Origin of the sequence: Algoriphagus iocasae (assembly GCF_014206875.1) — a bacterium.
Lineage (GTDB): Bacteria > Bacteroidota > Bacteroidia > Cytophagales > Cyclobacteriaceae > Algoriphagus > Algoriphagus iocasae.
In genome coordinates this window covers 1051017-1108687 of sequence record NZ_JACIJO010000003.1, presented here as the reverse complement: position 1 = coordinate 1108687, position 57671 = coordinate 1051017, and the positions used below count along the sequence as shown (strand labels likewise).

Annotated in this window: 48 protein-coding genes (1 of these 48 only partly in view); 20 read left to right on the top strand and 28 right to left on the bottom strand. The window is 37.4% G+C overall.

Annotated elements, in window-relative coordinates:
- Both FHS59_RS18945 and FHS59_RS18940 read left to right on the top strand, forming a co-directional pair.
- Positions 1 to 295, top strand: partial view of a YybH family protein gene (locus FHS59_RS18945; RefSeq protein ID WP_184496985.1) — the 3' portion only. Its footprint begins 152 nt before the window's first position; only the last 295 of its 447 coding nucleotides appear in the window; its start codon lies beyond the left edge, outside the window; the stop codon is at positions 293 to 295.
- 116 nt (positions 296 to 411) lie between these two features.
- On the top strand, positions 412 to 756 hold the full coding sequence (locus FHS59_RS18940; protein WP_184496984.1) for a putative quinol monooxygenase: 345 nt from the start codon (positions 412 to 414) through the stop codon (positions 754 to 756).
- Positions 757 to 1047: 291 nt separating this feature from the next.
- On the opposite strand, the gene FHS59_RS18935 is transcribed toward FHS59_RS18940, so the two are convergent.
- The gene (locus FHS59_RS18935) at positions 1048 to 2748 is read right to left on the bottom strand and encodes an amidohydrolase (protein WP_184496983.1); all 1701 of its coding nucleotides are present in this window, start codon (positions 2746 to 2748) and stop codon (positions 1048 to 1050) included.
- Positions 2749 to 2888: 140 nt separating this feature from the next.
- On the opposite strand from FHS59_RS18935, the gene FHS59_RS18930 reads away from it, so the two are divergent.
- Positions 2889 to 3611 carry a ThuA domain-containing protein gene (locus FHS59_RS18930; protein WP_246388515.1) on the top strand — a complete coding sequence of 241 codons (723 nt, stop codon included), beginning with the start codon at positions 2889 to 2891 and terminating at the stop codon, positions 3609 to 3611.
- Positions 3612 to 3662: 51 nt separating this feature from the next.
- On the opposite strand, the gene FHS59_RS18925 is transcribed toward FHS59_RS18930, so the two are convergent.
- Positions 3663 to 4682 carry an aldo/keto reductase gene (locus FHS59_RS18925; RefSeq protein WP_184496981.1) on the bottom strand — a complete coding sequence of 340 codons (1020 nt, stop codon included), beginning with the start codon at positions 4680 to 4682 and terminating at the stop codon, positions 3663 to 3665.
- Between the two features lie 333 nt (positions 4683 to 5015).
- On the opposite strand from FHS59_RS18925, the gene FHS59_RS18920 reads away from it, so the two are divergent.
- Together FHS59_RS18920 and FHS59_RS18915 are read left to right on the top strand one after the other, a co-directional pair.
- On the top strand, positions 5016 to 6278 hold the full coding sequence (locus FHS59_RS18920) for a sulfite oxidase (protein ID WP_184496980.1): 1263 nt from the start codon (positions 5016 to 5018) through the stop codon (positions 6276 to 6278).
- A gap of 6 nt (positions 6279 to 6284) precedes the next feature.
- Positions 6285 to 6764, top strand: a complete 480-nt coding sequence (locus tag FHS59_RS18915; RefSeq protein WP_184496979.1) for a hypothetical protein — start codon at positions 6285 to 6287, stop codon at positions 6762 to 6764.
- A gap of 12 nt (positions 6765 to 6776) precedes the next feature.
- Here the strand turns inward: FHS59_RS18915 and FHS59_RS18910 are convergent, their stop codons facing one another.
- From FHS59_RS18910 to FHS59_RS18895, 4 genes are all read right to left on the bottom strand, one after another.
- On the bottom strand, positions 6777 to 8435 hold the full coding sequence (locus FHS59_RS18910) for an amidase (protein ID WP_184496978.1): 1659 nt from the start codon (positions 8433 to 8435) through the stop codon (positions 6777 to 6779).
- A 293-nt stretch (positions 8436 to 8728) separates the two neighbouring features.
- Positions 8729 to 10522 carry a Kelch repeat-containing protein gene (locus FHS59_RS18905; protein WP_184496977.1) on the bottom strand — a complete coding sequence of 598 codons (1794 nt, stop codon included), beginning with the start codon at positions 10520 to 10522 and terminating at the stop codon, positions 8729 to 8731.
- Between the two features lie 4 nt (positions 10523 to 10526).
- Positions 10527 to 11627 carry a hypothetical protein gene (locus tag FHS59_RS18900; RefSeq protein WP_184496976.1) on the bottom strand — a complete coding sequence of 367 codons (1101 nt, stop codon included), beginning with the start codon at positions 11625 to 11627 and terminating at the stop codon, positions 10527 to 10529.
- Positions 11628 to 11919: 292 nt separating this feature from the next.
- A complete protein-coding gene (locus FHS59_RS18895; protein ID WP_184496975.1) occupies positions 11920 to 13890 on the bottom strand; it encodes an FG-GAP repeat domain-containing protein in 1971 nt (656 codons plus the stop codon).
- A 132-nt stretch (positions 13891 to 14022) separates the two neighbouring features.
- Here FHS59_RS18895 and FHS59_RS23580 point away from each other — a divergent pair, with 132 nt between their 5' ends.
- A complete protein-coding gene (locus FHS59_RS23580) occupies positions 14023 to 15321 on the top strand; it encodes a DUF3472 domain-containing protein (protein WP_184496974.1) in 1299 nt (432 codons plus the stop codon).
- 29 nt (positions 15322 to 15350) lie between these two features.
- Here FHS59_RS23580 and FHS59_RS18885 read toward each other — a convergent pair whose 3' ends face one another.
- From FHS59_RS18885 to FHS59_RS18850, 8 genes are all read right to left on the bottom strand, one after another.
- The gene (locus FHS59_RS18885) at positions 15351 to 16244 is read right to left on the bottom strand and encodes a transglutaminase family protein (protein WP_184496973.1); all 894 of its coding nucleotides are present in this window, start codon (positions 16242 to 16244) and stop codon (positions 15351 to 15353) included.
- Positions 16241 to 18778: a circularly permuted type 2 ATP-grasp protein gene (locus FHS59_RS18880; RefSeq protein WP_184496972.1), complete on the bottom strand. Its 2538-nt coding sequence runs from the start codon at positions 18776 to 18778 to the stop codon at positions 16241 to 16243. The genes FHS59_RS18885 and FHS59_RS18880 overlap by 4 nt, the downstream gene beginning before the upstream one ends.
- A 29-nt stretch (positions 18779 to 18807) precedes the next feature.
- The gene (locus FHS59_RS18875; RefSeq protein ID WP_184496971.1) at positions 18808 to 22158 is read right to left on the bottom strand and encodes a transglutaminase family protein; all 3351 of its coding nucleotides are present in this window, start codon (positions 22156 to 22158) and stop codon (positions 18808 to 18810) included.
- A 262-nt stretch (positions 22159 to 22420) separates the two neighbouring features.
- On the bottom strand, positions 22421 to 23149 hold the full coding sequence (locus FHS59_RS18870) for a hypothetical protein (RefSeq protein WP_184496970.1): 729 nt from the start codon (positions 23147 to 23149) through the stop codon (positions 22421 to 22423).
- A 78-nt stretch (positions 23150 to 23227) separates the two neighbouring features.
- Positions 23228 to 23782 carry a hypothetical protein gene (locus FHS59_RS18865; protein WP_184496969.1) on the bottom strand — a complete coding sequence of 185 codons (555 nt, stop codon included), beginning with the start codon at positions 23780 to 23782 and terminating at the stop codon, positions 23228 to 23230.
- Between the two features lie 313 nt (positions 23783 to 24095).
- Entirely contained in the window at positions 24096 to 25193 is a 1098-nt protein-coding gene (locus FHS59_RS18860; protein ID WP_221444537.1) for a DUF6807 domain-containing protein, read from the bottom strand.
- Between the two features lie 37 nt (positions 25194 to 25230).
- A complete protein-coding gene (locus FHS59_RS18855) occupies positions 25231 to 26127 on the bottom strand; it encodes a sugar phosphate isomerase/epimerase family protein (RefSeq protein ID WP_184496968.1) in 897 nt (298 codons plus the stop codon).
- Positions 26128 to 26146: 19 nt separating this feature from the next.
- Entirely contained in the window at positions 26147 to 27517 is a 1371-nt protein-coding gene (locus FHS59_RS18850; protein ID WP_184496967.1) for a Gfo/Idh/MocA family protein, read from the bottom strand.
- A 242-nt stretch (positions 27518 to 27759) separates the two neighbouring features.
- Here FHS59_RS18850 and FHS59_RS18845 point away from each other — a divergent pair, with 242 nt between their 5' ends.
- The 6 genes from FHS59_RS18845 (at position 27760) to FHS59_RS18820 (ending at position 33690) form a co-directional block, all read left to right on the top strand.
- Positions 27760 to 28662, top strand: a complete 903-nt coding sequence (locus FHS59_RS18845; protein WP_184496966.1) for a bile acid:sodium symporter family protein — start codon at positions 27760 to 27762, stop codon at positions 28660 to 28662.
- Entirely contained in the window at positions 28659 to 29660 is a 1002-nt protein-coding gene (locus tag FHS59_RS18840; RefSeq protein ID WP_184496965.1) for a 1-acyl-sn-glycerol-3-phosphate acyltransferase, read from the top strand. Before FHS59_RS18845 ends, FHS59_RS18840 begins: the two co-directional genes overlap by 4 nt.
- Positions 29661 to 29735: 75 nt before the next feature.
- Complete coding sequence (gene hppD / locus FHS59_RS18835) at positions 29736 to 30830, top strand: 4-hydroxyphenylpyruvate dioxygenase (RefSeq protein WP_184496964.1); 1095 nt, start codon at positions 29736 to 29738, stop codon at positions 30828 to 30830.
- A gap of 68 nt (positions 30831 to 30898) precedes the next feature.
- Positions 30899 to 31495 carry a DUF502 domain-containing protein gene (locus tag FHS59_RS18830; RefSeq protein WP_184496963.1) on the top strand — a complete coding sequence of 199 codons (597 nt, stop codon included), beginning with the start codon at positions 30899 to 30901 and terminating at the stop codon, positions 31493 to 31495.
- 268 nt (positions 31496 to 31763) lie between these two features.
- Positions 31764 to 32702 carry a mechanosensitive ion channel family protein gene (locus FHS59_RS18825; protein ID WP_184496962.1) on the top strand — a complete coding sequence of 313 codons (939 nt, stop codon included), beginning with the start codon at positions 31764 to 31766 and terminating at the stop codon, positions 32700 to 32702.
- A 7-nt stretch (positions 32703 to 32709) separates the two neighbouring features.
- Positions 32710 to 33690 carry a YihY/virulence factor BrkB family protein gene (locus tag FHS59_RS18820; RefSeq protein ID WP_184496961.1) on the top strand — a complete coding sequence of 327 codons (981 nt, stop codon included), beginning with the start codon at positions 32710 to 32712 and terminating at the stop codon, positions 33688 to 33690.
- Here the strand turns inward: FHS59_RS18820 and FHS59_RS18815 are convergent.
- Positions 33670 to 36456 (bottom strand): glycoside hydrolase family 2 protein, encoded by a 2787-nt coding sequence (locus tag FHS59_RS18815; protein WP_184496960.1) that lies wholly within the window; start codon positions 36454 to 36456, stop codon positions 33670 to 33672. The genes FHS59_RS18820 and FHS59_RS18815 overlap by 21 nt on opposite strands.
- 197 nt (positions 36457 to 36653) lie before the next feature.
- Between FHS59_RS18815 and FHS59_RS18810 the strand changes: the two genes are divergently transcribed.
- Positions 36654 to 38384: a phospho-sugar mutase gene (locus FHS59_RS18810; protein ID WP_184496959.1), complete on the top strand. Its 1731-nt coding sequence runs from the start codon at positions 36654 to 36656 to the stop codon at positions 38382 to 38384.
- A 48-nt stretch (positions 38385 to 38432) separates the two neighbouring features.
- On the opposite strand, the gene FHS59_RS18805 is transcribed toward FHS59_RS18810, so the two are convergent.
- The 3 genes from FHS59_RS18805 to FHS59_RS18795 are packed head-to-tail and all read right to left on the bottom strand — an operon-like array spanning position 38433 to position 41523.
- Complete coding sequence (locus tag FHS59_RS18805; RefSeq protein WP_184496958.1) at positions 38433 to 39398, bottom strand: L-histidine N(alpha)-methyltransferase; 966 nt, start codon at positions 39396 to 39398, stop codon at positions 38433 to 38435.
- A gap of 1 nt (position 39399) precedes the next feature.
- Positions 39400 to 40545, bottom strand: a complete 1146-nt coding sequence (gene egtB, locus FHS59_RS18800) for an ergothioneine biosynthesis protein EgtB (RefSeq protein WP_184496957.1) — start codon at positions 40543 to 40545, stop codon at positions 39400 to 39402.
- A 33-nt stretch (positions 40546 to 40578) separates the two neighbouring features.
- A complete protein-coding gene (locus FHS59_RS18795; RefSeq protein WP_184496956.1) occupies positions 40579 to 41523 on the bottom strand; it encodes a succinylglutamate desuccinylase/aspartoacylase family protein in 945 nt (314 codons plus the stop codon).
- Between the two features lie 77 nt (positions 41524 to 41600).
- Between FHS59_RS18795 and murB the strand changes: the two genes are divergently transcribed.
- A complete protein-coding gene (gene murB / locus FHS59_RS18790) occupies positions 41601 to 42614 on the top strand; it encodes a UDP-N-acetylmuramate dehydrogenase (RefSeq protein ID WP_184496955.1) in 1014 nt (337 codons plus the stop codon).
- On the opposite strand, the gene FHS59_RS18785 is transcribed toward murB, so the two are convergent.
- Positions 42611 to 43093, bottom strand: a complete 483-nt coding sequence (locus FHS59_RS18785; protein WP_184496954.1) for a deoxycytidylate deaminase — start codon at positions 43091 to 43093, stop codon at positions 42611 to 42613. The two genes, murB and FHS59_RS18785, sit on opposite strands and share 4 nt — an antisense overlap.
- A 156-nt stretch (positions 43094 to 43249) precedes the next feature.
- On the opposite strand from FHS59_RS18785, the gene FHS59_RS18780 reads away from it, so the two are divergent.
- The 4 genes from FHS59_RS18780 (at position 43250) to FHS59_RS18765 (ending at position 45121) form a co-directional block, all read left to right on the top strand.
- Positions 43250 to 43825 carry a DUF4136 domain-containing protein gene (locus tag FHS59_RS18780; protein WP_184496953.1) on the top strand — a complete coding sequence of 192 codons (576 nt, stop codon included), beginning with the start codon at positions 43250 to 43252 and terminating at the stop codon, positions 43823 to 43825.
- A gap of 253 nt (positions 43826 to 44078) precedes the next feature.
- Entirely contained in the window at positions 44079 to 44435 is a 357-nt protein-coding gene (locus tag FHS59_RS18775; RefSeq protein WP_184496952.1) for a response regulator, read from the top strand.
- A gap of 282 nt (positions 44436 to 44717) precedes the next feature.
- Complete coding sequence (locus FHS59_RS18770; RefSeq protein WP_184496951.1) at positions 44718 to 44894, top strand: hypothetical protein; 177 nt, start codon at positions 44718 to 44720, stop codon at positions 44892 to 44894.
- A gap of 44 nt (positions 44895 to 44938) precedes the next feature.
- On the top strand, positions 44939 to 45121 hold the full coding sequence (locus FHS59_RS18765; protein ID WP_184497611.1) for a hypothetical protein: 183 nt from the start codon (positions 44939 to 44941) through the stop codon (positions 45119 to 45121).
- Positions 45122 to 45168: 47 nt separating this feature from the next.
- Here the strand turns inward: FHS59_RS18765 and FHS59_RS18760 are convergent, their stop codons facing one another.
- The 3 genes from FHS59_RS18760 to FHS59_RS18750 form a co-directional block, all read right to left on the bottom strand.
- Positions 45169 to 46260: a glycerate kinase family protein gene (locus tag FHS59_RS18760; protein ID WP_184496950.1), complete on the bottom strand. Its 1092-nt coding sequence runs from the start codon at positions 46258 to 46260 to the stop codon at positions 45169 to 45171.
- A 2-nt stretch (positions 46261 to 46262) separates the two neighbouring features.
- Complete coding sequence (locus tag FHS59_RS18755; protein ID WP_184496949.1) at positions 46263 to 47651, bottom strand: alanine/glycine:cation symporter family protein; 1389 nt, start codon at positions 47649 to 47651, stop codon at positions 46263 to 46265.
- Between the two features lie 150 nt (positions 47652 to 47801).
- Positions 47802 to 49397: a family 20 glycosylhydrolase gene (locus FHS59_RS18750; protein WP_184496948.1), complete on the bottom strand. Its 1596-nt coding sequence runs from the start codon at positions 49395 to 49397 to the stop codon at positions 47802 to 47804.
- 219 nt (positions 49398 to 49616) lie between these two features.
- Here FHS59_RS18750 and FHS59_RS18745 point away from each other — a divergent pair, with 219 nt between their 5' ends.
- A complete protein-coding gene (locus tag FHS59_RS18745) occupies positions 49617 to 51074 on the top strand; it encodes a Gfo/Idh/MocA family protein (RefSeq protein WP_184496947.1) in 1458 nt (485 codons plus the stop codon).
- 39 nt (positions 51075 to 51113) lie between these two features.
- On the opposite strand, the gene FHS59_RS18740 is transcribed toward FHS59_RS18745, so the two are convergent.
- The 6 genes from FHS59_RS18740 to FHS59_RS18715 all read right to left on the bottom strand — a co-directional run bounded on the left by FHS59_RS18740 (position 51114) and on the right by FHS59_RS18715 (position 56657).
- A complete protein-coding gene (locus FHS59_RS18740) occupies positions 51114 to 52775 on the bottom strand; it encodes an OmpA family protein (RefSeq protein ID WP_184496946.1) in 1662 nt (553 codons plus the stop codon).
- Positions 52776 to 52778: 3 nt separating this feature from the next.
- Complete coding sequence (locus FHS59_RS18735; RefSeq protein ID WP_184496945.1) at positions 52779 to 53750, bottom strand: deoxyhypusine synthase family protein; 972 nt, start codon at positions 53748 to 53750, stop codon at positions 52779 to 52781.
- Between the two features lie 98 nt (positions 53751 to 53848).
- Entirely contained in the window at positions 53849 to 54448 is a 600-nt protein-coding gene (locus FHS59_RS18730) for an OmpH family outer membrane protein (RefSeq protein WP_317168214.1), read from the bottom strand.
- Between the two features lie 97 nt (positions 54449 to 54545).
- Entirely contained in the window at positions 54546 to 55448 is a 903-nt protein-coding gene (locus FHS59_RS18725; RefSeq protein ID WP_184496944.1) for a histone deacetylase family protein, read from the bottom strand.
- Between the two features lie 54 nt (positions 55449 to 55502).
- A complete protein-coding gene (locus FHS59_RS18720) occupies positions 55503 to 56069 on the bottom strand; it encodes a hypothetical protein (RefSeq protein WP_184496943.1) in 567 nt (188 codons plus the stop codon).
- A 219-nt stretch (positions 56070 to 56288) separates the two neighbouring features.
- Entirely contained in the window at positions 56289 to 56657 is a 369-nt protein-coding gene (locus FHS59_RS18715; RefSeq protein ID WP_184496942.1) for a phage holin family protein, read from the bottom strand.
- A gap of 143 nt (positions 56658 to 56800) precedes the next feature.
- Here FHS59_RS18715 and FHS59_RS18710 point away from each other — a divergent pair, with 143 nt between their 5' ends.
- On the top strand, positions 56801 to 57550 hold the full coding sequence (locus FHS59_RS18710) for an acyl-CoA desaturase (RefSeq protein WP_184496941.1): 750 nt from the start codon (positions 56801 to 56803) through the stop codon (positions 57548 to 57550).
- Positions 57551 to 57671 lie beyond the last annotated feature (121 nt).

The window sequence follows — 57671 nt, the reverse complement described above, 5'->3', positions numbered from 1 at the left end:
TGCATTCTACACCATGGATGCAGAAAGAATCTTTTCTGATGGTAGAACTTTTAAGGGTAAAAAAGAAATTGCCGCAGGAATAGAGGCAGATTTTACAGATTCACAATTGATGGTTTCAATTCAGAATTCTAGCTATGAGCAAAATCCTGATGGTTCAATCACCATGCTTGGAACCTACCAACTTAAGGGAATTGCAGGTGGACAAGCAGTTGATGTTTCTGGAAAATATACCAATACCTTAAAGAAGGTTAGTGGTAAATGGTTAATCTCTAAATCCAGCCTAGTTTCAGATTAAAGAAATTAATAGATAGCAGAATATCGAATAAGGATAAAATTGGAAGATTACGAATTAATAAACACCTCTTTCACTAACTGTTATAGTCCCGAATCAATCTACTAAACAAAAAATCCATGAAAAAAATACACCTCATTGCAAAATTCGAAATACACCCAGGAAAGGAAGAAGAATTCAAATCCTTAATTCCCAAATGTATAGAAAAAGTCAAAGCGAATGAGACTGGTGCTGAAAGGTATGAATGGTATTTAAATTCTGAAGGAACAGTTTGTCAAGTTCTAGAAACATATTCAAACTCTGATGCTGTATTGGCGCATATGGGAAATGTAGGCGAGTTACTTGGGCAATTAACAGCTATCTCTGATTTTACTGGGGATATCTATGGAAATCTTTCTGAAGAATTGAAAGTAGCAATAGCACCATTACCAGCTAAAAAGTATATTCTTCACTCATCAATTTAAGCTCTTTTAAGTATTGAATTATTAAAAAAGCGACTCTATAATCGAGTCGCTTTTTTTAACAATTTGCTATTAGAATTGAAACTGGATTGACATAGGCCACACGAATCAACTGATAACCAACAGTTAATACTACTAACACTAAGTAATTCGAAAAGACATCGAACAAGTCCAAAATGGATACTCAAATTGTCTTTCGGAAATTACTTTTACCATGCATATTGCACTTCTTTCAAAGTGGCTTTGACAGGATTTTTATTGATTTTGATACCAAAATTATTTTAAATCCTGCTCCTATTTTTTAAATACAGATACTCCTTCCTTGATAGTTTCCTGTACTACAATGTCCTTTATTTTATCAACATCTACCTTCAAAGGGTTTTGATCCAAAATCACCAAGTCTGCCAATTTTCCTTTCTCAAGAGTTCCTTTGGTATTTTCCTCGAAATGCTGGTAAGCACTCCAAGATGTGATTGCCTGTAAGGCTTCGTAGGGAGTCAATCTTTCCTCCTCAGCAAGGATTTGACCGGATCTGGAAACTCTACTTGCAGCAGTCCAGACGACCCGCATCAAATTGGGAAGCGCAACAGGTGCATCTGAATGAATAGTAATCTTCAAACCTTTATTTAGTGCTGTGCGTGTAGGACTGATTGTGTTTCCAAGAGAATCCCCAATGATTTGCTTGTGCCAATCTCCCCAATAGAACGTATGAAGAGGAAACAGAGAAGCTATAATTTTCATTTTTGCCAACTCATCCAATTGGTCAAAACGGATATATTGACCATGGATCATTACAAACCTGCGGTCTTCATTTCCATATTCCTCAAATAAAGGTTTTAGCGTGCTGATCATCTGATCCACTGCCGCATCACCATTGGTATGGGTCAGGGTTTGCCAATTGTTAACTAGGGCTTTTCTATAGATTTCTGTTAAATCAGAATCACTTGGGATAGCAGGATAACCTGCATAATCTTTGGAAGCACCATCAGGAGGAATCAAATAAGGGATGGTTCTCCAAGCTGTTCTACCTTGGGGAGATCCGTCCAGTGTTACTTTCATCCCACCGATTCTGTAATGATTAAAATAGGTTTTGCTATTCCATTTGGTAGGCATATAATCATCCACAAAAAGGTAATCGATGTAACTCACCACATCCAATTTCAATTTGCCCTTTTCTGCCATTTGAGCTAACATCTCATGATTTTGCATGGCTCTTCCCTCCTGCGCTGTCGTGTATCCATAAGAAAGTGCCATTTCCTGTCCAGCATCAAAAAATTTCTGATTTGCTTCTTCGGTCTTTGGACTCATAGCCTTAAGCATCTGAGGGATTGCTGCCAATTCCTCTAAGACGCCATTTGGCTCCATGGAATTTGGCTCCCTTCTTATAATTCCACCTTCAGGATTAGGGGTATCTGCTGTAATCCCTAATTTTTCTAAGCCCAAAGAATTGACCACAGCAAAATGTCCTGAAATATGTATGATAATGATTGGAAATTCTGTGCTCACTTGATCCAAATCATGTTTGGTAGGAAAGCGTTTTTCCTCCAATACAGAATCGTCAAAGCCAGTTCCAAAAATCCATCCTGTCAAGGCTCTATTTTCAGGAGTATTCCAATCCTTTAATGTGGCAATTAAATCTTCCATTTTGTCTACGGAAGCATCAGGCGAGGGAAGCAAAATTGCTCCAATTGCTTGAGATGAAAAATTGGCAAAATGGGCATGACCATCTATAAAACCAGGCAATAAAGTTTTGCCTGCAAGATCAATCATCTGATGACCGGAACCTGCAATTTTCATGGCTTCGGCTGCTGTTCCAGCAAATTTAATCAAACCATCTTTGATTACAAGTGCCTCAACGTAGCTAGGTTCATCTCCAACCATGGTCAAAATATCCCCTCCAAAATAAACTGTGGCAGAATTTTCTGAATCAGCAGGCTTGGTATTACAGCTAAAAAACAAAACTGAAATAAAGATTGAAATAAAAGTCTTTTTCATAATTCTTAAGTTTGACCACTGTTTAAATTTAATATTCCTTAGAGGAAATAGTTCAGAATATCGCATTTTTAAAACATGATAAAACTCAGACTTCTAAACCTATGATAAACAAATCTTTAATATATCTAGTAAGCTTCTTTATGATTTTTTGTTTGAAATCACATGCTCAGTCAAAGCCAATAAAAGCATTGGTTTTAACTGAAAGAGGAGATCAGCATGAAGGGTTTGTACTTGTTGCTTTAGATTGGCTGGAAAAGTTTTCAGAGGAAAACAAAATGGACTATTTGGTATTGAATCATGCCAAGGACTTAGATAGCCTTGATCTGAAAGATTTTGATCTGATTATTCAATTGAATTACCCTCCTTATACCTGGAGCAAAGTAGGTGAAAAGGCATTTGAAAAGTATATAGATGAAGGTCAGGGTGGCTGGATCGGGTTTCATCATGCTACTTTATTGGGTGAATTTGACGGTTATCCCATGTGGCCATGGTTTTCAGATTTTATGGGTGGGATTAGATTCAAAAATTATATTGCTGAGAAAGCCACTGGGACAGTTCATTTAGAGGAAACATCACATCCTGTTTTTAAAGGAATTCCTGAATCCTTTGAACTTCCTGACGACGAATGGTATGTATTCGATAAAAATCCCAGAGAGAACGTTCATGTTCTGGCCAATGTAGATGAGAATAGCTATAGACCTGATTCGGATATAAAAATGGGTGATCATCCGGTGATTTGGGAAAACAAAAGTAAAAAAGCCCGAAATGTCTATTTCTTATTTGGCCACGATGCCAAATTATTAGATGTGGAAGAGTTTAAGAAAATGTTTGCCAATGCAATATTTTGGGCATCAGAGAATTAAAAAAGGGAACTCCAATACCCTGAAGTTCCCTTTTATAACTGAGTGAAAATTCTACTTTCTATAATTAGATTGTCTTTCTACCATCCAACCTGGATATTGCTTAGGAAGTGGACTTATCGCATCAATCTTGGATAAATCACCCTGAGTCAGATTCAAGTTAGTTGATTCAATGTTCGCCTTTAACTGATCCAGAGTTTTCGCCCCAATGATAGTACTGGTAATTCCAGGCTGCTGCCTAACCCAGGCTAGTGCAACTTGAGCGATACTTGCGTCATGCACTTTTGCTATTTCACCCATAACATCAACCAGATCATAAGCCTTTTCTTTATCAATAGGAGGAAAATCAAAATTAGCTCTTCGGGAACCTTCGTCTGCTTCTTCTCTGGTAAATTTCCCCGTCAAAAAACCTCCTGCTAAAGGACTCCAAGGGAAAATCGCCAAATCATGATTCTTTGCCATGGGCACTAATTCATGTTCAATATCCCTGCTCACTGCAGCATAATAATATTGTAAGCCGATGAATTTATGATATCCTCTATACTCAGCAATTGTCTGTGCTTTGGCAACCATCCATGCTGGCCAGTTGCAAATAGAAATGTATCGTACTTTTCCAGATTCGACGATATCATTGAGCGAGCGTACTATTTCTTCCAAAGAGGTAGCTGGATCCACGCCATGGACGTACAGAATATCTATGTAATCCAATTGTAATCTTTGAAGGCTTGCTTCAACCGAATTGAAAATGTGGTATCTGGAAAGACCTGTACTATTCGGTTTATCATTCATCCTTGCCAGAACTTTGGTGGCAATGATGATCTCATCTCTTTTGATGGATAGGTCTTTTAAAGCCTGACCTAAGAGTTGCTCGGATTGGCCATAGGAATAAACATTTGCTGTATCTATAAAATTGATTCCCGAATCCACCACAGCAGTAAGCATTTCGTTTACTTCTTTTTGTTGGAGTTTCCCGATATTATCCCACATTCCTGCATCTTGACCTCCAAAAGTCATGGTTCCAAAGCATAGTTCCGATACTAAAAGACCTGTATTCCCAACATAATTGTACTTCATCGATGGTTTTGTTTTTAGGTTAAAAATGAATCTTGTTTTTTCAACAATGATGTTTCAAAAACAGTTTCGGGAGATAATAGATTTTGGAATTTTGATTCAAGTTTCATGATTATCCGCAATGGAGCCAGTAATTAAAGATTGAGTTTAGAAAGTCGCGGACAATCTCGTCCATCGACGACAGTCCACTGTCCACAGCAGGTTGAAATATACCTAAAACCTTTTTTTGGGCTACTGGTAAAAAAAGCGGATATACATATCAAGTTTTTAGACTTCTGACATCCTTTGTACTTTTATGAACTTCCATATATTTATTGAACATTTTTGTTAATCCTTATGGCTTCCCGAAATCCCAAATTAACCCTTTCCAATTTATCTGGCGCTGATCGAAGAAAATTCATTAAAAAGAGCCTTTTAGGTACTTTTTCAGCAGTGTTGGGAGCAGATATTGTTTATGCTGCTTCCATGCCAAAAGACTACATCCCTGTGGCGATTAGTCTTCAAAGCAATCCTATGGATGGAAAGAATCCAGAAATGATCATTCGGAATGAAAAACCGTGGAATGTGGAAGCCAGACCTCATTTATTGGATGATGCCGTCACTCCTGCTAAGAATATTTTTATCCGAAACAATGGATTGATTCCGGAGAATGTAAATGCAGATACCTGGACTTTAAAAATTTCCGGTGAATCAGTCGTCGAGGAAAAGACCTTTACTTTAGATGAATTGAAAAAGAATTTTAAGCCATACACGTATCAATTGGTCTTGGAATGCGGAGGCAATGGAAGAGCAGGCTTTTACCCACCAGCTTCTGGAAATCAATGGGAAGAAGGAGCTGTGGCTTGTTCTGAATGGACCGGTGTTCGACTTCGGGACGTTCTTCAGGCTGTTGGGATTAAATCAGATGCCGTTTATATAGGATATTATGGAGCAGACAAGCATCTCAATGGCAAAGCCGATGAAGTAGTTATTTCACGTGGCGCTCCTATGTCTAAAGCCATGCAGGATGAGACTTTACTTGCATGGGCATTAAATGGAGAAGATATTCCCTTGGCACATGGATATCCATTAAGGTTGGTGGCAGGAGGATGGCCGGCTTCGGTTTCCGGTAAATGGGTTCATACGATAGTAGTACGAAATAAAGTCCATAATGGAGCTAAAATGATGGGCGATGCCTATCGTGTTCCCAAATATCCAGTGGCTCCTGGCACCAAAGTTCCGGATGAGGATATGAAAATCATCGAATCCATGCCAGTTAAATCCTTGATTACTTTCCCTAAGACTGGAGCCATGTTTGATAAATCAAGAAAATTGGCTGTGAGAGGAAAAGCATGGGCAGGAGAATTGGAAGTTTCAGGCATGGAGGTATCCATTGACTTTGGAGCAACTTGGATTAAATGCCAATTGAAAAAGCCAAAAAACCGATTGGCTTGGCAGGAATGGAATGTGGAACTGAGTTTCCCACAGGAAGGCTATTATGAGGTTTGGGCCAAAGCAACAGATAGTGAAGGAAATTCTCAACCCATGGTAATACCAGGCTGGAATCCAAAAGGTTATCTCAACAATGCTTGTCATAGAATTGCCGTCAAAGTAAGTTAACCCATTATGCAAGACGAGAAAAATCAATCGAAATACATGCAGTTGAAAAACCGGATTTTGGCATTTATTGCTTTGATTCTGGTTTTGAGTTTAGGTTTGTTTTTGATCACTTGGATACAAAGCGATTCTGATTCCAGTAAGGATTCAGGAAAGGAAGCGGCTGAGTTAACAGAATTAGATTCCCTTGCGATCAGTCAAGAAGGAAAAGATCTGGATCCTGAAACTCAATTGGTATTAGGAAATGGTTTTGAGATTGTGAAAGGGAATTGTACCAACTGCCATTCCAGCGCTTTAATTATTCAAAATAGATTCACAAGGGAAGGTTGGAAAGCTAAAATAGAATGGATGCAGGAAACCCAAGGTTTATGGCCTCTAGGAGAAAGTGAAGATGTGATTTTAGATTATTTGGCAGAACATTATGCACCAGAAGCTTATGTAGGAAGAAGAGCTCCTTTGAAAGATATTGAATGGTATGAATTGGATTAAATCAAAAGCTTCTCACTCCATAAACTTCGGAGGATGCTTTTCATCAAAGTCTGTCATATTTTGATAGGCTTTTGCCAAAGCAAGAATACTTCCTTCATCGTATAAATTACCAATCAGCGTAAAGCTTGTTGGCCTCCCCTTTTTATCAAATCCATTTGGAACTGAAACTACTGGATGTCCGGTCAGATTGGTGATTAATAGTTGCCTGCTCCGATAACTTGGGGCAATAATGACATCATACTCTTTCATAAGTACATTCATTTCCTCTATTAACATTCTTCTCTGTCGATTGGCTTGAAGATATTCAACCGCCGGAATAAAACGGGATTGTCTAAGAGAATTAGCTCTTGAACCTCCATCCTGCTCTACCATTAAATCTACTTCACCAGAGCGTACAAGTTCATCGAAAAATGCTCCAGCCTCAGCTCTTAAGATGATATCAAAGGCCGAATAAGGAAAGCCTTCTGGAAGTTCGACCGAATCAGCCTGAATCCCGATTTCTTTAAACACTTCTAATGAGGCCCTCAAATTATCACCAGTGATAGTGGTGTCTTTATCCAAATCCTTTTTGAGGTAGGCAATTTTCAATTCCTTTGGCAACTTAAAAACCTGATTGAAAGGAACATCATTAGTACTTGGATCCTGTTGGTCTTTGCCATAAATAGCTGCAAAAACGATTTCACAATCTTCTGCATTCCTTGCCAAAGGTCCGATTTTATCCATAGACCAGCTTAAACTCATCACACCTTGGCGACTTACTCGACCGTATGTTGGTCGTAATCCTGTCACTCCGTTGCGGGTAGATGGAGAAGTAATCGAACCTAGAGTTTCCGTTCCCAAAGCAAAAGGTACTAATCCCGCAGAAGTGGCTGAACCTGAACCTGCAGATGAACCAGTTGCTCCCTGTGTAAGATCCCAAGGGTTTTTGGTCTTCCCACCAAACCAAACATCCCCTCTAGCAAGGGAACCAGAAACCAATTTTGCAATTAAAACTGCTCCTTGTTCTTCCAATTTCTTTACGACCGTAGCAGTATAATTTATCATTTGATCTTTATAGGGTTCGGCTCCCCAAGTTGTCGGATAGCCTTCCACTGCCATCAGATCTTTCACACCGTAAGGAATACCATGAAGGATGCCTTTATAATTCCCTGCAGCAATTTCCTGATCTGCTTTTTTTGCTTGTGCCAAAGCTAATTCTTCAGTCAAGGTGATTACAGACTCCAATTCTCCATCAAATCGCTTGATTCTGTCAATAAATAATCGAGTGAGTTCTTCTGAAGTAACTTTCTTATTTTGGATCAAAGAGGCTAATTGGGGAATGGTGAAAAATGCGATTTCTTCGAAGTTTTCAGGAACCGATACATTATCCGGAATTTCGAATACCAGATCTGATTTCTCTGAAGAAGCTATAAATCCCATTGGATGTGGATCAAACATCATGGCGGGAAAAACCTCATTTGGGGTTTCGTAAGATCTCAAGCTATCATACCCGGCTTTATTTCTTCCCAAATAATCATACATGGTTTCTATAGCAGGCTTCTCAAATTCCAATCCTATCAGTTTTTGAGAACTTTTAATATCCTTTTTGCTAAACCCAGACTCATTTGTTTTACAAGAGAAAAAGAGAGCTAAAGCGATAAAAAATACCGCTAAAGGGTAAATTTTTTTCATAGATAACATGAGAAAGTGGTTTATAAAAAGAGCATTACTTCAAAAGAAATCCAAAACTCAACTGTCTAAAATAAGGTAATACTTCTTGAAGAGAAAGAAGAAACCATCCAAAAGAGGGCTTAAGATTTGAATTTTGATGAGTGGTTTCTGGAGATTTGAAGAAGGAAGTTAAAAAAACAGGCTTTGGTCCTAAGAAATTTTTAAAATGTAAAGGACTGATTTTTCACTGTCCTTTACATTTTTTTAAACTAATCCGTTTTTGAATTGCTATATTGAGATAACGATCAGAGATTTTAATTTTCTAAATTGAGTTGATACATTCTAAAATCGTAAGAATCAAATCTGCTACTCAAAGGGAAAGTATAGGGTTTTCCTGGTATTAATCCCCACATTTTTTCAATTGGAAAGTCATTATTATTAAAGAAAATTGTTTGATAACGACTCACTTTTTTGGTGAGCAAATCAATGCTATAATTATCGGAATGGTTGCTCAGGTAAAATTCATTTCCAATAATTTTTAATCCGATTAATTCTCTAGAATTCAAAGTTGGAAATTCACCAAATAGTTCTGGCTGTTCCCCTAACCTAAATCTCCACAATACCAGATAGGAAGTTCTTTCTTGGAAATAGTAGATATAGTCTTGCTGTGCCCACATCCGAATATTGCTTTTTACAAATTCAGGAACATCAAAACTTAATTTCTTCCAAAAACCAGAGATTGGATCAAGCTGGAGGTATTTCTTTTCCAAATTAGAGACTGCGATTATATTATTTTGGTATTCAAAAAACCGATGCAAAAAACTATGTCCAAGTGGTAAATCATCCATTCTTTTCCACTGCAGGGTGTTCAAGTCCAATTTCCACAGATCCAGATAGGGCTGAACAGAACTTTCAAGGATTTTATAACCAAAACCTACGAAAAGCTCTGATTTAGAAGTACCCAATAGATAGACTCCATTCCTTTCTTCTTTTGCTCCAGGAAAAGCCGGTAATTCTGTTATGCCATTACTCAATGGATCATAGTAATAATTGGTAGAAAGGTCATTTCTCCAAAATACCAATTTGTTTCCGGCAGGTATCATTTGATAGCTAGGCCAACTAACATGCTGGAAACTATCTGTAATGAACTTCCAGCTTTCTTTTATTTCAAACTTTTGTGGATACACATAGATAAAATCATTGCCAACTAGTTTCAGGTCAAATGATCCGGCCAAATAATTTGATACAGTTCCTTTATATGTTGTAGGATTTATTTTTTCCAATTCAATGAGTTGGTAATTCCCTGTAGGATAATCATTTATAGAGAGTATGAGATTCCCTTCGTATTCCCTGTCAATGGTTATCAAGATTTCTTGTCCGACATGTGCAGCAAGTGTATTGATAGTTTCAATTTTTGGATACCCAAATGTAAAATGTTCAGGCAAGGTCACCGATTTCCCCATCACGGTTAACTTGAGATCATAAGCGTCCCCAAGGGTTGTCATCGGCCTGCTATTTCTAGTCAATTCTACAGTCAACTCCTGATGAGTGCTAGAAATAATTTCAATGTTAAAATACTCCTCAATGAATGGGATTTCTATCAGGTTCTGGTCTTTGACTGAACTGAAATAATCTCCTGTTATTTTAAACTGGGTTGAACCAGAAATCTCATTAATTGAAACATCTGAAATTATTGGTGCATTTACCCCTTTGCTATAAAATTGGATCGATTCACCATAAATAGTTGTGTTTCCCGAACGAACGAATGGTTTTACCAAATATTCAACTTTAGGCTTTAGATCATATTTAAGTTTATAGGAAATCAATTCTTGCCCAGGTGCACCTTGTGTTTCTATTACTAAATATTCTTTAGGGAGATTATATTGTTGGAATACACTTTCCTCCAAAAATTCCACTCCATAACTTTCAATTGCAATTTTCCCTTCCTTCAAAACTTCGAACTCAACTATTGCCCCGGTTTCATCGATCGAATTGACATCAATACTCTGAATAAAGGGGTAATTTCTAGGAGAAACTGTTTCTTCATGCTGGCATCCAATAAGAAAAAATACTACTGCTGTTGCAATACTATAAATGCTCTTTCTCATTTTATTAAAATTTATAGCCAATAAAACCCAACATGGTCACGAACTTTTCTGATCGATTAGTTGACTGAAGACTAGTACTTCTAAATCCCAGACTAAAGGATTTCGCATCCTTCAAATACTTTTCGATTCCAAATCCTCCGATTAATCCGTAATACTGCTTTTCTAATTCGAATTCCCCAACAGTTGTAGTCACTGCACTGCCTTCAACATGAGCCTGGAAAAAACCCAGCTTTTTATAATTAAAAAGCCCGTAGTTATAACCAAATTCTCCGTAAGCCCTCCATTTATTTGGTTGGATATCTAAGTAATACCTTCCCAAAATCGGGAAGTTTAAGGCGGTATACTCCAAAAAATAATCGGTTTCCAGTCGATTACCTACTTTGTTAGTATTCAATAATTCCTGATTGTCAAATAGTGATAAGCTTGGACTTAGGTTTATTGACAGATTTCTCGATTTATTGACAAAAAACTCCAAATTGAACCCGAAAGTAGGTCCTCCTCCTGAAACTTTGGGAGCTAGCAGGGAATTATCAATTTTGAAATGATTTGAGTTAAAGGAATAACCAAGATAAGCACTGAAGGTAATCGTTCGATTAAAAGTCCTAGGTTTTGCGATCGATTCAGAGGTCTCCATCAAATAGATCAAACTATACTCCTCGAGAGAAGTGATGTCAATCAATGGATCCAAAATAGGATTGTTCAATAGATCCCTGAACACCTGTTGATAAGAATCATTCTCAAGAAGACTAAGACTTCCTGCAGTCTCCAAAAAGTAGTAATCTTTATCTTCAGTAAGTTTCCAAAGCTGAATTTGATCCTCTTTGGGGTGAGGAATTTTTTGCAGGAAAACAAGCTTTTCATTGCCATGAAAGGATATGTTTCTTCTATAGAATGTTCGGTCTTTTACAAAAAACTCACTCACATCCTTCACACTATATTTTTGATATTCATGGTTTTTCATTCTCTTGTAGAAAATTACGGTGTTGTTTTCTACTGGGAAGTCTTGGATGTATCCGTCTGACTGAGCTGTATCACCTAATACTATGTAATCATTTTTTTTAGGATCTATTCTTTGAGCATTAGCTTGTTCACAGAGAAGGATCAAAAATAAAAAGCTGGCCAATAAAAGATTCCATCTAACATTAGCAGTGGGAATGACGTTTTTTTTCAACTAATCTTTAAAATTTCTGGTCGTATTTGCTGCGAAGAACGCAATTAAAAACGAAAAAAAAAGGTAGTCCTAAGAATAGTTTTAAAAATATTTTTTAAGACAAATTCATTATTTATAGCTCCTACACCAAACAGAATTTTAATTGGAAAAAATTATTATTATTCCATCATTTTTCCAAACAGAACAATATTACCAAATAAAATATAGGTATACGTCAGGCATGTCTTTACCTCTCCAAATGATAAAAATGTCCATCCTCGGCTCCTACTAAAATCTCCCAGATCCCATCTTTATTCCAATCCACAAATGTTGGACTTGTAGTATGCCCAGCTAAAATCGTATCAGAAACAGTTCCCCTATCTTTAAAAATCACTTTGTCTTTGGTTTGGCTTATATTTTCAAATAAAGAAACGTTAACACTATTGACAAGCAAATCCAAGTCACCATCAGAATCGTAATCCACAAAACTGATTTTCCTCCTTCCACTTCCTCCTGCTTCCGCATTGTTCAACCTCAACTCACCTGATTCAGCATTTTGAGCAATATTTCGATTTGTATAAACGGAAGCACTTTTTCCATAAAAAATTCTTTTCCCTGGCATGACTACATGAGTACCAGATTGATTCTTTGATCCTTCGAAGAAACTCAAATACCCTTCATGATCCAGCATAACCAAATCCATTATTCCGTCTTTATTCCAATCGATGGCATAGGGAGTGGTTCTCCATTGAGTGACAAGTTCATTACCTTCTGGTTTCCACCAGTTCCAATTTGGATAAACAATTGACTGATTCCCCCAAGCCACTTCAATGGTTTTAGGATCTTCCAAGGTAGTTCCAGTATTTCGAATCCATTGAACTTTCCCCCAAATCGAATTAAAAATTATATCCTGATTTCCATCTCCATCCCAGTCAGCAACTGATAAGGTGGTATACCCCCATTTTGCCTCAGCTGGACCTTGGATAGATCCATTTTCACCAGCTTGGATTCTCAACACCTTGCCATTTGACTTCAATAATTTAGGCTCTTTCCAAACAGGTTCGGATCCTCCACCTGCATTTTCGATAAAAGCGATATATCCTGCCGAATTTCCGGTGATCAAATCTTCATCACCATCTTGATCCCAATCCACAGAAACAGGAGTAGCCAAAGCACCAAACTTAAGATTATCCGCCTTCTGTCTAAAATATGCTGGCGATTCAAATACCGGAACTCCTTCTTTTAACTTGCCTGAATTTCGAATTAAAGCAACCCTTCCATCTTCATCACCAACCACCAAATCTGTATTACCATCCTGATCCCAATCGATAGAAACAGGAATAATCATTTGTAAATCCATTTTTACCAAACCATCCGCATTGGTCAGAAAGACACCTTTTTTATAGCTTGGATTAGATCTGCTTCCAATATTTTCGAAATACGTCAGCTTGTCTAAAAATTCTCCACAGATCAAATCAAGATCTCCGTCTCTGTCAAAATCTGCAAAATTGGGCGATGGTGCGCCATAAACATCTATAGCTTCTTTGGAGGCCAAAATTTTACCTTGATTCACATATTTACCTTCCTTGTTCTCCAACAAATAAACATAGCCATGTAAAGGCCCATTGGTCCAATTTCCTTGATCATCAAAAGCATTATCCCATCCGTAATCATTCCAATCATCGATTCCAACTACCACATCCAAATCTCCATCTCCCTCGAAATCCACCATTTTCCATTGGTTAAACCGAGGCTTCTTTTCCATATTCTTGATCAATTCATCTGAAGGAAATATATCAACAGGTTTCTGTAATAAGGATTCTTCAAAATCCTTCAATTCTTTACCAGGAATAGTTACATAAACGCCATCCTCTGTATGTGAAACTTGAATCTGAGGAATTGCTGGCCCAAGTTTTACTGGCTCTTCAAAAACAGGAAAATCACCTCCTTCTTTATTTTCAAAAAAGTATAATCCATTAAATGGTTTATCCGGACAGGAAACCAAAAGGTCCATATCTCCATCCTTGTCATAATCAATCGGAATTGGCCAAGCCCAGAGCCCAACGCCTAAAAAAGATGTAGCATCAGGATCATTATATTTTACAATATCAAATTGCTTTTTGAGCTCTGAATCCTGTTTTCCTTGAAAAGAGGAAAGTGAAAAAAGGAGAAAAGAAAAAATGATAAAAGTGAATACTGAACAAATCCTATTCTTCATGCTTGCATATTAAAATTCCCAGCTCTTTGCTAAAATGCTTAATTTTTATGGAAGTCTACAAATTGAATCTGATTCATCTATCCTGCTTTGTTGGAAAGAAGCATTTATCTTTAATCAAAAATTATATTTCCTGTGAAACAAAGCCTTATACTTTTCTCAACATTATTTATTCTCACCTCTTTTTCTTGTACGGTTAAAGCTGAAAATCCAAGTTCGTCTTTTCAAAACAGCATAGAAATTCCGCTTGGAGGAAATACGTACCAGAGTTTTGGAAATAAGCTAGAAAAAATAAATGAAGAAGGCATTTCCAATTGGTCAGAAAGTGAAACTGAATTCAGCATTTATTTCAGATCCTCAGCACCAAAAGAAGTAGAGATCAGCTTAGATCTTATTGAACAACAGGGAGTTTCAGAAATTTCAATAAGTCTTAATGAATCCTTTCAATTAAAGTTAAATCCCGGTGAATCAGGTAAAATCCTGATTGGAAAAATGAGACTAAAACAAGGTTACAATGAGATTAAACTTAAAGGAATTGATAAAGAGGGAAGTAATTTTGCGAAGATCAAAAACCTAATAATATCCTATGATGGAGAATTGGATTTGAATTTTGTCAGAGACAATATCGATAATCGGTTTTATTGGGGTCGAAGAGGTCCATCTGTTCATTTATCATACACCCTACCAGAAAACCAGAACTTTAAATGGTTTTATAACGAAGTCACCGTTCCGGTTGGCCAAGATCCAATAGGTTCTTATTTCATGGCAAATGGATTTGGAGAAGGTTATTTTGGAATCCAGGTAAATTCAGAAACTGAGCGCAGAATACTGTTTTCTGTATGGAGTCCTTTCAAAACAGATAATCCTGGTGAGATCCCAGATGAAGAAAAAATCAAATTGTTGAAGAAAGGAGAAGATGTCTATACTGGTGAATTTGGAAATGAAGGATCTGGAGGGCAAAGCTATCTTCAATACCCTTGGGAAGCTGGAAAGACCTATCGATTTCTTAACTCAGTAGAGCCTGATGGAGAAGGAAACACCATTTATACAGCTTATTTTATGGATCCTGAAAAGCAGGAATGGAAATTAATTGCGAGCTTTTTAAGACCTAAAACAGATACTTGGTACAAAAGACCTCATTCATTTTTGGAGAATTTCATTCCTGAGAAAGGAAATATTCAAAGATCTGCTCTTTACACCAATCAATGGGCAAGGACGACAGATGGGCAATGGATTGAGCTTACTGAAGCTAGATTCACTGGTGATGATATCGCCAAAAGAGAATATAGATTGGATTATGCTGGTGGTGAAGCCAATGGGAAATTTTTCCTTCAAAACGGGGGATTCTTTGATCAGTGTACTGAACTCAACAGCATGCATCAAAGAAATGCAAGTGGAAATCCTCCTGTGATTGATTGGCAGATATTACCTTAAAAGTTTTGCTGAAAGTTTAAAATTAGAATCTAATTCAATAAATAATCCTGATCCAAATTTGTCACATCTACGCTGACCTTCATTTCTTGTTTGCTACCGCTATAAACAATGCCCTTAAGCGGAGTAACATCTGCAAAATCCCTTCCTACTGCCACTCGGATGTGTTTGTCGTTTACCAAAAGATTATTGGTAGCATCAAATTCCACCCATCCTTGTTCTGGCATAAATACTGCAATCCAAGCATGTGAAGCATCCGATCCAATTAATTTTGGTTTTCCTGGAGGAGGAATAGTTTCAATATATCCACTCACATATCTGGCAGATAATCCAATCACTCGAAGGCAAGCCAGAGAAAAATGTGCAAAATCCTGACAAACTCCTTTTTTATGCTCAAATACCTTTTCCAATGGTGTACTGATATCCGTAAATCCAGGAGTGAACGCGAAATCTTTGAAAATTCGATCATTTAAATCGATCATGGCTTCCATAATTGGCCTACTTGGAGTGAAAGACTTTAAGGTATATTCCTTTATTCCTTCGATAAATTTCACATGATCTGATTCCAAATAATATTGCCTTACTTCATTTGGAGCTTTGGTTGTATGCAGCCATTCCACTACTTTTTCCCAAGCCATAGTTGATTTTGGATCTACTTTCATCCAAGCTGGAGAATTCAACTTTAAAACACTTTGGGAAGTGACAGTCAATTTTTTATGGGACCTCTCCACAGAGAAATAAAGGTATTTATTTCCAAAAAAATCCGTTCTCTCTTCTTCTGAACTAGGTTTAGGGCTGATTTCACAAACGTACTTATCCACTTTCTGAAACTCAGAATCTTGTGGAATTTGAAACATCAAGTTGTGACATAAAGCTGCCGGAAACTCATAAATATAATCGGTGATATGGATGACCTGATAGTTCATATTTCCGGAATTATAGAAGTTTGAATCATGCTGTAAGCTGAACCAGTATGGCTGAAGTATTTCTGATAAATCAAATCAGAAGTCTCATGCAGCAATTCAATTGTCTTATCCAAAAGAATTATCAATTGAGAATATTCATTTGATTCTAGATCAAGGGTCGAAATCTCAGTCACGTCACACAGCCTGATTTTTGTGATTGCTTCCAATAGCTTCTTTCTTTCAATGCCAAATTGCTCGTGTTCATCTTTGTTTGGAAGGGCTTTCAGATGAGAGTCAATTTCCAAAAGTTGAAATATCAAAGACCTTGGATTGTCTTCATGAAGAATCAAAAGGCTTAAAACGCCTTGCATCTCAAGATTAGAGCGATATCTATATCGATAAGTCACCAAGCTTTCATTGCATCGTAGGGTATCTTCCATCAGCTCCTTATTGGATTCTGTATCAAAAGATTTGGATAGCATCCCTCTCAAAATGGTGCAGTTATTTACAGCTGACTCAATAAATCGACCGATGTTCAACAAATGCCAAGTAGTTTCTCTTGTCATATTGTCGATATTCAATCCGTAAAAAGCCATCAATTTCACCACCATATTATCAAGATTATGGTATGCTTTGAGTAGTGAATTTTCCGACTGCCTCATCTTGATCAATTCCTCTGAAATGCTATCCAGAATTCGCCAAGTATCCAAACTAAGACGATCTCGAACAGCGAAAGCATTGGTAAGGAAGGACTGAATAGAGAAAGCCAAACTTCCAGGCTTCTCCACATCATGAACTAAATCCAAAAGTTCGGATTCAGGATTTTTCAATATTGCTTTTTCTGTAAATCCTGGAAGAGTTCCCGTCATCAACGTCAAAGTCTTAAGCAAGGTGCTTAAAACAGGAGTTTCATGAATATGAATGTCTTCATCTGCTTCATTGTAAGAAAGAAGCGTCATCCTCATCAATCGAACTGCATAAGCAGATCTTTCTAAATATCTCCCCAACCAAAAGAGTCGCTCCCCTGTCCTACTCGGCAGCACTGTTCTAACTAATGGCTGAGATTTGACAATTTTTGGAATCTTAGAAATTACATCTTTTGGCTTGCCTAAAACCCAAGTGTCTTTACTGATTCCACCAGTTTGATTGGAAACTAGAAATGCACCTTTTTCCGGAGAACTTCTAGAAAGGCCTCCAGGCATGACATTATAGGTATTGTTTTCAGAATCTGCGACCACATAACTTCTAAAAACAGCGTTCCTTGCTTCTAGTTTATTGTTGATCCAAGAAGGCGAAGTGGAGAAATCCACCATTTCCTGACCTACAAACATGTAGGGATTTCTTTGTATTTGCTTTTTGAGATTCTGTAACTGTTCCTCGGTCAGATCTCCACCGAAAACAGATTTATGGTTTGTTCCACGGTAAATGTTTCGGATCACCAAAGTTTCTATATGATCAAAAACATATTTCAACTCTTTTTCCTGACCGCACCACCATGTTGCCACCGAAGGAAGAATAAGGTCTTCACCAAGAAACACTTTTGAAATCTTAGGAAGGAAAGCCATTAATCCTGGGTTTTCCAAAACCCGACATCCAAGAGGATTGATTACCAAAACCTTTTTCTGGCGAACCGCTTCCATCAATCCCACAACACCTAGATGTGAGTCATTTTTGAACTCCAAAGGATCACAAAACACATCATCCACTCTTCGGATGATCACATCTACTTTTTCCAGACCCTTGATGGTTTTCAGCCAAACATACCCGCCACTTACCGTCAAATCTTCTCCGAAGGCAAGCGTAAATCCCATAAAAGAGGAAATGTAAGCATGCTCAAAGAAAGTCTCATTAGTAGGTCCAGGAGAAAGCAAGACCACTCTTGGGTTCTCTTTATTATTGGTAAGGCTACTAAGCGTATTTTTAAAGGTCTGATAATAAGAGGTGATTTTTCGGACATGATTTTCCCTGATTAACTCAGGAAAAACACGAGTCATAGCAGCTCTGTTTTCAAAAGTATATCCAGCTCCAGATGGTGCATCAGTCCGATCATGCAAAACCCACATCATTCCATTCGGCCCACGGGCCAAATCGGATGAATATTGAATTAATTGCTGCTCACCTTCCAGCTGAATATCATGTGCTTGACGAAGAAATCCTTTGTGATTATAAATAAGCTCGAATGGCAATAGCCCTTCTTTGATCAACTTTTGATCTCCGTACAAGTCCTTTAAAATAAGGTTGAGCAGCTGGGTTCTTTGTATAAGTCCCTTTTCTATTCTTTCCCATTCTTCAGAATTGAAGACCATGGGCACAGGATCCAAAATCCAAGGACGGTTCATCCCATCTGGATCCCCATAGACATTATATGTAACTCCGTTTTCACGCAATTGGCGGCTGACTTCCTCTTGGAATTGCCGCATTTTCTCAGACCCAATTTGTTCGTAATACCTAGCTATCCTTTCCCAATGGCTATGTATTTTACCTTGATCGGTAGCCATTTCGTCAAGAAACGGCGCATTATTGAACATTTTTTCAATAAGATAAGACTCAATCATTTGACCAATTTGAACTAATTAAACGCTGATTATACCCATCCACTCTTCTTATATCGACGTAAATCCATCGTGTAAGGAAATTCAGGATTGACGATTTCCATCTCTCCCTCATAGGTAGTTTGGCCCTCTATTTTTGTAATATATCTTCCGGAATTTAGACTTTCGGAAGCCGTGAAATTAACAGGATTCTCTGAGCTTATGGTATGTCCAAAGTCGAAAAATCTAGAAATTCTTCTAGCTTCAGCTTCATAGCTATTGACGGGGAAGTTATCATAACTCCTGCCACCTGGATGAACTACATGATATTGGCAAGCAGCCACAGACTTTTTGGTCCAGGTATCAAATAAATCAATCACCAATGGAGTGTCAATTCCGATTGTTGGGTGAAGGGCAGAATAAGGTTGCCAAGCGCGATATCGGATCCCCGCAACATATTCCCCTTGAACTCCTGTGTTTTTTAAAGGAATCTTAAAACCATTGCACATCAGCTGATATCTCGAGTCAGTAAGTCCACTTATTTTCACCTGAAGTCTTTCTAAGGAAGAATCCACATACCTAGCTGTTCCTGAGCTGGATATCTCTTCTCCCAATACATGCCAAGGTTCAATAGCCATCCTCAAGTCAATATGAATTTCATCTGATTGCAACTCTCCGATAAATGGAAATCTAAAACTGAAAAACGGTGCAAACCATGAAATATCGAAATCATACCCTGCCTTTTTCAAATCCAAAATCACCTCCTTCATATCTTTTTCACAATAGTGTGGAAGCAGAAATTTATCATGTAAAGACGTTCCCCATCGTACCAACTTATGATAGTAAGGTTCTCTCCAAAACCAACTCATCAATGCGCGGATCAACAACAGCTGAACCATGCTCATCCGATAATGAGGAGGCATATCAAATCCTCTGAACTCCAGAATACCCAATCTTCCGCTGCTAGAATCTGGTGAATACAATTTATCTATACAGAATTCTGCTCGGTGTGTATTCCCCGTAATATCCACCAATAGGTTCCTGAAAATACGATCTACCATCCAGAAAGGAATTTCATTTTCTTTTCCATTTGGAACCTGCTGAAAAGCCAATTCCAGTTCATAAAGCATATCGTCTCGCCCTTCATCAACCCTTGGAGCCTGAGAGGTTGGTCCAATAAATTGGGTAGAAAAGAGATATGACAATGCTGGGTGATGCTGCCAATAGGTAATAAAACTCCGCAAAACATCCGGTCTACGAAGTAATGGACTGTTTTCTGGACTTGTTCCACCTAGGGTAATATGATTTCCCCCTCCTGTTCCAGTGTGTTTTCCATCTACATTGAATTTCTCCGAAATCAGTCTTGATTCACGTGCTTTTTCATAAAGCACCCCGTAATTATGAACTACTTCTTTCCAGGTTTTTGCAGGCTGAATATTTACTTCTATGACGCCTGGATCAGGAGTAATCATCATCTTTTCTATTCTAGAGTCAGATGGTGGATCATATCCTTCAATCAAAATCGGGATTTTTAACTTTTTGGCTGTCCGCTCTACGGCACTCACCAAATCCAAATAGTGCTCTAAATGAGTGGTAGGTGGAAAGAATACAAATAGCTTTCCTTCTCTCACCTCTGCCACCAATGTGGTTTTGAAAATTCTCTTAGAATTGATTGGTGACTTTTTAGATTTCAGCCTTTTGGAAGATTTTGGCAACTTCACCTCACTTGCAAAAAGGTCTCTTTCGGGAAAAACAGGTTCTTTTTCTGGATCTGTATGTTCGATGGAATCTAAAGGAAGCCTAAGTCCTGCAGGGGAATTGCCGGGAACAAGATAGATATCATCTCTACGGAATTTCCATTTGCAACTTTGCCATCTCTGCTCATTAAACTCCCATTCCAAAGGAATTGAGAACGCAACAGGTTTTCCAAGGCCTTTATTCAAAAGTTCAGCAAGCTTTTGCCGCTCTAGTGAGGATTTGAGATTGTATTTTTTCGGATTTATGTTCTTAGGAACTCTTCCCTCCTGCCAAATGAAATAAAAAGGATCTTCGTAAAGAGGTGAAATATTGTTTTTGTCAACGTTTAATTGCTTGACAAGATTATTCACAAAACTCTTTGCATGCCTGCTATTCAGTTTATAATCCTTTGATAAATCAGCCATCAAGGAATCATCATGCCAAATCGCTTTACCATCTTTTCGCCAGAAACAGGCAAGTTTCCACCTAGGTAAAGGCTCGCCGGGATACCATTTTCCCTGCCCATATTGCATCAATGCACCATGTCCAAACTCTCCTTTCAATTTATGAAACAGGATATTTGAAAGCTTCCTTTTATGCTCTCCATCTGCAGCAGTATTCCATTCCGGAGCATCCTGATTGTCAATGGAGACAAAAGTAGGCTCCCCTCCCATAGTCAAGCGAACATCATTTGCCTGAAGATCCTGATCCACCTTATCTCCAACTTGAAGAATTTTCTCCCAGTCTTCTTCTGAGTAGGGTTTGGTTACCCTCGGGGTTTCTTCAATTCTAGTTACTTCATTTGCAAAATGGAATTCTGTCTCTGCAGGTTCTGCCATTCCAGAAATCGGGGCTGCATCTTGAGGACTTGGGGTACAAGCCAAGGGAATATGTCCTTCTCCAGCAAATAATCCAGAAGTAGAATCCAAACCAATCCAACCCGCTCCAGGCACAAAAACTTCCGTCCAAGCATGTAAATCGGTAAAGTCTTCTTCAGGTCCAGAAGGGCCATCTAAGGATTTTTCATCAGATTTTAACTGCACTAAATAGCCCGAAGCAAAACGGGAAGCAAGACCAAGATGCCGAAGTACCAAAACCATCAACCAAGCAAAATCCCTACAGGAACCAGAACACAAAGTCAATGTTTCCTCACAAGACTGGACTCCTGGCTCCATTCGTACATTATAGCTAAGCTCTTGATGGATCAATTGATTGATGGCGACTAAATAATCCACCGTTATCATGTCTTTGGTGAGCAGTTTTTTGGCCTTTTTGACGAGGTCTAGCAATAGAGGACCCGCTTCTTTACGCTCGAGATAAGGGCCTAACTGGGCATTTAAACTTTCCTCATAGGCAAAAGGAAAAGTCATTGCATAGTCTTCGACAAAAAAATCAAAGGGGTTGATTACCACCATATCTGCAATCACTTCTACATCTATCTCAAAGAATTTGACTTTGTCAGGAAAGACAATTCTTGCCAGATAATTACCGAATGGATCCTGTTGCCAATTGATAAAATGATTAGCAGGTTTCACATTCAAAGAATACCCTTTGATAAATGTTCTGGAATGCGGTGCTGGCCTAAGTCTGATGACCTGTGGACCAAGTGCAATATGACGATCGTAATCGTACCGGGTAAAATGCCTTACAGCAACTTTAATGGACATATTAAAAATTAATTTTTGTCAAAAACAGGAATTCCAACTCTGGAACTGGGCTATTTGGGCGATTCTTACTTCAGTAATTTAAAATAAGATTGACACTAAGTGAAATTTAGCCAGAAATTAATCATTAGATAAAAAGTAGCATTGCATTTATTATGTCACAATCCGAGTCCAAATAAAAAAAGCATCAATCTTCTGGAGTTTTCCAGAAGACCGATGCTTTATAGAAATTAACTATTTGGGTTTTTAATTCCGAGTTAAAGGATTATTTATCCTTGAACTTACCATTCTTTAGCACTAATGCATTTTGGATGTTGGCAATGATGGCTTCATACACTTCGCTATTTCCATCTTCATTATTTGGACCAACTTCGATGGTACCGTTACCGTTTCCATCACCTACCAAAGTTGGAGAAATACCTTCCAGAATTTTATCCACGTACATGGTCAATAAATAATCCTGTGCACCGTCAACTTCTAGACCTTGGTTAAACTGTAGAACCATTTCGTCTTCCAGTTGCATATTGATAACCGCAGGGATATCGAACCATTTAGCTTTTGCGATCACAGATGATCCATACATTTCATCGTCTTCAGGAACATCTGGAAGCACAAAATCAAAGTTTAATTTTCCATAAACTCCATCTGCTGCCATGACAGTTCCGATTGGAGCGACCATCACTTCACCGTTTTCAACCAATGTCAAGATTTGAGGGTTCTTATCCCTAATCTGAACAATCGTAGGTTTTTTGGTATCCTCATTGGTGGCTCTTAAGATCAACTTGACATTATCAATAGATAGTTTTACGTCAGTCACTTCAAAATTACCATAGACCAAATTATTCACCCTTGCATTTGGATCTTCTTCACTCATGCCTATTGTGGCAGATACTTTTACCTCACTTTCTGGAAAAGCCGGACCTTCTTTTTCCTCCGTACAAGAGGAAACGATTGCTACTGAAGCCATGGCCATCATTAAGTTTCTGATTTTCATCGTGTTCATAGTTTTAATTTGTTTTGGATTGGTTTGTATTAGTAAAAGGTGTTTTTCAATTGTTTTAGGTAGAATGCGTTAAAGAATTACCCATTCAATTTTCTCGAATTTGCCATTCCTTACTTCTAGCAAAGTCCCACTGTCTTTATCTTTTGCTTTGTAATTAAATTCTCCTGAAATCGTTTTGTTTTCTATATCTATCTCATTGATTATAAAGGAGATTTCGCCTGTATGGTTTGAACTTGCTTTATAAATATGATCGTCAGAGTTAGGCGAGGTTCTTTTCTCTACGGCTCCCATCACCCCTTCAAAATTCACTTCAGAATTTTCAATCAACTCCCATTCTGAATATTCTTTTCCAACTTCAAGTTCGTCCAAAGACTTTCCTCCAAGTTTAAAACCCATGGCTGTGACTTCTTTTGTATCAGCCACCTGAACACCATAAACGGTCAATAAAAAATGGTCTTGATCTTCAACCATTTCAGCAATCACGAACTCAGAGTCCAGGATGCTTTTCCCTCCTTCCACCTCAAAAACCTGATCATTGATGGATGCTGAAATAAATTCATCAGTAGTTTCTAATGGTAGAATATCTAAAACATCCTGACAGGAAACTGATACGAGCAGTATCATAGAGAAAATACAAAATCTTATCAAAAAAGAATGCCTCATCATTCAATCCTTTAAAGGGTTCAAAGAATTGGGACATGAGTTAATATTGTTTAGATCCCCCACAGAGTGAGGATTTTTTTTACATATAAAATCTCATAAATCCCTGATCTACTGTATTAAACAATAGATTCCAGCCAAAATCATGACTATACCTTCTAAAAGTTCACAAGGCATGCCAGCCTCAATTGAAGAGCTTAACAATACTGTTTTTCTTTAAAAACAAAAAAGCACTACCCGAAGATAGTGCTGAATAATTTATTGAGATTTTTAAGACTTAATTTGAAGCTTTACTCCAGCTTTCAAATCGCTTTTCTACTTCATTTACATCAGGAGTTTCACCCGAAACAATCTCGACTTTAAATCTAAACGTCATAGATTCTCCATCTTCTAATTCGTAATTCAGTTCCTCTTTTCCTTGACTCATTGCTTTCTGCCCTAATGGATTTGCAGCGAAAAGCCCATAACCTCTAGCATGCCAATATGTTGGATATCCTACATTTTTTGGGTGATCATAAATTATTACTGAGATATTTTCAGATCCGATTTTACCTTCCAAATCCACCCAATCCCCACGGGTACCCCAAACATCATCCCCTTTCTTCCCATTGCTACTGGTATACATTCCTGTAATTCCTTCATTATTCATCGTCGGGACATCTGTAATTTTTCCTGAGGCATCCGTAAATAACTCAGGCTTGGTTGACGGATGTTCTAATTCTCTTGCAACTCTTAAGGCAAGCATTCCTTCTTTATTATCAGTGAAAGTCACTTTCTGACCATTAGCTGTCAAAGTTGCGATCCTTTCAATAATCCGATCAGAATCTGTAGCCTTGAATATGAAGGTTGTATTTTCTTCCAGAAGTGTTTCTCCTGCCTGATTTTTCCATTCTTGGGTTACAGCCAGCTCTCCCACATCATCTTTTACAGAAATCGAATTGATTTTTTTCAAAATAATTCGGCCGAATTTTGACTTTTCAGCTTCAGGAATCGCATATGAATTGTTCCAAAAGTCCAAACCATTCACATCTCCATAATTAAACCATAAGCCAACATGATGAGGATGATCAAATCGCTCTCCAGGTCTTGGTTCAAAAGGCCATCCTCTGGTGATCGTTGTTCCTTGTGAGGTTTTGATTGGGTACAAAACCGGTTTGTAAAGTGTATCACTATAGATAAATGATGTAAACAATTCTCCATCAACCAGCACATCCACTTTTTGTGCCGCTTCATTTTGAATGAGTTCTAACTTTGGTTTTGCCTCGATCATTTCTTCTTCCATTTCATTTGACTGGGAATTTCCTGAGCTACAGGCAGCTCCAATGCAGGCCATGGAAGCCAATAAACAAAGTGTTTTAAATCGCGTAAATCGCATGGTATTTCGGGTTAATTAAAGGTTCATCAAAAGTTTATCAAACAATCCCTAGTGCATTTGCTTTCAAAGAGTTAAACAGGTTCAATTGCTCTCGCAAAGCTGCAACACGATCAGCGGGTTCAGTTCTTGCTTCCATCAAAATCCATCCTTGATAATTCATCTTTGCAAACAAGTTAAACAGCTCTTGATAAGGATAACCTTCCTCGTTAAACTCACGAACATGCACAGTGTCACCAAACCATTTTTTGACAGAGTTAAAATTTGCTTCTAAACCCTGAGGCAATAAATCCTCTTGATTACAATTCCAGCAGATTTTCACATGAGGACTTTCCACCTGATCAAAAATTGCTTTCATGTTCGGCAATTCCTGAGTCAAATGACCATGAACTTCCACTCGAACCAATTGCCCCAAATCACCTGCATAATCTCCGATTTCATTAAAAGACCTTGCGATTTGTGCGATCGTTTTCTCTTTTGGAACTTCAGCAGGAAGATCGTTAGGTTTAACTTTGATGCCTGATGCACCGATATCTTTACAGAGCTGGATATATTCTTTGGTTTCTTGAATGTTCTTTGCCAAAACCTTCGGATCAGGACTATGGTATTCGAAATTACTTCCATATCCAAGGCATGTCACCGGGCTATCCTCAAAGCGCTTTTTCACTTCCATTCTTTGCTGTGAACTAAGAGATGTCTCGACACCGTGAGCATGTTGAGTTCGAAGTTCTACTCCTAGCACTCCGGTCTTTTCGCAATTAGAAATCAAGGTCGGTAAATCCCAATCCCTACCCCATAAATAAGTCACCAAACCAAACTGCATCCCTTGAACAGGGGCAGCAGTAAAAGCCTGAAACGGTAAACTTCCAGCTGCAAGACCTAGACTGGCAGCAAAACTCGACTTGATAAAATCTCTTCTAGAATTTGATTCAAACATATTTTATAAAAATGAGGGATTAGACTTGATTAGGAACTTCAAACTTATCTCTGTAATCTCGGGTCAATAGCTTATCGGCTTCTTTGTCATTTTTGAATTTTTCAGTTTTTCCGTCAAAATGAAGTTGCTTTCCTTTCAAATAAGAAACGTTTGCTATCAATGGCAAAACCGAGGATTTAAATCCTTCCTCTATATCACAATGCAAAGTATCATTGCTACCTGATCGGATAGCATCCAAGAAGTTTGCATAATGCTCAGCACCACCAGGAGCAGCCATCAATTGATTGCTTGGAGCAGGAGCTTCTGCTTTTTGACTCATTGCAAAGGGCTCAGTTTCCTTTTGGCGGAAAGCTCTCCAAGTACCTCCATCCAATTCCAAATAACCCTCTGTTCCATAGAAAACATTGCCAATTTTGACATCCAAACTAGATTCACCATTGGTATACCTACCTCGGGTTTCAAATTCAAGGATTGTTCCATCCGCATATTTAAACACCGAAGTTTGCGTATTCGGGGTTTCCTGTGAGCATTCTTCCGGAGTGATTCCATAGATCCCACCAGAAGAAAAGACTGAAACTGGATGCTCGTTTTTATTCATTCCCCAACGTGCGACGTCAAATTGGTGAGGACCTTGATTTCCTGTATCTCCATTGCCTGTTGGCCAGTGCCAATGCCAGTTATAATGGACTTTCTTTTCATTATATGGTTGATATGGAGCAGGTCCGAGCCACTGATCGTAATGAAGTGAAGCAGGAGGTGTAGAATCTGCTACTCTTCCGAAGGAATCACGGGGCTTATAACATAACCCTCTAGCAAGATATATATCACCAATTCCTCCTTCATGAAGAAACTTCATTGCTTCCATCACATTGGCAATTGATCTATTTTGAAAACCAACTTGAACTCTCCTATCATACTTTCTGGCAGCTTCAACCATCTTCCTCCCCTCAAAAACATTATGGCTAGCAGGCTTTTCTACATACACATGTTTTCCAGCCTGGCAGGCCCAAATTGTGCCCAGGGCATGCCAATGATTAGGTACAGCAAAAGAAACCCCATCAATTTCCGGATCATCAAATACCTTTCGCATATCCCATTCAGTCAAGGGCGTAACCCCTGTCTTTTCAATCACGATTTTTGATTTCTCGGGATAATATTGCTCATCTACATCGCAAAGCGTTTTGAGGCGAACATTTCTATTGTCTTTAAGCGCACACCATTGATTGATATGGTTACTTCCTTGTCCACGGATCCCAATGACAGCCATATTGATTCGTTCATTGGAGCCGATAATAGATGCGTATGATTTTGCTGACATACTCATTCCTGCCATCGCTATTCCGGCAGTACCCAAAACACTTTTCTTGATAAATTCTCTTCGCTGGGTCATAGGATTATTTTTTGGGTTATTAATTGACTGATTTCAAATTAAAAGAATGGTTTAATCTAAGTAATCTGATTTTCAAGGGCAATAAGTATTATATGAGAGATGTTACAACCTACGCAATCGATTGCATATTTCCATCAATATTTTCATGGATTGAGTTTAGATACATTTGTCTTCTTCAAATTCCTTATTATTGAAGGTTATTTGCCATCAATCCAAGAAACCAAGGTTCCTTTTAGCTTTAGATGAACTCCATCACAGAACTTGATTCCATCCAGCTCAACTTTTCTCCGGGAGATTTATTGTTCCTGAATTTGGCGTTGGCATTGATCATGTATGGGGTGGCATTAGACCTTCGTTTTGAGGATTTTAAATACCTGGCCAAAAACCCAAAAAGCTTCTTTTTAGGAGTTTTTTCTCAGTTTATTCTCTTACCATTTCTTACCTGGGTATTGGTTCTGGTTATTTCTCCACCCCCAAGCGTAGCCTTGGGAATGTTTTTGGTAGCCGCTTGTCCTGGAGGAAATGTCTCTAATTTTCTCAGTAATTTTGCAAAAGGAAATACCGCCTTATCTGTTAGCTTGACGGGATTTTCAAGCATTCTTTCTATAATCAGCACTCCTTTAAATTTTGCTCTTTGGGCGAGTTTCTATGCTCCTACTGCAAATTTGCTTCAGGAAATACAACTGGATTATAAAGATGCATTCTTCACAGTTGCTTTGATTTTAGGCATTCCCTTGATTTTGGGAATATTAACCCATCAAAAACTCCCACTATTTGCTGAAAAAGCAGCGAAGATTTTAAAGCCGATCAGTTTAGTGATTTTTTCAGCCTTTATCATTTTGGCTTTTGCAGGAAATTTTGATCTCTTTTTAACCTACATTTCCTTGATATTTTTATGGGTTTTAGCCCACAATTTTATTGCTTTGGGATCAGGTTTTCTCACTGGTAAAGTTTTCGGGTTGCCTTTGGCAGATGTGAAGACTTTAACCATAGAAACAGGAATACAAAATTCAGGTTTGGGATTGGTTTTGATCTTTACCTATTTTAATGGACTTGGAGGAATGGCAATTATCACAGCATTTTGGGGTATTTGGCATTTGATTTCGGGAATGGCTATCGCCTCGATATGGAAAAATAAAGAATGAAAGACTTTGTAAACTATTGGCTGCGCCTCATGGTAAAAGCCTGCCTTCATCTCTATTTCAAAAAAATCAAAATTGATGGCAAAGAAAATATCCCGAAAAATAGACCGGTTATTCTGGTAGCAAACCACCAAAATGCTCTTATTGATCCTTTGCTATTAGCAACGCATACCAGACTCAACCCATTCTTTCTCACCCGGGCTTCTGTTTTTAAAAGCCCTATTGCAGCTAAACTTCTTGATTTTATCCGGATGCTCCCTGTTTATCGGGTTAGGGATGGCTTTTCGACAATTCAGCAAAATCAATTGATTTTTGATAAAACTTATGAGATTTTAAAGAAGAATGGGACTGTGATCATCTTCGCAGAAGGTAGCCATAGTCTTGTTAGAAATCTCAGACAACTTAGTAAGGGCTTTACAAGAATGGCCTTTGGATTAAAGGAAAAGTATCCCGATTCAGAGCCATTGATTTTACCTGTAGGCATCAATTACTCCGCTCATAGAAGATCTGGAAGCCGAGTTCATATGATTTTCGGAACTCCCATAGAAGTCAATATGCCAAATTCCCAATCTGGTAAACTGACAAAAGCAGTAGAAAAAGCATTACATCAATTGGTAGTGGAAATCCCTGACGAAGGTTATGAAGAGAACTTACAAAGACTTTTGGAAGCTGGAGTAGATATCAATAACAAGGAAGCAGTTAATGTCTTTCTTGAAACCGGTAAAGTTGAAAACCCTATTCCAGAATTTTCTGGTCTGAAAAACAAACTGATGAAAATCTTCCACTTCCCATTGTATTGGGTTTGGTTATGGAGAAGTCCGAAGATCAAAGACAAAGTATTCGATTCTACTATCAAGTTCCTGATCGGTTTTACTTTAGGTCCACTCTATTATTTCATTTTATTCCTTTTGGCACTTTCTACGAGTTTGGGTTCCTGGGCTTTGGCTTTCTTGATCATGGCCGGGATCAGTCTTTGGGCAAATAAAAACCCTCAAGAATAAACCAAGAAAGACCAAATATTCTTTGGTTATTTTTTTACCTTTGGTCTAAGATTAAACCCAAAAATTAACTTGACCATGAATGAAGATTTTCTTCCCATCAATGGGACAGACTACGTGGAAATGTATGTTGGCAATGCCAAACAATCCGCACTATTTTACCAGTATGCCTTTGGATTTGAACTGATTGCATATGCAGGTCCTGAAACAGGAATTAAGGATAGAGCTTCCTACGTTTTAAAGCAGGATAAGATCCGCTTGGTTTTAACTTCCCCCTTACAACCGAACAATGAAATTTCAGCGCATATTTCCAAACACGGTGATGGAGTAAAAGTACTTGCCCTTTGGGTGGATGATGCTGAGAAATCCTGGGACGAAACGACGAGGAGAGGCGCAGTTTCAGTATCTGAACCAAAAGTTGTAAAAGATGCTAATGGAGAAGTTAAGATCGCTTCAATCGAAACGTACGGTGACACGATCCATACTTTTGTAGAAAGAAAAAATTATAAAGGAGTTTTCCTTCCAGGCTATGTTCCTAGAAAAAGCACATACCAATCAGAATCTATAGGACTGAAATACATTGACCACTGCGTCGGAAATGTAGAACTCGGTGAAATGAATCGCTGGGTGAAATATTATGAAGATGTCATGGGATTCAAATTGCTAATCACATTTGATGACAAAGACATTTCTACAGAATATTCTGCTTTGATGTCGAAGGTGGTTTCCAATGGAAATGGGTATATCAAATTCCCTATCAATGAACCTGCTGAAGGAAAGAAAAAGTCACAAATAGAAGAATACCTTGATTTCTACAATGGTCCCGGCGTTCAACACATGGCAATTGCCACAGACGATATCATCTATACTGTTTCTGAATTACGCAAAAGAGGAATTGAGTTTCTGGAAGTTCCTGATTCTTATTACGATGATCTTTTGGATCGTGTCGGAAAAATCGATGAAGATCTTCAACCTTTGAAGGATTTGAATATCCTTGTAGATCGAGACGAAGAAGGATATTTGCTTCAGATTTTCACCAAACCTATTCAGGATAGACCAACTTTATTCTTTGAGATTATTCAAAGAAAAGGAGCGAAATCCTTTGGAAAAGGAAATTTCAAAGCTCTTTTTGAAGCGATAGAAAGAGAACAAGAATTGAGAGGAAACCTCTAAGACGAAGCCGGCAATGAGCCGGCTTTTTTTTATGCCAAAAAACCCATAAATTTTTTAAAACATAAGCCATGAAAAATTCCTTTAATATTCTCAATCAACTGATCAAAGGAGGTATTTTTTTCCTTTTTCCTCTCGTGTTGTTAATCCTATTTTTTGAAAAAGCTATTCTGCTAATCAAGCCTATAGCCACTGTTATCGGGGAAAAGCTTTCCTTGGAAAACACCATTTTCTACACTCCTTATCTATTTACCATTTTCATCCTGTTGTTAATCTGCATCCTGGCTGGATTTATTGCGAGCAAAGGCTTGGGTAGCAAAATGATTCTTTGGATAGAGGAACATTTACTATCCTTATTTCCTGGATATAAATTGATGAAAAATACGCTCGAAAACACAGCAGGTTTAAATTCAGAAAATAATTATCCTGTGGTTTTAGCTCCTATCGATGGCTGGGTTTTAGGCTTTCAAGTCGATGAATTAGAAAGCGGTGAAGTCGTGATTTTTATTCCATCTGCACCCAATACCTGGGAAGGAAACGTGATCATTTTCAAAAAGGAAGAAATCAGGCAAACAAGCATTGAACAAAAGGACGTGAACAAGCTTCTAAGGCAATTGGGAGTTAATTCAAAAGAAATTCTAAAAGGTCTTAAAATCCCCTCTAAATGATTTTCTAATAAAAATCCTTCATGAAATAATTTCCCCATTTTGGGCAAATCTTAAAGAAAAAGGCATATTACCATTCCCAATATTGCAATTACTGAATTATACCCTTTTTAATACGTAAACAAGAAAACGCCTTTTCCAGCCAATCTGAGCCTATTTTTATGACAATTATTAAATCAGAAACTTTTCTCAGTAAAGGATTCTGATTTTTTAAATTATCGAAAGCCGTGGCATGATCATTTCACCTTTATGTTTTCAAAACAAATAAGAAATGAGAATTGCAGAGATATTCGGGTATGATACCCAAAATGTTTTAGAAAAAATTACAGAAAAATTAGAATCATGGGGAGAAGCAGCAGTTTCTAGTTTACCCAATTTGGTTTTGGCGATTATTATCATGGTCGTCAGCATTTTTGTAGCCCGGAATCTAAAAAAATACTCGAACCGTTACCTCAATAAAATTCGAATCAATCCCACGATCAGTAGATTTTTAAGCCAGATCATTTTTATGGGGATGATTGTGCTGGGGATTATGCTTTCCCTATCAGCCTTAGAATTAACAAGAACAGTTTCATCCATTTTAGCAGGTTTGGGGATTGTCGGTTTGGCTTTGGGTTTTGCTTTCCAAGACACTGCAGCCAATTTCATGTCAGGTGTTTTCATCACTTTTAATCAACCCTACAAAATCGGGGACATTATTCAAACCAAAGATGGCCACGAAGGAACTGTCATTGATATCAACTTAAGAGTTACCAAAATCAGAACCTATAATGGACCAATTGTCCATGTCCCAAATAGGATGCTTTTTCAGGAATACTTTATTAACTATACAGATGAAGGTCGAAGAAGGATACAGATAGAATGTGGAGTTAGCTATGGCGAAGATTTAGAAACAGTTCAAAAAATTGCTTTAGAGGCTGTAGAAAATATTCCAAGCAGATTGAAATCTGAAGATAACAGCATCTTCTGGACTGGATTTGGGGACAGCTCGATCAACTTTACTTTGAATGTCTGGGTCAAATTCACAAACAATGAATTGAATTTCATACCCGCAAGAAATGAAGCGATCATTGCTTTGAAAAAAGCCTTTGATAAAGAAGGAATCACTATTCCATTCCCAATCAGAACATTGGATTTCGGAATTAAAGGTGGTGTGACGATGAAGGAAGAGCTGAAAGAATTATCAGCAATGAAATTAGATACTAATTAATAATCCGATGGAGGACTCATCCAAAGAAAATCTTATCGCGCCAAGCAAATTCAGGTTTACGCATTTGCCGAAACTGATTGCTATGGCTTTTAAACGATGGAATGCTTCTGATCCAGCGAGATTGAGCGCCGTTGTGGCTTATTATGCGGTATTATCACTTCCTGCCCTACTTGTAATTGTTGTCAATACGGTAGGATCAATCTGGGGAGCAGATATCGTTGCAGGACGACTTACAACTCAATTTCAGAATATTTTGGGAGCGGATACCGCCAAAATCATTGAGGAAATGATCATGAGCACAGAGTTTAGCGGTAAGTCAACTTTAGCCACCATCATCGGTGTGGCAACGCTTATCTTTGGTGCGACTGGAGTCTTTTATCATCTAAAAATATCCTTGAATGAAATCTGGGAATTAAAGATGACAGAGCAGATCAGTTGGTATAAACTGGTCAAAGATCGTATTATCAGCTTTGGATTTGTTTTGGTCCTTGGGTTTTTACTTTTGGTGAGTTTTATTCTGACTGCCACCATTTCCATTTTGAGTGAGTATATCGCCGAAAGACTTCCAGACTTTGTTCTTTATTTAGCCTTTGGATTGGATTGGATTTTATCACTTTCCGTGATTACTCTCTTATTTGGATTGATTTTCAAATACTTACCAGATGCCAAAATCACATGGAGAACGGTATGGATTGGAGCTTTCCTTACTGCGCTGTTGTTTGTTCTAGGCAAATTCTTGCTTGGATTATATTTTGGAGCCACTAACCCAGGATCAACCTATGGAGCTGCTGGTTCCTTGGTGTTAATCCTACTTTGGGTCTCATATTCCTGCTTGATTTTCTTCTTTGGGGCAGAATTCACTAAAGTGTTTTCCATCAATTATGGCTACGGAATCATACCTTACGAACATTTTTCCCGCGTTAAAAAAAAAGAAGTGATCATTGATACCAACGTTGAAAGTAATGTCTCAACGGAATCTAAACCATAACACAATTGGTTCTAAATTCACTTCAGGATTATTTTGATTCGAAATCATTTCATTTCCTTTATGAAACTTAGTCCCGATTGGAGGAATATCATACAGAAAACTTAATTCTGATTGTGTTTGCTTAGGCATCACGCCTATTGTTGAATTTTCAGGGAATTTCGGTTTAAACAAACTCAGGAATAACACAGGTGTTTCTGTCCGAATCTCAATTTCGGTTTCAGTAGTCCTGATCTGAACAGCGTGGAAATTTGAATAATAGCCTTTGAACTCAGGATAAATTAAATTTTCAAAACTATATCCAGTCTGAGTATCATTGTATTCTTTTTCCCAAAAGCCAAAATTGGATCCTCTCCTTCTGTTTTTCCATACTCGATAAGGTCCATCCGCAATCATCTTGGCAGATTTAACCAATGAATCGGGATAGTTGAAACCAATCCCCAACAGCTCCCGATCTAATTGTGAGGAGTCTGCAGGAGAAATCTCCAATTTCAATTCAGAAGTAGGTAAAACAGTCCAAACTAGTTCCTTTGGATAATTCTCATAAACTGATTTGATCTGAATAGAACCGTCTTTTATTTTTTTCCAAGAAACTTTTGCTTCCTGCTCTCCATGCCCTTCTATCTGAGGATTTTGGTTTAGGTAAATAAATTTTCGGTTTACTTTGACCATTTCAAGATTCCCGTATTTCTTACCGAAAAAATAGATTCTCCCATCCACTTCAATCTGAAGATCATTCACAGATTCTCTTACTTTGATCGGGTAGATTTCTATTTCTCCCGAATTAAAATATTTCTTATTTGCTTCAGCTGGATTACGAAGTGGGTATGTCCAGTTAGTCAATTTTTCACCATGAATCCCAATGGCAGTTATTTTTAAATAATCCGCATCAGACCAATTCATAGGAACATGGTATTTCACTTCTTCAGTTGCTCCGGGTTGAATTGAACCAAGCTGAATATTTTCCGAGGAAATGGTCTTTTCCCCTTCCCAGTTTTGAATCTGAATGAGCTCTATTTTCAGATGAGCTTTACTTAAATCTGAAAACAAATAGCCATTGGAAACTTTTATAGAACCATCGAAATCGTTTAGGTTTTCTGTTATTTCTATCTGGATGGGAGACCAAATAGATTGGATGGTGTAGAAACTACCTTCTTTTTCTCTGTAAGGCCCTAAAATCCCATCAGGAGCATGATTTCCATCTGAACCCATCTTTCCATTCTGGTCAACTCTTTTGACTGCTTCATCTGCAAATACCCATAAAAAACCTCCTGCGAAAAGTGGATTTTTACTGTATTTAGTCCAAAAATCATTTAATCCAGCACCTAAACCACCATCATACAAACCATGCAATAACTCAGTTGGCATAAAAATATCATCTCCTTTATCCAAACGATCGGCTCGAGTATCATAGGTGGGATAGTGAAACGTATCCATATTATTTCGCTTCAACCATGGATAGATTACTGGCCTTTTCTGAATGTCATATCGATTAAAAGCAGGCTCATTTTCAAAATTCCATCCACCTTCATTGCCATGATCCCAAAAGACAATTGATGGATGATTGGCATCTCTAAGAATTGTTTCCTTTATCAATTTCGGGCCTATCTCGGTATCATAAGCATCTTGCCATCCTGTCACTTCATCCAAGACAAACAATCCTAAAGAATCGGCAAGATTCAAGAATTCTTCATCTGGGGGATAATGGGACATTCTGACGGCATTCATATTCATTTCTTTCATCAGAAGAATGTCTTCCAAATGATTCTCAAAACTCAATGCTCTTCCAGTTGTTGGATAAAAAGAATGCCTGTTTACCCCTTTAAATATGGTTTTCACGCCATTGATATACACCCCATCTTTGGGACGCAAATCAACAGTTCGGAATCCAATCTTTTCAGATTTCTCAAAAAGAATTCCATCTTCATCTATAATCCTGAAAATGGCTTTGTATCGAATTGGATTTTCAGGATTCCATGGCTTTATATTGGAAAAGTGATGAGTCAACCAAACAGAATCCGAATCAATAATTTGTTGAAACTTATCAAGCAATTTCCCCGATTCCAACTCAAGTAATTCCATTTCCACTTTCCCATCTTTAGGAACTTTATTGAGTGTCAAAAGTCCTTTAAAGTCACCATTTGCTTTTGGATCTACGGCAATTCTGGTAAAATGAATATTTGGTAAAACTTCTAAAAATACCGGTCTGTAAATCCCTCCGAAAATCCAGAAATCAGCCTCTCTTTCAGCCTTGTTAACAGATTGATTTTCTGAGACCTTATTCACTTTTACTTCAAGTGTATTGATTTCATCATAATCCAGTAACCTGCTGACATCATAACTGAATCTATAAAACCCACCTTGATGTATTTCTCCGGCAATTTTCCCATTGATTTTAACCTCTGTATCAGTCATCACTCCATCAAAAACCAATCTGATAATTGCGTCTTTCCAGTCTCTCTCCGCAAAAAATGTAGTCTTATAATATCCGGTTTCTTTTCCAAGAGTTTTAGTAGAATCTCTATGGTCATGGCCATAATTCAACACCCCATAACCATGCATTTCCCAATTGGACGGGACTGGAATCTGAGACCAGCCTCCAGCATTTCTTCCATCTGAAACCCTAAAATCCCATTTTACAGGAGTTGAAGCATCTTTACCACTTAAGTAAACCCTTTGATAGGATTTTGTGGTTTGGGCTAGAATAGAATTGAAAGAAAGAAAATAATTAATTAATAAGATTGCACTTGCAGCATTCAGAAATCTCATGTAAAAGAGGGTGTTATACAATTTTTAAAAATAGTTTTAAAATCATCCTAAAAAAAACTTGATCCGATTTATGCAGATCAATTCTATCTTGGTCTTTAAATTGTCATGTTTATCAATATAAATGCAATCAATTTACAGTAAGGATTAGCTTTATTTCACATTTTCTATAACTTAGATTTCAAAGTAATTTTTAACATATGAGCGTAATAGACCCTGCCATTCTTGCCAAAGCTCAGAGCTGGCTGGATGGGAACATTGATCAAGAAACTAAATCACAGATTAAATCCCTTATAGAATCCAATCCCACGGAATTAGTAGATTCCTTTTATCAGGATTTGGAGTTCGGGACAGGTGGCCTGAGAGGCCTGATGGGTGTTGGGACGAATCGAATGAATGTTTATACTATCGGAATGGCCACTCAAGGATTGGCAAATTATCTTTTGAAGTGCTTTCCGGGAGAAGACATTAAAGTTGCCATTACCCATGACAGCAGGATTAATAATACGCTCTTCGCGATGACTACAGCGAATGTTTTGACAGCAAATGGCATCAAGGTTCTTTACTTCAAAGAAATGCGACCAACTCCAATGCTTTCATTTGCCGTAAGGCATTTTGGATGTAAAAGTGGAGTAATGATCACTGCTTCACATAATCCAAAAGAATACAATGGATACAAAGCATATTGGGATGATGGTGCGCAGGTTGTAGCCCCACACGATACCAATATTATCAAGGAAGTTCAAAAAATCACCTCTTTTGACCAGGTCAACTGGAACAAAAATGATTCTCTTTTTAGCTATATAGAAGAAGATTTTGATGCAATTTACTTAGAAAAGGTCAAGGCACTAAGTCTTGCTCCTGAAGAAATTCAGCAACAAAAGGATCTTCCAATTGTCTTCTCTCCTATTCATGGAGCTTCTGGAAAAATGGTTCCAGCGGCAATCAGAGCTTTTGGTTTTGAAAATATTCATGTGGTAAAAGAACAGGCTGAACCGGATGGCACTTTCCCAACTGTGGTTTATCCTAACCCAGAAGAAGCGGAAGCCTTAACCTTATCAGTAAAATTAGGAAAAGAAGTAGGCGCTGAATTGATTTTAGCCTGTGATCCTGATGGTGATAGATATGCAGCTGCCGTACCAAATGAATCAGGAGAATTTGAGTTATTGAATGGGAATCAAACTGGATCTCTTCTTACTTATTATCTCCTAAGTCGATGGAAAGAAGCAGGCAAACTTTATGGAAAGCAATTTATGGTCAATACAATTGTGACCACCGAATTGATCGATAGAATCTGTGAAGGATTTGATGTTAAATGTTTCTCAGTTTTGACAGGTTTCAAAAACATCGCAGCAATTATCCGTGATTTGGAAGGAAAAGAGACTTTCATCGGAGGTGGAGAAGAATCTTATGGATATTTGGTCGGAGATTTTGTTAGAGACAAAGACGGTGTAAGTGCTTGTGCGATGGTTGCAGAAGTTGTGGCCTATTATAAATCAAAAGGTAAAACTGTTTTTGATGTTTTGGCCGAGATTTATGAGCGCTTTGGCTTCTATAAGGAAAACCTGATTTCAGTTACCAAAAAAGGAAAAGATGGAGCTGAGCAGATTCAGGCATTAATGACTGATTTCAGACATCATCCACCAAAAGAAATGAATGGTCAAGCTGTGGAAAGAATTGTAGATGTGAAAGCAAGCACCATAACGCACGTAGCTTCTGGAAAAGTAGAAAAATTAGATTTGGACAAGTCCAATGTAATTCAATTCTATCTTGAAGATGGAAGTAAAATCTCTGCAAGACCTTCAGGAACAGAGCCAAAAATCAAATATTACTTCTCAGTTAATAAAGCGCTTCCTGATGTCACTGACTATAGAAAAGCAGAAAGTGAATTAAATGAAAGACTGGAAGGATTGAAAAGGTATTTCAGTTAAAATTCCAGACAATAGCAAAAAAAGCATCGACCCAAATCGATGCTTTTTTTATTTTCTTCTCCATAAAACATCCGCAAAATAGTTTTCGGAATCAGTAAAATTTTGAACTGGTACAAAACCGCCTTTTTCAGCTAACCTATCTATTTCACTCAAACTATATTTTTTACTTATTTCGGTGAAAATCGGCTCAAATGCTTCAAAATGAAAGGATTGATCTAATGCTTTTAAATTGATAGTCTGCTCTTGGAGAGATACTAAATAACTCCTGCATTCACCGCTAACTGGATCATAGCAAGGCCAATGTTTGAAAGAATTGACATCAATATCTCCATCCAATTCTTGATTGATACGATCCAGTAGGTTTAAATTAAAATCTCTGGTAATTCCCTTGGAATCATGATAGGCATCCAAAATTGTCTGAGGATCTTTTTTCAGATCAATCCCGATCAAAACAAAATCCCCATGTGTGGCCCCAATCTTTAAGTGATCTAAAATATCATAGGCTTCCTTCAAACTGAAATTCCCAAGATTAGATCCGAGAAATAAAATCAGGTTCGGTTTCCCATTATCCCAGAGTCTTTTTACCAAAGAACCTCTATAAGTATCTTCAATACAAGTCACACTAAGTTCGGGGAAATCAGAGTGTAAGGATTCTTTTAATTCTTGAAGAACAGAACCAGAAAAATCAATTGGGAAATATTGAAAATCCGCTTTTATATCTTTCAGGTATTTCAATAAGATTTTCGTTTTAAGACCATCTCCTGCTCCCAATTCCACTAGATTAAATGATTGACCTAAATTCAATACTGGTTCTAGAATCGACTCGTATTGAGTTTCAAAGATTTCAAATTCCTTTTTTGTCAAATAGTATTCCGGCAAAGCCATTATCTGTTGAAACAGCTTATCTCCTTTGGAATTATAGAAATATTTTGAAGGAAGTGATTTTGGTGAGGCACTTAAACCCAGCATAACATCTTGAGCAAAAGTCCCGAAATCTAAATTTTTTGAGCTCATATTAAATGGATTCGGCAAGTCGGATACCCATGAATTGCCATCTTAAATGTGGGTGAAAAAAATTTCTATAAGTTGGTCTGGAATGTCCTTCAGGAGTTGCTACAGATGCTCCTCTTAAAACCATCTGATTAACCATAAATTTCCCATTGTATTCTCCTAAAGCTCCTGGAGCAATTTTAAATCCAGGATAAGGCAAATAAGCAGAATTGGTCCATTCCCATCTACTACCCCAGCTAAAGTCTTTTTGGGCAATTTCCCATTCAAATTCTGTAGGCAAACGTTTCCCTTTCCAGTTGGCAAATGCAGCAGCTTCATAGAAATTCACATGTGATACAGGCGAATTCCAATTGATTTCTTTTCTGCCATCTAAGGTATAATAAGACCATTTTCCATCCTCTTTTTCCCAGTATAATGGAGATTTATGGTTTTGGGAATTCACCCAAGCCCAGCCTTCATCATGCCAAAGAATTGGATCTTCATAGCCCCCTGCATTGATAAACTCCAGATACTCTCCATTGCTAACCAAATTACCAGATATCTTACATGCATGAAGAAAAACCTTATGCCTGTTTAGTTCATTATCAAAGCAGAATCCTTCACCATCAAAACCTATTTCATAAACTCCCTCTTTAATCTCAACCCAATCCCCATCTGATTGATCCAGATATTCGCCAATATCCATGACTTTAGGTTCCAATGGATTATGCCATAAGCTGAATTTTAAATCAGTTACCAATAATTCTTGATGTTGCTGCTCATGATTTAAGCCCAAAACCACCAATTCCATAACCTTGGTATCTTTAATAGAAATAAGTGTCCTCATTTCCTCGTCCACATAATTCCTATACTCCAGTACTTCCTCAACAGATGGCCTGGTCATCAGACCTCTTTGATTTCTAGCTGTACGATTCCCGAGACTGTTGTAATAGGAATTAAATAGGAAGTTAAACTGGGGTTGTTTGACCACATAATCGGGCTGAAATGGAACCAAAATAAATTGTTCAAAAAACCAGGTAGTATGTGCCAAATGCCACTTTGGAGGGCTGACTTCTTCAGAAGCCTGAAGGCTAAAATCCTCAGTAATTAAATTCCTGCAAAGGAATAAAGAATGGTTTCTAACATGGTTGAATTGCTCTTCAATACTCATAAAAAATGATTTCAAAATTTTAAAATATGGAAATTACTCTTTTCCAACATGGAACAAAGCATCTCCTACATTGATTACAGGCAAATTATTAATACCAATAACATGCCCATTTGATAGTGCTTTGACAGGAATTTTCACTTGCCCGTAAGGATCTGAAATTTTTGCAAGAATCTGACCTTTCTTCACCTCATCGCCAAGCTTGATATTGGAATTAAAAATCCCGGAAGCTTTGGCTCGAATCCAGTCACTTTCCTTCAAAAAGATAGTCGATTGACTTTCCGGCCTTTCACTAATCATACCTAAGGAAGAAAGTAATCTTTTAGTTCCAAGCACACCTTCATCAATCGCAAAGTCATCCAATCTCATGGACTCTCCTCCTTCAAAAACTAAAATGTGCTTCTTAAGTCTATATGCAGACTTCCGGAATGACTTTTCAATGTATTTCGAATTAACAACGAAGTGGGTACCAAAAGATTTTGCGAGTTCCACCGCTACTTTATCCTTATAGTCAACACGGATTTGAGGGTAATTTGTCAGCATTCTTCCCCCGGTGTGAAAATCAATTCCATAATCAATTAAAGGAATTATTTCATTGCTTAATATATAGGCAATTCTAGAAGCCAAAGATCCTTTTTTGCTGCCTGGAAAACTCCTGTTTAGGTCTCTTCCATCAGGAAAAGTTCGACTATTTGAAAGGAATCCGTAAATGTTTACCAAAGGAATAATGATCAAAGTACCCTTGAGCAATTCCATATTTTCATCTACTTCCTCAAGGATTTTTTTTGCTGTGGCAATGCCGTTTATTTCATCTCCATGCACACCCCCAGAGATTAAAACTACAGGTCCTGGTTCTTTTGAGGATCTGATAAAAATCGGAAGATCAATTAAAGTATGTGTGGGAAGTTTGGCAATTGCCAACTCAATATTCAATTTTTGGCCGGGACGGATTCTAATCCCATTTATTACTAATTCTTTCATGAAAAGTGCTCAAAGAATGTAAATTTCATTTCTTATCTAGTCAAAACTTGTTTATTTCGCAATACAAATTTTTCTCCATGAATATACAAGAAAACATTTCCCTGAAGCCTTTCAACACTTTTAGTCTGGATAAAAAAGCAAGATTTTTTACCAGCGTCAACTCTAGAGAGCAATTGATAGAAGCGTTGATCTGGGCAAAAGGCAGAGGACTTGAAGTGTTTATTTTAGGAGGTGGAAGTAATATTTTATTGACACAAGACATTAACTCTCTTGTGATTAAAATTGAAATTTCCGGAATAGAAATAGTAAAAGAAGACGAGGAATTTGTTTGGGTTAAAGTAGGTGCTGGTGAAAACTGGCATAATTTCGTGCTTTTTGCCATCGAAAATGGATGGTCAGGAATTGAAAACCTTTCTTTGATTCCAGGTACTGTTGGTGCATCTCCCATGCAAAATATAGGAGCCTACGGAGTAGAAATTAAAGACGTTTTTGAAAGTTTAAAAGCGCTGAACAGAGCTACATTAGAGCAAAAAGAATTTAATGCGGAAGATTGTCGATTTGGTTATAGAGAAAGTGTTTTCAAACATGAATTGAAAGGTAAATTCATCATAACTTCTGTCACTTATAAGCTTCGCAAAAAACCAGTTTTCAATTTGGAATATGGTGCGATCAAAGAAACCTTAGCAGAATGGCCGGATAAAGAAGTTTCTCTAAAATCTGTAAGTGATGCAATCATCAAAATCAGACAATCCAAACTTCCAGATCCAAAAGTCATTGGAAATGCCGGATCATTTTTTAAAAACCCAACTATCTCTGAAGAATCCTGGAAAGCTTTACAAGAAAATTATCCTAGTATTCCTGGATACAATGTTCCTGATGGTGTAAAAATACCAGCAGCTTGGTTGATCGAACAAAGTGGTTGGAAAGGCAGAAAGTTTGGAGAGATCGGAGTCCATGAGAAACAGCCCTTAGTCCTAGTTAATTATGGTACTGGTGATGGTTTTGATATCAAGTTACTATCCGAAAAGATTCAGCATTCAGTTTTTGAGAAATTTGGAATTGAATTACACCCAGAGGTGAATTTCATTTAAATCAATTCATCGTGTACCGACAATTGGTGTGGGTATTTTTCAACTTGAACACCAAATTTCCTCAGAAAATCAACTCCTTCATCTGAACCAATTCCCTTATATTCTGCATAAGAGAACAAGTAGACGACTTTTGCTATTCCCATTGAAAATATAATTCTTGAGCAGGCAAGACAAGGAGAAAGAGTCACATAAAGCGTAGAACCTTCTACTGAGGTATTGTTTTTTACTGCGTAAAGAATTGCATTTTGTTCTGCGTGTAAGGCCAAGGAACAACTGCCTTTGCTATCTCTGGCACATCCTTTTTCTGGAAACTCAACGTCACAATTATGCGTTCCAGCAGGTGGGCCGTTATAACCAATTGAAATTATTCTAGTTTCTTTTGTTAAAACAGCTCCCACATGCTTCTTTATGCAATGTGATCTTTTGGCTAGGTTAACAGCCAATTCCATAAAAATATCGTCAAACTCAGGTTTATCCATCTTCAAAATTTTGTGCAAAAATAACAATGATTATTTCGCCAGTGCTAGTTTATGGAATAATCCTTCCTATTTCTTCGTTTAAATAGAAAAATTACATTCAGATAATTGAGATATTTTAGGTACCAAATAGTCTTTCAAAACAAATACATCACCCCTATGTCTGTTTTAAAAAAAATCTCTGTTTTAGGAATTATCGGCTTGATTTGCACCTCTTGCAGTTCAATCGACATATTTAAAGAAAATGCTGAAATTCCTATCCGCAAGCCCTATCAAACATTTGTCATCATCAATCAAGAAGTTGACATGAGAGGTTTTTCATCTCAGTTTATCGATGAGCAAGTACAAATTAAATTACAGGAGGAGCTAGAAAAAAGCGGGATGGTTTATGACAAAGAGCAACCTGATGTAGTGATCCGATATACCTCCAATGAAGATCGAAGACAAAGAACCAGTTCAAATTATTCAAATCCTTATCCGTATTGGGGATATAGAGTTTGGGATCCATGGGCAGCTTCTAGATATATGAATCCAAATTATGGTACAAAAACTACCAATTATGAATTGTTGCAGGTAATCGTAGATTTTATCGATCCCAAACAAGATAAATTTTTAATGACTTTGACTGGCGTAACTGAAGTCACAAGTCCCAAAACAAAAAGCAAGAGAGTTCTTTCTACCGTTGATAGGATCCTAGACACTTTTATTTCGGAGATTTCACAAGCAAAAGAATAATACAATTCATTCTAAAAATCAGGCATAGAGCTTGTAACTCTATTTAATAGCTAAAAGCCTTATAATTTATTTACAGCTATTCAAATCCATTGTTTGAATAAAGTAAAAAAGTCTACGATTTGGTTTGCTTTGCACCCAAAATAGCATTCAAACTAAAGATTCAAAATTGTTGGCATTTTATTTGTCTTTTAAGTAGATCATATTAATTTTGTATGATATTTATTGTTGTTCAGTTGCATATTTTTGCATTTTGATGTTAACCATAGTTCTCATAGACGATGACCCAATCAGTACATTTGTTACTGAAAAGCTCATTTCCAAAAACGTAAAAGAGCCGTGTCAATTCTATAAATACCAAAGTGCAAAAGCAGCTTTGAGTGAAATTTATAGTATTAAGCCAAACTATTTGTTTTTGGATTTAAACATGCCTGAAATGACAGGATGGGATTTTTTAGATACACTCGATACAGCAAAAAATGAGGCAAAAATCTACATTTTGAGTAGTTCTGTGGATGAAAGGGACATTACCAAAGCAAGTGAATACCAATATGTAAAAGATTATTTTTCAAAACCTTTAATAAAAAAATATATCAAATCTATTTTCAATTAATCTCAACTCCAGTGTTGATTTTTTAATAATTGAAAAATATTTTTTCGTAAATTTTGTATTGAAACAAAATAATAGTTCTGAAAAAAAATCAGAATTCTTGCTAAAATTCTCATAGTTAGGTATTAAAAAATCGTTTTTAATACCTCGTAAAATGAGAAGAAACATATTCAAAAATAATTCTGCAATACATTAAAAAAAAATTAATAGACAAGGTATTGTCGAAAATGAAATTTTAATTTAATTCGCAGCATAAAATTCATAACAAACTATTAAAACACTGATATGGAGGATTTTGAAGACGATTTCGAAGAATTTGATGACTTTGAAGAAACGGATGAATTCGAAAATGATTTCGAAGATGAATACGATCTAGACGAAGACAACGAATTCATAGATGACAACATCGTTGACTTTGATGAAGAAGATGACTTCGAAGAAGATTTCGACGATCTGGATTAAAGAATATTTACTTTAACTCCGCTCAGCTTTGGTAATTTCACCGATTGAAATTATCTTCGGCCATTGTTAAACTCAATGATATAGGAATTATGATTTTACTTGATGTTTTCAGTTCACCGATTGCCTTTGGAGCACAGACGTTTTTAACAATTGTATGTGTTTTGGTAGGATTAGGTGCAGGAATTTCAGCAATTGACGTAAGAAGTACTTTTTCAAAAAAGAAGTAATTCTAATTGATATAAATAAAAAAGGAGGTGAATATTCACCTCCTTTTTTATTTTAAAACCAAACCAGAGATGGTGTCCACTAAATTCCTCCTAGCAATAGTTTTCAAATCCGTTTGATTAAAGTCCAAATCCGGAAGACTTAAAACCTGATCAAAGCTCTCCTTTTCTGAAACTTCCCCTGAAGTAATCAAAACAATTTTTTTATTAAACTGCCTAGCTAATTTCAATAGCTCATAGCAAGCCTTTCCTGATTTTGACTGGCTATCATACCTTCCCTCTCCTGTTATAATCAAGTCACAAGTTTCAACCTTTTCCTTTAAACCAGTTTGCTCAAAAAAATAAGTCGCTCCTGTTTCTATTTTCGTTTCAAAAAAAGCTGATAAACCGGCTGCTATACCACCAGCAGCTCCAAAACCTGGTAAATCCTCAAATGATCGATTTGACTTTCGGTACATTAAGTCAAGTAAATATTCACATTGGTTTTCATAATTTTCTATTTCAGAAATTTTTAAACCTTTTTGAGGCCCAAAAACAGGGATTGCTCCTTCATTTCCGAAAAACAGATTTCTGACATCACATAAAAAAGTAAATCGAACTGGGGCAGTTTTTGGCGATCTCTGAATATGCTTGATTTTGAATAAAAAATCAGAAGAAAATGGAACCAGCTCTCTACCGTTTTTATTTAAAAACTGGAATCCTAAAGCTTGCAAAATTCCAATCCCAAGATCAATAGTAGCGCTTCCTCCTAAGCCCAAAACAATTTCTTGACATCCCTGAGAGATAGCTTCTTTGACAAGTATTCCAGTACCATACGTGGATGAAAGACCTATATCCAGTTCTTTTGGCTGAAGTTCACCCAAGCCTGAAACATTGGAAACATCTATTAGTGCTCTATTCCCATCCTTAAAAAAATAACCAATCGCTGGCCTTCCAACGGCATTTAAACTTAGAACCTTATTGGGAATTAGCTTTAACGATTCAGCTAAAAGTTGGCAAGTCCCATCTCCACCATCTGCAATAGGATGGAGATGGGACTTAATATTAACATGCTTATCATGTAACACTGAGGCAATAACTTCTCCTGCTTCCTTTCCGGAAAGCGTTCCTTTGAAAGCATTGGGAGCAATTAAAACCCTCACAATTACACGTTTTTCATTCTTTTGAAATAATCTTTAGAGGCCTCTTTAACTTTAGGAGCAAGATAGATCGTGGAAATCATTGTAGGGATTGCCATAATTGCATACATGCCATCTACGAGGCTAATTACCACCTCAAGAGAAGCAACAGCTCCCATGACGATGGTCGCTAAGTAAAAATAATTGTAATAATCAGCTTTCTTTGCCCCAAACAAATAATTAAAGCATTTGTGACCGTAGTAGGAATATGTGAACATCGTAGAAAGTGCAAACACCAAAACCGCTATCATTAAGAGGTATTTCCCAAACCCTGGTAATGCCATTTCGAAGGCATTCAAAGTCAATCTTACACCATCAGATTCTGTAGTTTGCCAAACCCCAGTCAGCATAATCACCAAAGCTGTCAAAGTACAAACCACAATTGTATCAATAAATGGCCCTAGCATAGCGATTAAACCTTCTCTAATCGGTTCGTTGTTTTTTGAAGCTCCATGAACCATTGGTGCTGTACCAATACCTGCTTCGTTAGAAAATGCTGCTCTTCTTGCACCTGTAATGATAACAGCTCCCACAGCTCCTCCAGCGATTGCTTCTCCTGTAAAAGCATCTTCGACAATCATCCATAACATGGCTGGAACTTCTCCCATGTATTTAAATACAATCAGCAATACAGAGATAAAATATAAAACCACCATAAATGGGACCATTTTAGATGCTACTGCAGCAATTCTCTTGATTCCTCCAAGAATTACTATCGCCACCAAGGACATCATTGTTACACCCAAAATCCATCGGGTAGATTGACCGAGGTCTATTCCCCCTAATACAAATCTGGAAGTATCTCCTCCATCTAGTCCGGCAGGAATAAAAATCACTGCTCTTAAAACCGCTGTTAATTGATTTGCCTGAAAGATTGCCAAAAGCCCCAAAATCCCTGCGGTACAAAAGATGACCGATAAAAATTTCCATTTCTTACCCATCCCTTCTTCTATCACATACATCGGACCGCCCTGCACTTCACCCGAAGAATCTTTTCCTCTAAACATGATCGCAAGACTACAGGTATAATATTTAGTTGCCATGCCAACGAATGCAGAAACCCACATCCAAAAAATAGCTCCAGGCCCTCCCATGTTAATGGCAATGGCCACACCACTGATATTTCCTAACCCTACTGTAGCAGCAATAGCTGACGATAAAGCTTGAAAAGAAGTGATTTGACCAGGTGCAAGATCATTATCATATTTCCCACTTAGTAAGCGGATTGCATGCCCTATTTTTCTAAATGGAATAAAACCAGAATGAAAAAATAAGATCATTCCACCACCCAGCAACATGATTAACATTGGAGTTCCCCAAATCCAGTTGCTGAAGGAAATAATTAAATCACCCATAAATTAATGTCTTGTACTATTAAGTTTTAATCTTAGAAATAAAGGTTGATAATAGCCCCAATTTGAGCAAAATCAAAGGTTTTTAATGTATATGGCAAATAAAAAACCCGAATACTTAAGAAAGTACCCGGGTTTCATTTCATGTAAATATCACCAATTCACCTTAGGTGATTTGTAATAATTAATACCATTTATATCCCATCTTTTACCTTGAACAGCGATTCTACGCTGAAAGTCACTCCATTCTCTTTTAGAAGTCGGAGTCCAAGCTATTTCGGCAATTGCAGCTAATCTTGGGAAAACCATGTACTCAATATCAGATCTATCTGTAATTGTCTCTGTCCATAATGGAGCTTCAACTCCGAATACATCTGATTTGGTGATTCCGTCAGCATAGTTTGCTGGATCCCACATGTATGCAGAATCTAATTCAATGTAAGCAGCCCAATGCAACCCTAATCTGGATGTAGAATCATATTGCATATCCAAATAAGCTTTTTTTGCTGGGGACATCAAGACCTGATTTCCTTGATCCTTGGCCAACTTTGCGTTTTCTGCCAAAGCCCAGAATTGAGCTACATTTCCTTTCAGCAACTTTGTAGTTGCGATTTCATCCCAACCGATGCTTGTCTTTCCATATTTGGCAGTGATTTCTTGAACTTTCTCTACAAAATAAATATAGTCGCCCTTTTCAGTGACATGAGATTCATCACCACCGATATGAAAATAAGGTCCAGGAGTAATTTCAGAAATCTCTCGGATGACATCGTCAATGAATTGATACGTGATCTCCTTATCTGTAGCCAAAGTACTAAAGCCAACTTCTATTCCTGTGTATAATTCTGCCGCCTGAGGGTTCTTATCCAAAATATCAAAATCAATCGTTCCTTCTTTCATCGTGGCAAAGTCCCCATCTGGCAAGTTTACACCAGGATTAATTTCACCATAGGAAGCCAAAGCTGCATTTGTATGTCCAGGCATATCAACTTCTGGCACAATTGTGATATAATTTTTAGCAGCATAAGAAACGATCTCCTTATAATCCTCCTGAGTATAGTAACCTCCTTCTCCACCGCCAACTTCAGTCTTACCTCCTATCGTTGTCAAATTTGGCCAAGACGTGATTTCTATTCTCCATCCTTGATCATCCGTCAAGTGAAGGTGCAAATAGTTTAATTTAAGTTCAGCCATTTGGTCAATGTAATGCTTTACATCTGCTACAGGGAAGAAATGCCTAGCCACATCTAACATGGAACCTCTATAAGCATAGTCAGGTTTATCTTCGATTTTCCCCGTTGGAATTCGCCAAGACTCTTGAACCATAGAGGTATTTTCGATTGCCACCGGAAATAGCTTAACAAAAGTCTGAATTCCATAAAATAGACCAGCTTCTGATGAAGCCGAAATCTTCACTGATGAACTTTCTATGTCCAATGAATAACTTTCTGAATTATCATTTCCTGTTAGAACTAATTGAATATCTCCTTCTTCTGTTCCCACAGGTAATTCATAACCTGTTGCAGGTCTCAGCTTTGATGCCAAAAAATCACCTAATCCTGATAAATTTTGAGAACTTCCAACTAACTGAATCGAAGCAGATTGAGTTAATTCAAAAGCACCAGAACCGGATTGGATATTGGTGGGTAATGGAATAATAGCAGCTTCTTCTAAGCTGTGAATAGGTTCCTGGCAACTAAAAACCAGCATTGACATCAGTGCCAAAACACCTAAAATTGATTTTTTCATGGTTTATTATTTTGCCTAAACTTACTTTATTTTTTTAAAAATCTTAAAGGTAGAAAACATATTTATTCGAATAAGCACTTTGAAAATCATAGTTTCCATGTTTAAATTGGAGTTTTAATTGTTTGTTGAAAAAATATTTAAACCTATTAGCAAAAAGAATTAAAATTTACGGCAGGCATTAATTATTTTACTTGCTCTTAATCAATAACCTAAAATAAGATGAAAAAGAAGGATCAAAGCTCTAGTAATTCACGAAGAGACTTCATGAAAACTTCTGCTACCGCACTAGCAGGATTTTATATTGTACCAAGACATGTACTTGGTGGACCTGGATTTATTGCTCCGAGTGATAAGTTAAGAGTGGCGAGTGTGGGTGTTGGTGGCATGGGAGGCGGTGATGTCCGTGGCATTTTTTCAACAGGAAAAGTAGATATGATTGCTTTGTGTGATGTAGATGATACAAGAGCCAAACAAAGCAGAGATGCTCATCCAAAAGCAGCATACTATAAAGATTTTAGAGAAATGCTGGAAAAAGAGGAGGGAAATATTGATGCAGTTTCTGTTTCTACTCCAGATCATATGCATGCTGTCATTGCTATGATGGCTATGAAAATGGGCAAGCATGTCTATGTTCAGAAACCAATGACCCATGATATTTACGAAGCCAGAATGCTTACTGAGGCTGCTGAAAAATACAAAGTAGTAACCCAAATGGGTAATCAGGGCTCCTCAGGTGATGGAGTTCGCAAAATGGTGGAATGGTACAATGCAGGATTAATTGGTGAAGCCACAAAAGTTTATTCCTGGACTGATAGACCGGTATGGCCACAAGGTATAAAATGGCCGTCTGAGCCAGTTACTCCTCCTTCAGACTTAGATTGGGATTTATGGTTAGGCACTGCTCCTTATAAAGATTATGTTGGTAACCTTGTTCCATTCAACTGGAGAGGATGGTGGGATTATGGTACTGGTGCATTAGGAGACATGGCTTGTCATATCATGGAACCACCATTCAGAGTTTTGGGCTTAAGTTATCCAAAATCTGCAGAGGCTTCTGTAGGATCTGTTTATGTGGGCGAATTCCAAAGAGGATACTTCCCAGAAAGCTGCCCTCCTTCTTCACATATCACATTGAGATTTGATAGACCTGGAAAAGAAGACTTAGAATTCCATTGGATGGATGGAGGAATTCAACCAACTAGACCAGAAGAATTAGAAGCAAATGAAATAATGGGTGATGGTGGAAATGGAGTTATCATAGAAGGCACTGAAGGTAAAATGATGTGCTCAACTTACGGAATCAACCCTCAACTTCTACCTACTTCCAGAACAAAAGAAATAAATGTTCCAGAGACACTTTATAGAGTACCAGGAGGAGATAGAGGTCATTATTCCAACTGGGTTGAGGCTTGTATCGGAGGTTATGGATCAAAAGAATTCGATCAATTAAGTTCGCCATTTTCAATTGCAGGGCCATTAACTGAGTCTGTATTGATGGGGAATTTAGCGATCAGAAGTTATGATTACCGTGTAGCAAGAGAAGGTGCAAATGGTCAATATGATTATCCTGGAAGAGGTATAAAACTTCTTTGGGATGGTGAGAATATGAAAATCACCAATTTTGATCCAGCGAATCAATTTGTCAAAAGAGAATATCGAGGAGATTATTCCTTATAATCAAAAAGAGGCTCTGATTAATTTCAGAGCCTCTTTTTTTTATTGAATCACTTCAAGTTCGACGCGTCTATTTTTTGATCTTCCAGACTCGGTGGCATTAGATGCAATAGGCCTTGTCCCACCCCATCCTGAGATTCTTAGATTTTCAAACTGCACACCCTTTTCAACCAAAAAATCACGGACACTTCCTGCTCTTTCGAGGGATAAACCCTTATTTAGACCTGGGTCTCCAACACTATCTGTATGACCATTAATCCTAATTTTAACAGTTGGATTGTTTACTAAAAACATCGCCAATTCTGTCAAGGATTTCTCTGTGTCAAGTCCCTCCAATTCAGATGTTCCTCTTTTGAAATTCACATTATCTAAAAGGAGGACACTACCTGGCTCCAATTTGGTTAATAGAACAACAGTTTTATCATTGGTTTTTAATTCATTTAAAGACATAGACTTAGGGAAGAATCCTTCAGCACTTACTTTAACTTCATCTATTCCATTAGAAACTAAATCTGAAACAAATAAAGAATCCTTATTTGGAAAGGAAACAGCCTCAGAACTCTTAAAAAATTCAAGATTGTAATCTAATTGCTTTTTGTTTTTAGCATCAATAACCAACCAAGAAACTGGCGTTTCAATCTTTTCAGTAGGTTGGGAATTTTCAACATTTTCCAATTGACTCAACTGGATTTCTGCTTTACCAATTGCTGTTTTTGGATAAATAGCATTTATCGATTCAGGTTGAGCTGATGTTGGTAATGCTTGCTGGATACTTTCTTTTGGAGGAGAAATAGCTGGAGGAGCTACAGAAAATTCGTTTGGAATCTCCAAAGGAATAATCGTCTCAAAGGTCATTAAATCTGCAAACCCATCACTATTCATGGTACTGGACCAAACGATTTCATTTTCATTGATGAAAGTGACAGACACTTCCGAACCCCTAGAACTTATCTGCTTCCATTTCACTGGTTTACTCCAGTCTTTCCAGCCTTCACCAGTTTTCTTGGCAATGAAAATATCTTTCCCTTCAGCCCCTTCATGCATATTTGAAGAGAAATAAAGTTGCTTCGTGGCAGGTTCATAAAAAGGACTCATTTCCTGTCCTTTTGTATTGATAGCTGATCCAAGATTGATAGGCTCAGCCCAATCGATCACTCCTATTTTTTCGCTTACGTACAGATCCTCATTGCCATAACTTTCTTTTCCTTTTCCTGATAGGAAAATTAATTTCCCACCATTGGCAACTCGACCTAATAATTGTCCTTCGAGGGTTTCTAGTCCTTTAAAATTAACCTGTCTCAAAAAATTCCAATCCTTACCGAATTTGGAATATTGATACATACCATTTCTTCCGGATCCTTTATGATAAACCAATAAAGTCAAAGGATCCTCTAGTCCTAATGCAAAATCATATCCATCAGTACTCAAATCTGCACGATGAATTGCTTCCTCCCAGACTCCTTCCTCATTCTTTTTGGTCATCCAAATGTCACCAGGATCTGTGACGCCACCGAGGTTTTCTGGATGAAATGCCCTACTGAAAAGTAGCACATTGTCTCCTACCCAGACGGGGTTTTGATCATCCTGTGGACTATTGGCGCCAGAAAGAGATTTTAGCTCCTGGGCATTTAGATCTATTTGAAAATAAAAAGCAAGTAGCAGGAAGCCACTTGCTTTTAGGTATGTTTTAAAATATTTATTCATTTTTTATTGACCCAATACAATGGCAAAAACCAGTGGGGCTACGATCGTTGCATCTGACTCAATAATGTATTTTGGTGTATCAATTCCTAATTTACCCCAAGTGATTTTCTCATTTGGTACAGCTCCTGAATAGGAACCATAAGAAGTAGTAGAATCTGAAATCTGGCAGAAATAGCCCCAAAGAGGCACATTATCTCTTTGCAAATCCTGATGCAACATCGGAACCACGCAAATCGGGAAATCTCCTGCAATTCCCCCGCCAATTTGGAAAAATCCAATAGTACTTTCGTCAGTTGCGGTATTTGTGTACCAATCTGCCAAGAAAATCATGTACTGAATTCCAGTCTTAACGGTATGCACATTTTTCACATCTCCACTGATCACGTGACCTGCAAACATGTTTCCAAGTGTAGAATCTTCCCATCCTGGTACAATAATCGGCAAGTTTTTCTTTGCGGCTTCTAATAACCAGCTATCCTTTGGATCGATCTGATAATACTGCTCCAACTTTCCAGAAAGCAAGATTTTATAGAAAAACTCATGAGGGAAATAAGACTCTCCAGCTTGGTCAGCCTTTACCCATTCTTCCAAAATCACATTTTCAATTCTTCTCATTGCTTCCATCTCAGGGATACAGGTATCTGTCACACGATTCATATGACGCTCTACCAAATCCTGTTCCTGAGCAGGAGTCAGTTCACGATAATTAGGAATTCTTTCATAATAATCATGGGCAACCAAATTGAAAACATCTTCTTCCAGGTTAGCTCCCGTACAAGTGATGATTTGAACTTTGTCCTGACGGATCATTTCAGCCAAGGAAATCCCCAATTCAGCAGTAGACATTGCCCCTGCCAAGGTAATCATCATTTTACCTCCATTATCCAAATGAGATTTATAACCTTCAGCGGCATCTATTAATGAAGCTGCATTGAAATGGCGGTAGTTGTGTTTTAAAAATTCCGTAATTTTCATTCGATCATATTTTCTTTAACCCTTCAAAATTACCTAAAATTTCAGCACAAAAAAACCCGGACAAAGCCGGGTTTTAAATCCATGTAATATGGGAAATATTATTTTGCTGTATCAGTAGAAGAACTGTTGTATTTTTTGTTTAATCCTTCGATCACAGATTCGGTTAAATCCAAAGCATCAGAGGCATACCAAACAGCACCACCTCTAGTGTATGAAAGGATCACGTCCAAAGAATTCTCCTCTGCATAAACCTTCAAATAGTCTTGAACTTGGATATACACTTCATTATAAAGATTTGACTCATCGATTGACAATTCCTGCATCAAATTATCTCTATATGTAATCAAGTTTTGTTGTTTTTTGCCAAGTTCATCCTGCTTTGCCAATGCCTGATTCTGAGTCATCGTATTTGCAGATTGCTGAAAGTTCGATACTTCTCTTTCAAAACCCTGAGCACGGCTCTGTAATTCACCTTCGAATTTTTTACCTTTTTCGGTAATCTCCTCTGATTTTTTGACAAAGTAATCGTATTTGTTAATTACAGAATCTGTATATACAAATGCTACTTTCAAATCACCGGTAGATGCGGTTGTTCCTGTAGAATTTGATTCTGATGAGGTTGTTGCAGGCTTATTACATCCATAGAAAAGCACTGTGGCCATACCTAGGATACCGAACAGTTTTAATCCTTTTTTCACTTTATTTTGATTATTGTTGACAAGGGCGCAAATATAAAGAAAGTATTGACTTTGCAAGCCCATATTGCATTATATAGGGTTAAATTGAGTTAAAGATTTAAAAAAATATTTCGTTGGCCAGACGATAAACCTGTGCATGTGCATCTATTATATCTTTTATCCTCGGAGAATAACCTCCTCCCATACAACACATGATAGGACTTTGAATACCCTTTCCGAATTCAAGTACGATTTTATCACGTTCTCGAACTCCATCTTGGGTTAATGACAACCTTCCTAGTTTATCAGATCCCAACACATCTACGCCAGATTGATAAAGAATAAAATCAGGCGTGAACTGAGATTGAATTTTTAACAAATTATCTTTTAAAAGCTTCAAATAAGTATCATCGTTGGTTTTATCGGGAAGCCCTATATCCAAATGAGACTTTTCTTTATGCATCGGATAATTTGACTGACCATGCATACTGAAAGTGAAAACTTCCTTAGAATTTTGGAAAATTTCAGCTGTGCCATTTCCCTGATGGACATCCAAATCAATTATTAAAATTCTACTAGCCAGATTTTTCTCCAACAAATAATTAGAAGTAATCGCAAGGTCATTTAAAAGGCAGAAACCTTCTCCCCGATCCGAAAAAGCATGATGTGTGCCACCGGCTATATTAAATGCAATTCCAAATTGCTTTGCATATTCAGCTGCCTGAATAGAACCTGTGGCAATATTAACCTCACGCTCCACCAAACTGTTGCTCAATGGAAAACCTGTTCTTCTGATCTCAGATTTAGATAAACTCAAGGATCTCAGTTTTTCCCAATATTCAGGCTGATGGGTGTTTACAATATATTTTACCGGAATGAAGTCCGGCTCAAAAAAATTTTCAGAACCAGCAGTTCCCTCATACTTTAACTGCTCCGGGAGTAGCGTGTATTTATCCATCGGAAATCGATGTCCGGCAGGTAAAGGGTGAGCATACAGAGGTGACCAAGCAATTTTAAGCATAAAAAAAACGCTTGTGTTTAAACAAGCGTGATTTGTTAATGTTTTGACGAAAGATTAATCTCCTTCGATATCTTCTTCTTCAGATTGAAATGCATACATGGTGTCATCCAAATCCAGCGTATCGTCATTAAATTCTTTGATGAATTTGGTAATGACATCGTCATTGATGTATTCAACATTGATAGCTGCATCTAAACCTATTCCGAAATCATGGTGGGTATCGATGTCGATAAACTCCTGGACTTTCACAGTCTCCTCCTCTTCCATCTCCATGATCATTTCTGTGATAAACCAACCTACTTCTTCTTGCTCACTGGTGAGTGGAAGCATGTTTCCATTCTCATCTTCCTCGTAGGAAATTCCGTTAAAATTGGGGAATTTTTTGGCAGCTTCATGCTCAGCAATCTCATAGACTTCACTGGCATGATGTAATCTTAAGGTGTAAAGTGCAGCATCGTAAATCACTTCTTTGCCTTCATACATTCCTATGAAATAAAAGTTTACGAACTCATCAGAATTTTCCTCATCAGGAATAATCTTGAAAGACTTTCCCGTTTTTTTCAATTCTGCCTTAAGGTCTTCTATATGTTTTGGATCGAATCCTGCATTAATGTTTGACATCTCTAAAATTTATTAAACCTAGTCAGGTGGTTTTATTTAAAACTCAATAGTAGTAAATAGATGATTAATATACATTCAAAATCTAAACGAATAAAATAAAATCATCATTCTTTAAAAGATAATTTTGATTAAATGAATAGAACTAAGTAAAGAAAAACTTTGATTTTTATATTTTTTTAGTTCCAAAAGGGATAATTATTCATGGAAAACGGTAAAATTTCACTTTTCATCAGCATCCAAGCTATTTCCAAAAAGGGAATTAATAATGCTCAAAACAATTGAAAATAATAATGCCCACCAGAAACCATCCACCTCAAATCCCGGAATAATCCGGTCAGCTATTATGATGACTCCAGCATTGATAACCAATAAAAACAAACCTAACGTAATAATGGTAATTGGAAAAGTTAAAAAAACCAGAATTGGCTTAATTAATAAATTGATCAAAATGATGACAGCGGCCAATATAAAACCTGTCATAAAAGTATCAATATGAATACCTTTCAAAAAGAACTCAGCAATCAAAACTGAAATTCCTCCAATGAGAATTTTAACTAAAAATGAACTGGCTTTTGACTGGTTTCCCATGGAATAAAATTAAGGTGAAACATGAAAAGAATCTAAAATCCTGACATTTATCATGTCAAAGATCCCAAGTCTCATCTAAAAAGTAAACTTTTTTTTGTTTGAGTAGCTTATATTTGCAGAATTAAATTAAAATCCCACAAGTAGTGATCATAATTATCTTCTTCTTAATGCACTGGTATTTCTCCCTGTTTTGCCAGAGTTTCTTTCTACATCGTTATGCTGCGCATCAAATGTTTGTGATGAGTAAGTACTGGGAACGCTTTTTTTACCTATTCACTTGGTTTTGGCAAGGTAGTTCCTATTTATCACCTCGGGCTTATGCAATTCTTCACAGAATGCACCATGCTTATTCCGATACCCCAAAAGATCCGCATAGTCCGCACCACACAGAGAATTTATTCACCATGATGTGGAAGACAAAAAATATTTACAATGATTACTTCAGTTTCAAATTAACTCCTGAAGAGCGTTTTTCAAAAGACATCCCTGACTGGAACAAGTTTGACAAGTTTGCAGACACGATGTACATCAGAGTAGCTTGGGGATTATTGTATGTTTTGATCTACGTTCTTTGTATTTCAGTATTTGAATTGCCAGGAACACACTGGTGGATGTACTTCTTACTTCCTATTCACTTTTTGATGGGACCTGTTCACGGAGCAATTGTTAACTGGAGCGGTCATAAATATGGATATGCAAACTTTGACAACAACGATAAGTCTAAAAACAGCTTATTATTAGACGTGTTAATGCTTGGGGAATTATTTCAAAATAATCATCATAAATTACCAAATAGACCCAATTTTGCTGTAAAATGGTATGAATTTGATCCGACATATCCAATTGTCAAACTCTTGCACGCAACGAAAATTATCAAATTGCGCACTACTTAAGAAGATCAAAAGCCTCCAAATGGAGGCTTTTTTTTAGCACTATTTTAGGCGTTCCTTTGTATTAATTACATTTTACTTGTAAAAAAAAGAGAATAAAACTAAAGCTATTTTTGTTTTTGTG

Coding starts and splice junctions, on each gene's coding strand:
- FHS59_RS18785 (WP_184496954.1), bottom strand. CDS start 43,093: ATGGATAAACCTGAGTTTGACGATATTTTTATGGAATTGGCTGTTAAC.
- FHS59_RS18840 (WP_184496965.1), top strand. CDS start 28,659: ATGAAAGACTTTGTAAACTATTGGCTGCGCCTCATGGTAAAAGCCTGC.
- FHS59_RS18715 (WP_184496942.1), bottom strand. CDS start 56,657: ATGGGAAACCAGTCAAAAGCCAGTTCATTTTTAGTTAAAATTCTCATT.
- FHS59_RS18745 (WP_184496947.1), top strand. CDS start 49,617: ATGAAAAAGAAGGATCAAAGCTCTAGTAATTCACGAAGAGACTTCATG.
- FHS59_RS18865 (WP_184496969.1), bottom strand. CDS start 23,782: ATGATACTGCTCGTATCAGTTTCCTGTCAGGATGTTTTAGATATTCTA.
- FHS59_RS18755 (WP_184496949.1), bottom strand. CDS start 47,651: ATGGGTGATTTAATTATTTCCTTCAGCAACTGGATTTGGGGAACTCCA.
- FHS59_RS18780 (WP_184496953.1), top strand. CDS start 43,250: ATGTCTGTTTTAAAAAAAATCTCTGTTTTAGGAATTATCGGCTTGATT.
- egtB (WP_184496957.1), bottom strand. CDS start 40,545: ATGAGTATTGAAGAGCAATTCAACCATGTTAGAAACCATTCTTTATTC.
- FHS59_RS18810 (WP_184496959.1), top strand. CDS start 36,654: ATGAGCGTAATAGACCCTGCCATTCTTGCCAAAGCTCAGAGCTGGCTG.
- FHS59_RS18910 (WP_184496978.1), bottom strand. CDS start 8,435: ATGAAAAAAATTTACCCTTTAGCGGTATTTTTTATCGCTTTAGCTCTC.
- FHS59_RS18850 (WP_184496967.1), bottom strand. CDS start 27,517: ATGACCCAGCGAAGAGAATTTATCAAGAAAAGTGTTTTGGGTACTGCC.
- FHS59_RS18735 (WP_184496945.1), bottom strand. CDS start 53,750: ATGAAAATTACGGAATTTTTAAAACACAACTACCGCCATTTCAATGCA.
- FHS59_RS18915 (WP_184496979.1), top strand. CDS start 6,285: ATGCAAGACGAGAAAAATCAATCGAAATACATGCAGTTGAAAAACCGG.
- FHS59_RS18870 (WP_184496970.1), bottom strand. CDS start 23,149: ATGAAAATCAGAAACTTAATGATGGCCATGGCTTCAGTAGCAATCGTT.
- FHS59_RS18860 (WP_221444537.1), bottom strand. CDS start 25,193: ATGCGATTTACGCGATTTAAAACACTTTGTTTATTGGCTTCCATGGCC.
- FHS59_RS18820 (WP_184496961.1), top strand. CDS start 32,710: ATGGAGGACTCATCCAAAGAAAATCTTATCGCGCCAAGCAAATTCAGG.
- FHS59_RS18895 (WP_184496975.1), bottom strand. CDS start 13,890: ATGAAGAATAGGATTTGTTCAGTATTCACTTTTATCATTTTTTCTTTT.
- FHS59_RS18925 (WP_184496981.1), bottom strand. CDS start 4,682: ATGAAGTACAATTATGTTGGGAATACAGGTCTTTTAGTATCGGAACTA.
- FHS59_RS18815 (WP_184496960.1), bottom strand. CDS start 36,456: ATGAGATTTCTGAATGCTGCAAGTGCAATCTTATTAATTAATTATTTT.
- FHS59_RS18825 (WP_184496962.1), top strand. CDS start 31,764: ATGAGAATTGCAGAGATATTCGGGTATGATACCCAAAATGTTTTAGAA.
- FHS59_RS18775 (WP_184496952.1), top strand. CDS start 44,079: ATGTTAACCATAGTTCTCATAGACGATGACCCAATCAGTACATTTGTT.
- FHS59_RS18740 (WP_184496946.1), bottom strand. CDS start 52,775: ATGAATAAATATTTTAAAACATACCTAAAAGCAAGTGGCTTCCTGCTA.
- FHS59_RS18720 (WP_184496943.1), bottom strand. CDS start 56,069: ATGTCAAACATTAATGCAGGATTCGATCCAAAACATATAGAAGACCTT.
- FHS59_RS18930 (WP_246388515.1), top strand. CDS start 2,889: ATGATTTTTTGTTTGAAATCACATGCTCAGTCAAAGCCAATAAAAGCA.
- FHS59_RS18940 (WP_184496984.1), top strand. CDS start 412: ATGAAAAAAATACACCTCATTGCAAAATTCGAAATACACCCAGGAAAG.
- FHS59_RS18885 (WP_184496973.1), bottom strand. CDS start 16,244: ATGAACTATCAGGTCATCCATATCACCGATTATATTTATGAGTTTCCG.
- FHS59_RS18750 (WP_184496948.1), bottom strand. CDS start 49,397: ATGAAAAAATCAATTTTAGGTGTTTTGGCACTGATGTCAATGCTGGTT.
- murB (WP_184496955.1), top strand. CDS start 41,601: ATGAATATACAAGAAAACATTTCCCTGAAGCCTTTCAACACTTTTAGT.
- hppD (WP_184496964.1), top strand. CDS start 29,736: ATGAATGAAGATTTTCTTCCCATCAATGGGACAGACTACGTGGAAATG.
- FHS59_RS18725 (WP_184496944.1), bottom strand. CDS start 55,448: ATGCTTAAAATTGCTTGGTCACCTCTGTATGCTCACCCTTTACCTGCC.
- FHS59_RS18920 (WP_184496980.1), top strand. CDS start 5,016: ATGGCTTCCCGAAATCCCAAATTAACCCTTTCCAATTTATCTGGCGCT.
- FHS59_RS18855 (WP_184496968.1), bottom strand. CDS start 26,127: ATGTTTGAATCAAATTCTAGAAGAGATTTTATCAAGTCGAGTTTTGCT.
- FHS59_RS18805 (WP_184496958.1), bottom strand. CDS start 39,398: ATGAGCTCAAAAAATTTAGATTTCGGGACTTTTGCTCAAGATGTTATG.
- FHS59_RS18875 (WP_184496971.1), bottom strand. CDS start 22,158: ATGTCCATTAAAGTTGCTGTAAGGCATTTTACCCGGTACGATTACGAT.
- FHS59_RS18880 (WP_184496972.1), bottom strand. CDS start 18,778: ATGATTGAGTCTTATCTTATTGAAAAAATGTTCAATAATGCGCCGTTT.
- FHS59_RS18935 (WP_184496983.1), bottom strand. CDS start 2,748: ATGAAAAAGACTTTTATTTCAATCTTTATTTCAGTTTTGTTTTTTAGC.
- FHS59_RS18830 (WP_184496963.1), top strand. CDS start 30,899: ATGAAAAATTCCTTTAATATTCTCAATCAACTGATCAAAGGAGGTATT.
- FHS59_RS18905 (WP_184496977.1), bottom strand. CDS start 10,522: ATGAGAAAGAGCATTTATAGTATTGCAACAGCAGTAGTATTTTTTCTT.
- FHS59_RS18770 (WP_184496951.1), top strand. CDS start 44,718: ATGGAGGATTTTGAAGACGATTTCGAAGAATTTGATGACTTTGAAGAA.
- FHS59_RS18845 (WP_184496966.1), top strand. CDS start 27,760: ATGAACTCCATCACAGAACTTGATTCCATCCAGCTCAACTTTTCTCCG.
- FHS59_RS18795 (WP_184496956.1), bottom strand. CDS start 41,523: ATGAAAGAATTAGTAATAAATGGGATTAGAATCCGTCCCGGCCAAAAA.